Origin of the sequence: Streptomyces spinoverrucosus (genome assembly GCF_006539505.1) — a bacterium.
In the GTDB taxonomy this organism is placed as follows: Bacteria; Actinomycetota; Actinomycetes; order Streptomycetales; family Streptomycetaceae; genus Streptomyces; species Streptomyces spinoverrucosus.
The window spans coordinates 54885-96349 of the sequence record NZ_BJND01000043.1 but is presented as its reverse complement, the minus strand read 5'-3'; the positions used below and the strand labels follow the sequence as shown (position 1 = coordinate 96349).

Annotated in this window: 43 protein-coding genes, 1 tRNA gene and 1 pseudogene (1 of these 45 only partly in view); 24 read left to right on the top strand and 21 right to left on the bottom strand. The window is 70.9% G+C overall.

The window, feature by feature from the left end:
- The first annotated feature begins 119 nt into the window (after window positions 1-119).
- Window positions 120-611 (top strand): HAD domain-containing protein, encoded by a 492-nt coding sequence (locus tag SSP24_RS27525; RefSeq protein ID WP_141312399.1) that lies wholly within the window; start codon window positions 120-122, stop codon window positions 609-611.
- On the opposite strand, the gene SSP24_RS27520 is transcribed toward SSP24_RS27525, so the two are convergent.
- Window positions 580-1473: an NAD(P)-dependent oxidoreductase gene (locus SSP24_RS27520; protein WP_141312398.1), complete on the bottom strand. Its 894-nt coding sequence runs from the start codon at window positions 1471-1473 to the stop codon at window positions 580-582. The genes SSP24_RS27525 and SSP24_RS27520 overlap by 32 nt on opposite strands.
- 81 nt (window positions 1474-1554) lie before the next feature.
- Between SSP24_RS27520 and SSP24_RS27515 the strand changes: the two genes are divergently transcribed.
- Together SSP24_RS27515 and SSP24_RS27510 are read left to right on the top strand one after the other, a co-directional pair.
- Window positions 1555-1905, top strand: coding sequence for a winged helix-turn-helix transcriptional regulator (locus SSP24_RS27515; protein WP_174864725.1), 351 nt, complete (start codon window positions 1555-1557; stop codon window positions 1903-1905).
- Between the two features lie 271 nt (window positions 1906-2176).
- Window positions 2177-2746 (top strand): DinB family protein, encoded by a 570-nt coding sequence (locus SSP24_RS27510; protein WP_141312397.1) that lies wholly within the window; start codon window positions 2177-2179, stop codon window positions 2744-2746.
- Window positions 2747-2798: 52 nt separating this feature from the next.
- Here the strand turns inward: SSP24_RS27510 and SSP24_RS27505 are convergent, their stop codons facing one another.
- From SSP24_RS27505 to SSP24_RS27495, 3 genes are all read right to left on the bottom strand, one after another.
- A complete protein-coding gene (locus SSP24_RS27505) occupies window positions 2799-3392 on the bottom strand; it encodes a DinB family protein (RefSeq protein ID WP_141312396.1) in 594 nt (197 codons plus the stop codon).
- Window positions 3389-4267: a GNAT family N-acetyltransferase gene (locus SSP24_RS27500; protein WP_141312395.1), complete on the bottom strand. Its 879-nt coding sequence runs from the start codon at window positions 4265-4267 to the stop codon at window positions 3389-3391. Before SSP24_RS27500 ends, SSP24_RS27505 begins: the two co-directional genes overlap by 4 nt.
- Before the next feature lie 106 nt (window positions 4268-4373).
- On the bottom strand, window positions 4374-5189 hold the full coding sequence (locus SSP24_RS27495; RefSeq protein WP_141312394.1) for a DUF899 domain-containing protein: 816 nt from the start codon (window positions 5187-5189) through the stop codon (window positions 4374-4376).
- 378 nt (window positions 5190-5567) lie between these two features.
- On the opposite strand from SSP24_RS27495, the gene SSP24_RS27490 reads away from it, so the two are divergent.
- The 5 genes from SSP24_RS27490 to SSP24_RS27470 all read left to right on the top strand — a co-directional run bounded on the left by SSP24_RS27490 (window position 5568) and on the right by SSP24_RS27470 (window position 8382).
- The gene (locus SSP24_RS27490) at window positions 5568-6164 is read left to right on the top strand and encodes a DUF6817 domain-containing protein (protein WP_141312393.1); all 597 of its coding nucleotides are present in this window, start codon (window positions 5568-5570) and stop codon (window positions 6162-6164) included.
- Window positions 6165-6243: 79 nt separating this feature from the next.
- Window positions 6244-6495 (top strand): hypothetical protein, encoded by a 252-nt coding sequence (locus SSP24_RS27485; RefSeq protein ID WP_174864724.1) that lies wholly within the window; start codon window positions 6244-6246, stop codon window positions 6493-6495.
- Window positions 6496-6673: 178 nt separating this feature from the next.
- Window positions 6674-7213: a helix-turn-helix domain-containing protein gene (locus tag SSP24_RS27480; protein WP_141312392.1), complete on the top strand. Its 540-nt coding sequence runs from the start codon at window positions 6674-6676 to the stop codon at window positions 7211-7213.
- Between the two features lie 61 nt (window positions 7214-7274).
- Complete coding sequence (locus tag SSP24_RS27475; protein ID WP_141312391.1) at window positions 7275-7880, top strand: hypothetical protein; 606 nt, start codon at window positions 7275-7277, stop codon at window positions 7878-7880.
- A 169-nt stretch (window positions 7881-8049) separates the two neighbouring features.
- Entirely contained in the window at window positions 8050-8382 is a 333-nt protein-coding gene (locus tag SSP24_RS27470) for a DUF2516 family protein (protein WP_174864723.1), read from the top strand.
- Between the two features lie 73 nt (window positions 8383-8455).
- Here the strand turns inward: SSP24_RS27470 and SSP24_RS27465 are convergent, their stop codons facing one another.
- The 3 genes from SSP24_RS27465 to SSP24_RS27455 form a co-directional block, all read right to left on the bottom strand.
- Window positions 8456-9808 carry a PP2C family protein-serine/threonine phosphatase gene (locus SSP24_RS27465; RefSeq protein WP_141312390.1) on the bottom strand — a complete coding sequence of 451 codons (1353 nt, stop codon included), beginning with the start codon at window positions 9806-9808 and terminating at the stop codon, window positions 8456-8458.
- A 262-nt stretch (window positions 9809-10070) separates the two neighbouring features.
- Complete coding sequence (locus SSP24_RS27460; protein WP_141312389.1) at window positions 10071-11168, bottom strand: C40 family peptidase; 1098 nt, start codon at window positions 11166-11168, stop codon at window positions 10071-10073.
- Window positions 11169-11405: 237 nt separating this feature from the next.
- Entirely contained in the window at window positions 11406-12197 is a 792-nt protein-coding gene (locus SSP24_RS27455) for a class I SAM-dependent methyltransferase (RefSeq protein ID WP_141312410.1), read from the bottom strand.
- Window positions 12198-12460: 263 nt separating this feature from the next.
- Between SSP24_RS27455 and mshA the strand changes: the two genes are divergently transcribed.
- Together mshA and SSP24_RS27445 are read left to right on the top strand one after the other, a co-directional pair.
- On the top strand, window positions 12461-13801 hold the full coding sequence (gene mshA / locus SSP24_RS27450; protein WP_167529725.1) for a D-inositol-3-phosphate glycosyltransferase: 1341 nt from the start codon (window positions 12461-12463) through the stop codon (window positions 13799-13801).
- 14 nt (window positions 13802-13815) lie between these two features.
- Window positions 13816-14340, top strand: coding sequence for a type III secretion system chaperone family protein (locus tag SSP24_RS27445; protein WP_141312387.1), 525 nt, complete (start codon window positions 13816-13818; stop codon window positions 14338-14340).
- Here the strand turns inward: SSP24_RS27445 and SSP24_RS27440 are convergent.
- A complete protein-coding gene (locus SSP24_RS27440) occupies window positions 14301-15116 on the bottom strand; it encodes a helix-turn-helix transcriptional regulator (protein ID WP_141312386.1) in 816 nt (271 codons plus the stop codon). The two genes, SSP24_RS27445 and SSP24_RS27440, sit on opposite strands and share 40 nt — an antisense overlap.
- A gap of 49 nt (window positions 15117-15165) precedes the next feature.
- Here SSP24_RS27440 and SSP24_RS27435 point away from each other — a divergent pair, with 49 nt between their 5' ends.
- On the top strand, window positions 15166-15612 hold the full coding sequence (locus SSP24_RS27435; RefSeq protein WP_141312385.1) for a DUF2000 domain-containing protein: 447 nt from the start codon (window positions 15166-15168) through the stop codon (window positions 15610-15612).
- A gap of 8 nt (window positions 15613-15620) precedes the next feature.
- Here the strand turns inward: SSP24_RS27435 and SSP24_RS27430 are convergent, their stop codons facing one another.
- From SSP24_RS27430 to SSP24_RS27420, 3 genes are all read right to left on the bottom strand, one after another.
- Entirely contained in the window at window positions 15621-16877 is a 1257-nt protein-coding gene (locus SSP24_RS27430; protein WP_174864722.1) for an MDR family MFS transporter, read from the bottom strand.
- A gap of 73 nt (window positions 16878-16950) precedes the next feature.
- Window positions 16951-18720, bottom strand: coding sequence for a stealth family protein (locus SSP24_RS27425; protein ID WP_141312384.1), 1770 nt, complete (start codon window positions 18718-18720; stop codon window positions 16951-16953).
- A 13-nt stretch (window positions 18721-18733) separates the two neighbouring features.
- The gene (locus tag SSP24_RS27420) at window positions 18734-20485 is read right to left on the bottom strand and encodes a stealth family protein (RefSeq protein ID WP_141312383.1); all 1752 of its coding nucleotides are present in this window, start codon (window positions 20483-20485) and stop codon (window positions 18734-18736) included.
- A 175-nt stretch (window positions 20486-20660) separates the two neighbouring features.
- Between SSP24_RS27420 and SSP24_RS27415 the strand changes: the two genes are divergently transcribed.
- Window positions 20661-21422: a phosphoglyceromutase gene (locus SSP24_RS27415; RefSeq protein WP_141312382.1), complete on the top strand. Its 762-nt coding sequence runs from the start codon at window positions 20661-20663 to the stop codon at window positions 21420-21422.
- A 76-nt stretch (window positions 21423-21498) separates the two neighbouring features.
- On the opposite strand, the gene SSP24_RS27410 is transcribed toward SSP24_RS27415, so the two are convergent.
- The 3 genes from SSP24_RS27410 to phoU form a co-directional block, all read right to left on the bottom strand.
- Window positions 21499-21747 carry an SCO4226 family nickel-binding protein gene (locus SSP24_RS27410; protein WP_141312381.1) on the bottom strand — a complete coding sequence of 83 codons (249 nt, stop codon included), beginning with the start codon at window positions 21745-21747 and terminating at the stop codon, window positions 21499-21501.
- Between the two features lie 126 nt (window positions 21748-21873).
- Entirely contained in the window at window positions 21874-22041 is a 168-nt protein-coding gene (locus SSP24_RS43045; protein ID WP_167529724.1) for a hypothetical protein, read from the bottom strand.
- Window positions 22042-22153: 112 nt separating this feature from the next.
- On the bottom strand, window positions 22154-22837 hold the full coding sequence (phoU, locus tag SSP24_RS27405; RefSeq protein ID WP_141312380.1) for a phosphate signaling complex protein PhoU: 684 nt from the start codon (window positions 22835-22837) through the stop codon (window positions 22154-22156).
- Window positions 22838-23096: 259 nt separating this feature from the next.
- Between phoU and phoR the strand changes: the two genes are divergently transcribed.
- Together phoR and phoP are read left to right on the top strand one after the other, a co-directional pair.
- A complete protein-coding gene (phoR, locus tag SSP24_RS27400) occupies window positions 23097-24368 on the top strand; it encodes a two-component system sensor histidine kinase PhoR (RefSeq protein WP_141312379.1) in 1272 nt (423 codons plus the stop codon).
- A complete protein-coding gene (gene phoP / locus SSP24_RS27395; RefSeq protein WP_043502011.1) occupies window positions 24365-25045 on the top strand; it encodes a two-component system response regulator PhoP in 681 nt (226 codons plus the stop codon). The genes phoR and phoP overlap by 4 nt, the downstream gene beginning before the upstream one ends.
- 79 nt (window positions 25046-25124) lie before the next feature.
- On the opposite strand, the gene SSP24_RS27390 is transcribed toward phoP, so the two are convergent.
- Window positions 25125-25820: a copper chaperone PCu(A)C domain-containing protein gene (locus SSP24_RS27390; protein ID WP_141312378.1), complete on the bottom strand. Its 696-nt coding sequence runs from the start codon at window positions 25818-25820 to the stop codon at window positions 25125-25127.
- A gap of 583 nt (window positions 25821-26403) precedes the next feature.
- Here SSP24_RS27390 and SSP24_RS27380 point away from each other — a divergent pair.
- The 6 genes from SSP24_RS27380 to SSP24_RS27350 all read left to right on the top strand — a co-directional run bounded on the left by SSP24_RS27380 (window position 26404) and on the right by SSP24_RS27350 (window position 32818).
- Window positions 26404-26886, top strand: coding sequence for a CarD family transcriptional regulator (locus tag SSP24_RS27380; RefSeq protein ID WP_003953493.1), 483 nt, complete (start codon window positions 26404-26406; stop codon window positions 26884-26886).
- Window positions 26887-27220: 334 nt separating this feature from the next.
- Window positions 27221-27973, top strand: coding sequence for a 2-C-methyl-D-erythritol 4-phosphate cytidylyltransferase (ispD, locus tag SSP24_RS27370; protein WP_141312377.1), 753 nt, complete (start codon window positions 27221-27223; stop codon window positions 27971-27973).
- On the top strand, window positions 27963-28454 hold the full coding sequence (gene ispF, locus SSP24_RS27365) for a 2-C-methyl-D-erythritol 2,4-cyclodiphosphate synthase (protein WP_141312376.1): 492 nt from the start codon (window positions 27963-27965) through the stop codon (window positions 28452-28454). The genes ispD and ispF overlap by 11 nt, the downstream gene beginning before the upstream one ends.
- An 86-nt stretch (window positions 28455-28540) precedes the next feature.
- On the top strand, window positions 28541-29941 hold the full coding sequence (gene cysS, locus SSP24_RS27360) for a cysteine--tRNA ligase (protein WP_141312375.1): 1401 nt from the start codon (window positions 28541-28543) through the stop codon (window positions 29939-29941).
- Between the two features lie 95 nt (window positions 29942-30036).
- The gene (gene rlmB, locus SSP24_RS27355) at window positions 30037-30975 is read left to right on the top strand and encodes a 23S rRNA (guanosine(2251)-2'-O)-methyltransferase RlmB (RefSeq protein ID WP_141312374.1); all 939 of its coding nucleotides are present in this window, start codon (window positions 30037-30039) and stop codon (window positions 30973-30975) included.
- Between the two features lie 118 nt (window positions 30976-31093).
- Entirely contained in the window at window positions 31094-32818 is a 1725-nt protein-coding gene (locus SSP24_RS27350; RefSeq protein WP_167529723.1) for a DoxX family protein, read from the top strand.
- A 110-nt stretch (window positions 32819-32928) separates the two neighbouring features.
- Here SSP24_RS27350 and SSP24_RS27345 read toward each other — a convergent pair whose 3' ends face one another.
- From SSP24_RS27345 to SSP24_RS27335, 3 genes are all read right to left on the bottom strand, one after another.
- The gene (locus SSP24_RS27345) at window positions 32929-33660 is read right to left on the bottom strand and encodes a nucleotidyltransferase family protein (protein WP_141312373.1); all 732 of its coding nucleotides are present in this window, start codon (window positions 33658-33660) and stop codon (window positions 32929-32931) included.
- A 145-nt stretch (window positions 33661-33805) separates the two neighbouring features.
- Window positions 33806-34261, bottom strand: coding sequence for a hypothetical protein (locus SSP24_RS27340; RefSeq protein ID WP_141312372.1), 456 nt, complete (start codon window positions 34259-34261; stop codon window positions 33806-33808).
- A gap of 236 nt (window positions 34262-34497) precedes the next feature.
- Entirely contained in the window at window positions 34498-35586 is a 1089-nt protein-coding gene (locus tag SSP24_RS27335; protein ID WP_141312371.1) for an ABC transporter ATP-binding protein, read from the bottom strand.
- A 217-nt stretch (window positions 35587-35803) separates the two neighbouring features.
- Between SSP24_RS27335 and SSP24_RS27330 the strand changes: the two genes are divergently transcribed.
- A tRNA-Thr gene (locus tag SSP24_RS27330) sits at window positions 35804-35877 on the top strand.
- Between the two features lie 28 nt (window positions 35878-35905).
- Here SSP24_RS27330 and SSP24_RS27325 read toward each other — a convergent pair.
- The gene (locus tag SSP24_RS27325; protein ID WP_174864721.1) at window positions 35906-37312 is read right to left on the bottom strand and encodes an NAD(P)/FAD-dependent oxidoreductase; all 1407 of its coding nucleotides are present in this window, start codon (window positions 37310-37312) and stop codon (window positions 35906-35908) included.
- A 179-nt stretch (window positions 37313-37491) separates the two neighbouring features.
- Between SSP24_RS27325 and SSP24_RS27320 the strand changes: the two genes are divergently transcribed.
- The 3 genes and pseudogenes from SSP24_RS27320 to SSP24_RS27310 form a co-directional block, all read left to right on the top strand.
- A complete protein-coding gene (locus SSP24_RS27320; protein WP_373306676.1) occupies window positions 37492-38343 on the top strand; it encodes an aminoglycoside phosphotransferase family protein in 852 nt (283 codons plus the stop codon).
- Window positions 38340-38822: a GNAT family N-acetyltransferase gene (locus SSP24_RS27315; RefSeq protein WP_141312370.1), complete on the top strand. Its 483-nt coding sequence runs from the start codon at window positions 38340-38342 to the stop codon at window positions 38820-38822. Before SSP24_RS27320 ends, SSP24_RS27315 begins: the two co-directional genes overlap by 4 nt.
- 341 nt (window positions 38823-39163) lie before the next feature.
- Window positions 39164-39385: pseudogene (locus tag SSP24_RS27310) on the top strand (TauD/TfdA family dioxygenase); the annotation flags it as partial.
- 184 nt (window positions 39386-39569) lie between these two features.
- Here SSP24_RS27310 and SSP24_RS27305 read toward each other — a convergent pair.
- Both SSP24_RS27305 and SSP24_RS27300 read right to left on the bottom strand, forming a co-directional pair.
- On the bottom strand, window positions 39570-41072 hold the full coding sequence (locus SSP24_RS27305) for an MFS transporter (protein WP_141312368.1): 1503 nt from the start codon (window positions 41070-41072) through the stop codon (window positions 39570-39572).
- 84 nt (window positions 41073-41156) lie between these two features.
- Window positions 41157-41465 carry the 3' end of a zinc-binding dehydrogenase gene (locus tag SSP24_RS27300; protein ID WP_141312367.1) on the bottom strand. The gene runs 663 nt beyond the window's last position, so only the last 309 of its 972 coding nucleotides appear in the window; the start codon falls outside the window, past its right edge — the gene reads right to left on this strand; its stop codon occupies window positions 41157-41159.

Below are 41465 nucleotides of genomic sequence, written 5' to 3'. Positions count from 1 at the left end.
AAAGAGATCGGCGGGCCCCGGACCCGCCACAGCCTCATTCAGAGGCCGGGCACCCAACTTGCTCGCGGCACTTGGCCGCTAACCCGGCAGTCATGTGGGCCACAGTAACCTAGGCTGCGATGCTCCTGTTCCTGGATATTGACGGGACGCTGCTCCCGTTCGGGTCGGCGGGTCCGTATCCGGTGTACGAGACGCCCTTCGAGCGGGGCGCCGCGCACCCGTTGCTGACCAGGGTCGATCCGGCACTGGGCCCTCGACTGCTGGCGCTGGGCTGCGAGTTGGTGTGGGCCACCACCTGGCTGGACGAGGCGAACGAGGTCATGGCGCCCTGGCTCGGCCTGCCCCCGCTGCCGGTCGTGGACTGGCCGGAGGAGGTGGCGCGGCCCGGCCCGCTGCACTGGAAGACCCGGCCGCTCGTGGCCTGGGCCGCGGGCCGGCCCTTCGTATGGCTCGACGACGAGATCACCGGGGCCGACCGGGACTGGGTGGCCGCCCACCATCCCGGCCGGGCGCTCCTGCATCGTGTGGACCATCGGGTGGGCCTAACGGATGCGGACTTCGCATGGGTGGCGGGGTGGGTCAGTGGCCGTGGCGGCTCAGCAGGTCCGTGACCCGGATGAAGCCGTCCGTGCCGTGGCCGAGGGCGATCACGCGGCGGGCCTGACCCTCCACCGCGCGCATCACGCTCGCCTCGATGGCGTGGGCCTCGGAGGCCTCGATGATGTGGGACATGGAGGAGGCCGCCGAGGTGATGGGGTTGAGGTCGCCGGAGTAGTTGCCGGCGTCTGCGTCGCCCGCGAACTCCTCGAACAGCGGCGGAAGAATCGCGGCGATGCCCTGCGCGAAGGGCGCCAGCTCGCGCCCGGTGATGCCCTCCGCGCGGGCGGCGGCCAGGGCGTGCGCATAGCCCGCCATCGCCGTCCAGAAGATGTCGAGCAGCGCGATGTCGTACGCCGCCGCCCGGCCGACGTCCTCGCCGAGGTGGGTGTGCGTGCCGCCGAGGGTGTCCAGGACGGGCTGGTGCGCGCGGTACACGTCTTCGGGGCCGCTGTGCAGGAACACCGCCTCGGGCGTGCCGATGGTGGTTGTCGGGGTCATGATCGCGCCGTCCAGGTAGCGGATGCCGTGCGCGGCCGCCCAGTCGGCGGTGTCGCGGGCCCGGGCCGGGGTGTCGGCGGTGAGGTTCACGAGGGTGCGGTCCTTGAGGGCGTCGGCGACGGCGGGCTGCCGGAGGATCGCGTCGGAGGCGTCGTAGTTCACCACGCAGACCACGACGAAGTCGCTCGCCGCGACCGCCTCCTCCGCCGTCCCGGCCGCCGTCGCTCCCCGGGCGACCAGCTCGGCGTCCCGGCCGGGGGTGCGGTTCCAGACGGTGGTGCGCAGACCGGCGTCCAGGAAGGCACCCGCCAGGGCGCGGCCCATCGGCCCCAGACCGAGCACGGTGACGGCAGACTGGTCGTCGTACGTGGACATGCTTGTTCAGCTCCCTTGAGAACGACACGAACAATTCAGCACAGAAATGCATCACAACAATTCATTGCAAAAGGGGCGACGATGACGCGCAGGCAGGCCCAGAATCCGAACGTCTGCGGAGTGACCGCCGCGATCGCGGTGATCGACGGCAAATGGAAGACGTCCCTGCTCTGGCTCCTGGAGTCAGGCCCGCACCGCCCCGGCGAACTGCGCCGGAAGCTGCCGGGCCTCACCGAGAAGGTGCTGACCCAGGCGCTGCGCGAGATGGAGACGGACGGCCTCGTACACCGCGAGGTGCACGACGTACTGCCCCTGAAGACCGTCTACTCCCTGACCGACTTCGGCCGCGAACTCTCCGAGGCACTGGCCCCCCTCTCCGACTGGGGCCACCGCCGTCTGGAACGCCTCACCGCGACCTCGTCGGCCTCCTGACCACCTGCTTCAAGCCTCGCGCCGGGGGCGCGCGGTGCCAAGTACCCACAAAAAAGTGGCTATGCGGGGAGCGACGGCCGTGCAGCATGGGGGCATGCGACGCCATGAATACACCCGCACGCGCGCGTACGTACGGCGGATGTGATGCGACGGGGGGCATGTGCCCTCTGAACCCCCCGAACAGCGGTCAGAATCTGACCTCTTTCCTTGCGACGGTGGTCCCGTGCCGAAGACCGAGAACGACCGGAAAGGCCCGATCACCGTGACTGCCATGACCCCGATCGCCCCGCCGCTCGACGCCGAGCGCACCGATCTGCTCACCGCGCTCGCGACCGCGCGAGCCGCCCTCATCAGGACGACACGCGAGCTCAGCGACGAGCAGCTCGGCGAACGTCCGACGGTCAGCGCGCTGTGCCTGGGCGGCCTGATCAAGCACGTCGCCTCCATGGAGGAGATGTGGATGCGCTTCGCGGTCGAGGGCCCCTCGGCGATGCACTACGACCTGCCCGTGGGCGTCACCTGGGCCGACCTCGCGGCCGGTACCGCGCCCGAGGTGCCGCAGTGGGTGATCGACCACCAGAAGGAGTTCGGGATGCTGCCCGGCGACACGCTGGACGGCATCCTGCGGCGCTACGAGCAGGTCGCCGCCGACACCGAGAAGATCCTCGCCTCCGTCCCCGACCTGTCGGCGACGCATCCGCTGCCGGAGGCGCCGTGGCACGAGCCGGGAGCGGTGCGCAGCGTGCGCCGGGTGCTGCTGCACATCGTCGCCGAGACCACCCAGCACGCCGGGCACGCGGACATCCTGCGCGAGGCGCTCGACGGGCAGACGTCCACCTGACGCGGTGAGCCGGAAAGCCGGGCGGCGGCCGCACGCCGACCGCCGCCACGCTTTACGCGCCTTCGTCGGCCTCCCGAGCCGCCCGCTCCAGCCGGGCGCGGTAGTCCTCCCACCAGGCCGAGTCGCCCGGCGGGACGCCGGTGTTGTCCTGCCGCATCCCCACGGCACCGTCGATGAGCTCACGGAGGATGTCGGCGTGCCCTGCGTGCCGTTGCGTGTCGGCGATCACCCGCACCACGGCGTGATGCAACGTCACCTCATCCTTGCCGTCCGACCACCAAGGCACCCTGCCGACGGTGTCCAGCGGGAGGGCGTCGATCGTCGCGTCCGCGTGCGCCCACGCCCGGCGGTAGAGGTCCACGACGAACTCCCGGGACTCGTCGGCGGTGGCCCACATGTCCGCGTTGATCTCGGCGCCCTCGTCGAGCCAGGGCAGCGGCTCACCCAACGGCCGCCCGAAGACGTCGCCGAGATACCCCAACTCCACGCTGGCCACGTGTTTCACCAGCCCGAGGAGGTTGGTACCCGTCGGCGTCAGCGGACGCCGGATGTCGTACTCCGAGAGCCCGTCCAGCTTCCACAGCAGGGCATCGCGGGCGGACTGCAGGTAGAAGTGGAGATCGGCTTTGGTGTCCGTTGCTGTCATGGGGTCAGTCTGCCGCCCATAAAGTCGTATGCCGCCCAGTCGGTGAGCTGGCGATAGCCGAGGCGCTGGTAGAGGGCGTTGCTGGTGGGGTTGGACCGGTCCGCGAACAGCACGACCTCCCTCGCGCCCGCGGCCAGCGCGGCCCGGCTCACCTCCGCCGTCACGGCGCCCGCGTAGCCGCGACCGCGCAGGTGGGCCGGGGTGTAGACGATGTCCACCTGGATCTGGCCGCCGATCAGCGGGTTCAAGCCCGCGATGGAGACGGGGGTGCCGTCCGGGGTTTCCCAGAGTGTGTAGCGCTTGTCGGCGAAGCGCGTGCTCGCCCAGGAGTCGGCGTCAATGGATACGACTTCCCCGACGGCCTTGGCGAACTCGCCGCACCAGAACATGACTTGCTCAAGGTCGTCCTCGCCCAGGACGCGGCCCCGGCCCGCCGGCAGCGGCTCCGGTGGGGTGAGGGTGCCGAGGCGGTACAGACGGAGCCGGGTGTCGCGGAGTTTCGGCGTCGCGCCGGTGTGCCGCTGCCAGGCCTCGGCGAAAGCGGTGGCGGTGCTGTGGTCGGCGCTGACGGAGGGCAGGGAGTGCCCGAGGGCGGCCAGGTGGGCGGCGAGGGTATCGGCCTGCTCAGGAGTGAGCGGGGTGGGGGACAGGGCGCGGGGTGGGAGGCGGTGGAAGGTGGCGTGGACCTTGCCCGCTCGTCCCAGCACGCCGAAGACGGGGGCTTCGGTGCCGAACGCGTCCGCCCCACGCGTACGCACTCTCTCGGCCCACGTCAGCGCCATGACGTGCAGGCCGGGTCGCGAGCGCAGGAAGTCTCCGGCGCGGACGAGGAAATCGTCGACGTCTTCAGTCAGGTACCAGCCATCCGGTCGCATGCTTCATGATTCCCTGTGCTGTTGAAGTACCCAACGGTTTTCCGCCACCGTAGTTGGTGGAAGTGCCGCCGCGAGGAACGATCACGGCTCCGTCGGCGAACGCGCGTCAGTGGTGGTGGCCGTGTCGGCCGAGGGTCTCCACGGGGGTCGCGCCGGGGCGGGTCCACTGGGGCACCGGGCGGCTGGTCGGGCCCCACGTGGCGTTCCCGTTCGCGTCCGTGCGCCAGTACCAGCAGGCCTGGCGGCGCTCGGACGGGGACCCCTCGCGGACATCGCCGATCACGGGCCAACCCTCGGGGTTGTCCTCCCACGCCTCGCCGCGGCCGTAGGGCGTCATGTCGAGCAGGGCCAAGGACCCGTTGACCGGCTCGTTGCCACGGCCCGTCGTGGAGTAGGTGAGGAACACGCGGTCGCCGTCGCGCAGGAAGCAGGCGAGGTAACCCATGTCGCCGCCGACGGGCTCCTCCACGCCCCGCACCGAGTACCAGGGCTGGGTGTACCCCATGAACTCGACGTAGGGAGCCACCTCGTCCCATGGGCCCGTGGTCAGGACGGCGAACGACACGCCCCGGGCGTTGAGGTAGACGGCGTCCTTCATGTGCCAGGCCGTGGTGGTGCAGCCCTCGCACTGCCCTTGGTGCGGCGCACCGTCGTACCACATGTGCTTGTACACCACGAGCTCGTCGCGCCCCTGGAACAGGTCGAGGAACGGCACCGGGCCGTCGGGCCCGACGACCTCGACGGTCCCGTCGAACTCCACCATCGGCAGCCGACGGCGGGCCGCGGCGATGGCGTCGCCCTCGCGGGTGTGGGCCTTCTCGCGGACCAGCAACTCGTCACGGGCGGCCTGCCAGGTGGCCAGGTCGACGACGGGCGGGCGTCCGGTCAGCGTGCCGGTCGGTTCGTCCGGTGTGGTCGTCATGGTGTCCTCCGTGGTGTTCTCGTGCCGGGCAGCGTCGTACGACGTCCAACGACGCTCACCAGAACAGACTCGCGCGCCGACCGGAACTCATCGCGGCAGGAGGCGCCGTCGGCTACGGACACCACGGATGACCTGTCTCAGCGAAGGTGAAACATGCTGTGCTGCCGAGAACGCCCTATGCGCTTGCCGCTGTATCGGACCGCAGACCCAAGCCATAACTTGGGTATAGCTAGAAAACCGTGGGATTGACCGGTATTGGCGCCACCCGCGATGATCAGCGCAGGGCCCAGGCGGCAACCCGTCCGGCGCCTTCGCGGGTCCGGACCCCAAGCGAAGGCACGGACGGGTGCCGACCCGAGCGACGGAAGGATCCCGCCCGTGCCTGTTCCCCCTGCCGCTTGCGATCAGGCCATCGCGCTCCTGCGCGAGCTCGGAGCCGCAAAGATCGCCCACCCAGGCGGTACTCTCCTGGCGCACCTCCAGCGCGTCCAAGAGCAACTCGCGGTATGGGGCGCCCGCCCCGCCCTCCAGCTTGCGGGCCTGTGCCATGCGTTCTACGGCACTGACGGCTTCCCCACAGCGTTGATGTCCCTGGAGCGCCGCGCCGAACTCGCAGCGGCGATCGGCGCCGAGGCCGAAGCCATCGTGTACCTCTACGCCTCGTGCGACCGGAAGGCCACCTATCCAAGCCTCGCGGATGCCGACGCCTCGTTCCGCGACAGGTTCACTGGCCGTGCCCGTAATCCCGAGCCGCAGCATCGCCGGGACTTCGCTGAGCTGTCGGCGGCCAACGAACTCGACCTCGCCCGCATTGACCCATCCTTCAGCGAGAAGTGGGGAGCTGAACTCCTCGCCCTGTTCACCCGCTTCCGCCCCTTGCTGAGCCAACCAGCCTGGTCGGCCTGCCACGCCGTGCTTGCCTCGGATCCCCCTCCGCAGGACTGTGCAGGCCGTAGGAGAGCCGACCTGCCATGAGGATCGCGCCCCCGTCGGCTGCCCCTTGAGGCAGGTTTACCGAGACTCGGGGCGTCGACGGGGAGGCTGAGCATCTGCAGTGCCGATTCAGTGCTTCGCGCTCGGCCTCGAACTCGTCGAGGAGATCTATGACGCTGTACTCGCCGGTGTCAGCATGTTCATCCATGGCCACGGCGAAGCAGCGGCTCAGGCCGCACTCGCGATCGCGGACGCGCTGAACGCGCGAGCCTTCGACACGGGGTCGGGAAACTTCCTCACCAAGGACTCTGCTCGATCGTTCGAGTCGTGGCGTGCTTACCGCGACCAGGTCCTCGCCCCGGGACGTTCCTGAACGGCTGGTCGCTGTTGGAACGACCGTAGGTAGCCGGACGCAGCGTTGGGTCAGTTCGGGTCACCTTCAGTGAGACGCGTCCACCACGTAGGGCGCTTGGTGCGGCCGTCCGGGTGGTGTGGCGCACTATTGCAAGCGGGTGCTTGCAATAGTTAGCGGGGCGCGGCATGGTGGAGGTATGGCATCGCTCAACGTCGGCAATCTTGGTGAGTATCTGCGTGAACAGCGGCGCAACGCGCAGCTGTCGCTCAGGCAGCTCGCCGACGCCGCCGGGGTGTCCAATCCGTATCTGAGCCAGATCGAGCGCGGGCTGCGCAAGCCGAGCGCGGAGGTGTTGCAGCAGGTCGCCAAGGCGCTGCGGATCTCCGCCGAGACGCTGTACGTGCGGGCCGGGATCCTCGACGAGCGGGACCGGGACGAGGTGGAGACGCGTGCCGTCATCCTCGCCGATCCCACGCTGAACGAGCGGCAGAAGCAGGTGCTGCTCCAGGTCTACGAGTCGTTCCGCAAGGAGAACGGCTTCGAGGCCGCCAAGGAGAGCGCGGAGCAGGACGGTGACCCGAGTGACAGCAGCGATATCAGCGACAGCAGTGCCATCAGCGATCTCAGCGGCATGAGAGATGGCGACGGCAGCAGCGGTGGGGGCGACAGCGCCGTACGCGCCCCCCGTGCTGCCGACGACAGCGACGCCGACCCGCAGCAGCGATCCGCCGGTTGAGCCGGGCGGACCGCGGCGGGACCCAAAACCCTCACAGAAAGCCACCGGGAGGACCAGCACCATGGCCATCACCGACGACCTGCGCAAGACCCTCACCGACCCGCGGCCGCTCTACTTCGCCGCCGGCACCGCCGACCTGGCTTTCCAGCAGGCCAAGAAGGTGCCGGGCCTGGTGGAGCAGCTGCGCGCCGAGGCGCCGGCCCGTATCGAGGCCGTTCGCAACACCGACCCCAAGGCCGTCCAGGAGAAGGCCACCGCCCGCGTCAAGGAGACGCAGGAGACCGTCCAGACCAAGGTCAACGAGTTCCTCGGCTCCCTCGACTCCGACCTCAAGAAGCTGGGTGAGACCGCCCAGGACCTCGCCCTGCGCGGTGTCGGCGTGGCCGCCGAGTACGCCGTGAAGGCCCGGGAGACCTACGAGAAGGTCGCCGAGCACGGCGAGCAGGCCGTGCGCGGCTGGCGGGGCGAGACGGCCGAGGGGATCGAGGAACTGGCCATCGCCGTCGAGCCGGACACCAAGTCGGCCGAGGCCAAGGAGGACAAGCCCGCCACGGCTACGACCGAGGCCAAGGCGGAGGCCGCCCCGGCGAAGAAGCCCGCGGCCAAGAAGGCCCCGGCCGCTCGTAAGGCGACCACGGTGAAGAAGACGACGCCTTCGGGTAAGTGACGCGATGCGCGGACATCGTCCGCGGTCACACTTAGTAACACGAACGGGTGATCAGTAACGGGTCGGGCACTCCTTGGGTGCCCGGCCCGTTCTTCGGGTGACGGGCAGGCGGTTGCGGGTACGGTGACCGCGTAGGAACTAGCCGATACGGGTGGTGGACGTTGTGCTGATGCAGGGATTCGTCGGGTTCATGTGGCTGCTGAGCATGGCCCTGATCCTTTTCAGCGGCTTCGCTCTGATCGACGCCGCCACCCGCCGCGAGGACGCCTACCGCGCGGCCGACAAGCAGACCAAGCCCTTCTGGCTGATCATCCTCGGGCTCGCCTTCGTGGTGAACCTGATCTTCAACATCCTGTCGTTCCTGCCGATCATCGGCCTCATCGCGACGATCGTGTACATGGTCGACGTCCGCCCGGCCCTGCGCGGCCTCCCGGGCGGAGGCCGCGCCCGCCGGGGTTCGAGCAGCGACGGCCCGTACGGGCCGTACAACGGCGGGCGGTGAGCAGGCGCCGACTCTGATCGGACGCCGACACTGGTCCGGCGCGGACATTCATCGGACGCCGACGCGTACGCCGCTACGGCACCCGATCCAGCAACAGCACCGCCACATCGTCCGCCAGCTCGCCTCCATTGAGCTCCCGGACCTCGTTGACCGCCGCCCGCAGCAGCTGTTCGCCGCGCAGCCCCTGGGCCAGCTGGCGGCTGATCATCTCGACCATGCCGTCCTGGCCGAGGCGCTCGCGGCCCTCGCCGATGTGGCCCTCGATCAGGCCGTCGGTGTAGAGCATCAGGCTCCACTCCCGGCCCAGCTCCACCTGCATCCGCGGCCAGCGGGCGCCCGGCAGCAGGCCGAGGGCGGGGCCGTTGTTGTCGTACGGCAGCAGCCGCGGCGCGCGGCCTGGGCGGGCGACCAGCGGGGCCGGGTGACCGGCCAGGCACAGGCCCGCGCGGCGGCCGTCCGGCGCGATGTCGACCGTGCACAGCGTCGCGAAGATCTCGTCGTCCGAGCGTTCGTGCTCCAGCACCTGCTGCAGCGTGTTCAGCAGCTGGTCGCCGCACAGGCCCGCCAGCGTCAGCGCGCGCCACGCGATGCGCAGCTCCACGCCGAGCGCCGCCTCGTCGGGACCGTGCCCGCAGACGTCGCCGATCATGGCGTGCACGGTGCCGTCCGGGGTGCGGACCACGTCGTAGAAGTCGCCGCCGAGCAGCGCGCGCGAGCGGCCGGGGCGGTAACGGGCGGCGAAGCGCAGCGGGGAGCCGTGCAGGAGCGGTGTGGGCAGCAGCCCGCGCTCCAGCCGACGGTTCTCCTGGGCGCGCAGCCGGCCCTCGGCCAGCCGCCGCTCGGCTGTGTCGGAACGTTTCCGCTCCACTGCGTAGCGGATCGCGCGGCTCAGCAGCCGGCCGTCCAGCTCGTCGCGGAACAGGTAGTCCTGGGCGCCCACGCGGACCGCCTCGGCGCCGCGCTCGGCGTCGCCGGACGCGGTGAGGGCGAGGACGGCGTGCCGGGGCGCGAGCTCCAGTACGTGCCGCAGGACGGACAGCTCGTCGCCGCTGTCGTCGGCCCGGCCGGGCGCGGGCAGCGCGAGGTCCAGCAGGATGCAGTGGACGTCGTCGGTCAGCAGCCGCGCGGCCTCGGTGAGGTTGCGGGCGGTGCGGATCCGGATCGGCTTGCCGGCCTGGTCGAGCAGTTCGGGCACGATCGGGGAGCCGCCGGGGTCGTCCTCGATCAGCAGCAGCGTGAGGTTGGTGTCAGTGGTGGTGCTGGTGGTGGTCTTCGCGGCCTTCTCTTCCTTGTGCGCTTCGTTGCGCGGAGCCTCAGTACCGGGACCACCGGATGCACCGGAGAGGCCGCGGACTGCGGGCGCGGCCTGCGCCTGACCACTCTCCACGGCCGGGATCGCTCTCTGCCGCGGTACGGGTACGGGCATTGTCCTGGGTTCCTTCCCTCCCCCCGAGGGCATGGCGGGTGCGAGGGACCTCGCCCCACCGACGGGGACCATAGCGGGTGTCGGCGCCGCAACGGAATGGTGTGAGGCACGCCGCTCGGCGGTCGGCCACTGTCATATGCCGCGTTCCATACCGCAGTTGGACAGGATGCCGCCGGGACCGGGATGACGAAGGTCACGTCTGCGGGGGGTTTGGCGCCGGGGGAGCGTGGGGTGGGTCACGTGGCCCACGTCACCGGCGTCCTCAGGGCCGTACGACCCCCAGGATCGGCATCGAACCCGCACCCGCGATCGTGATCGTCCGCCCCGGCCGCGGGGCGTGCACCATCGCACCGTCGCCCACGTACATCCCTACGTGGGAGGCGTCGTCGAAGTAGATGATCAGGTCGCCGGGACGCATGTCCTTGATGTCGATGCGCTTCAGCTGCTTCCACTGCTCCTGCGAGGTCCGCGGGATGGCGCTGCCGGCCGCCGCCCAGGCCTGGGAGGTCAGGCCGGAGCAGTCGTACGTCGTCGGGCCCTCGGCGCCCCACTCGTACGGCTTGCCGATCTGCTCCGTGGCGAACTTCACGGCCGCCCTGCCCTGCTCGGTGGCCGTGCCGTCGATCTCGTCGAGGACGCCGGAGTCCAGCCAGGCGGTCTGCGCCTGGTAGGCGGCCTCCTCCTCCAGCTTGGCGAGGCGCTCCTTCTCCTCCTTCTCCAGCTGGGACTCCAGTTTCTCCGCCGCCGCGATCCGCTGCTCGATCTTCTTCTGGGCGGCGGCCTTCGCCTTGCGGTTTGCCTCCAGCTTCTCCCACTGGGCGGAGGCGTCCTTGGCGTACTGCTTCAAGTCCTGCTGGGTACGGGTCATTTCGGCCAGCAGATGCTTGGTGGCGCGCTGGCCCTGGAGGACGAGTCCGGTGCCGTCGAGGAACTCGCCCGGGTCGTCGCTGAGCATCAGATGGGCCTCGGGTGGGAGGCCGCCGGTGCGGTACTGCGCGGCGGCCGCGGCGCCGGCGCGCTTCTTCAACTCGTCGAGCCTCTCCTGGCCTTCGACGATCCGCTTGGCCAGCGCGACGATCTGGGTGGACTGCTGCTCGGCCCTCTCCTCCGCCGCGTTGTAGGCGTCGGTGGCCGAGGCGGCCTCACGGTAGAGGGTGTCGAGCTGCTTGCGGACGGCTTCGAGCTCCTCGTTCGTGGCTGGAGCCGAACCGGGAGCCGAACCGGCAGTCGTGCCAGGGGTCACGGACGGGGTGGGGGTCGGTGCGGGTGCCGCGAACGCCATGCCGGGTGCCGCCAGCACGGTGACCGCGCACACCACCGTCACGGCCGCCGCCATCACGCCCCGCTTGCCCCTGGCCATACCCCAGCCCCCAAACTGATTGCCCGTCAGTAACATCCAACGCCCGGGCGATCGTGCCATGCCGTGGCGCAAAACGACAGAGGCAGTGACTCCCTCCCCCATTACGGCCGTCGTACGGCGATCCCCCCGCCTTTGTGACGAACGACTCACAGAGATCGTTCCGCGCGCCCCGAAGCCCCGGGAAAACGAGGGGCGAAGCCCGAACGTCCGGCGCGCCAACGCCGTTGCGGGCGATGTTCACGCCCGCGGCGCCAACGCCCCCCACCTCACGGTCACTTCCCCCTGCCGCCACCGCGCCGGACCGTCCGTCACCGGCCAGTCCGCCGTGAGGTCCCGTACGGCCCGGATCCAGCGCTGGCGTGCGCCGTACGACGCGTAGGGCGCTGCGGCGGCCCAGGCGCGGTCGAAGTCGCGCAGGAAGGCGTGCACCGGCTCGCCGGGGACGTTGCGGTGGATCAGCGCCTTGGGCAGGCGTTCCGCCAGGTCCGAGGGGCGTTCCAGGGAGCCCAGCCGGGTCGCGAAGGTCACCGTGCGCGGGCCCTCCGGGCCGAGCGCGACCCACACGTGCCGCCGCCCGATCTCGTCGCAGGTCCCCTCGACCAGCAGCCCGCCCCGCGAACCGCGCGCCGGATCGGCCGGCGCGAGCCGCGCGCACAGCCGTTCCCACACACCGGCGACCTCCGCCTCCTCGTACTGCCGCAGGACGTTGGCGGCGCGGATGAGATGCGGCCGCTGGGGGAGCGGGACCTCGAAGCCGCCGTGCCGGAAGGCGAGCCCCTCGCGCGCGTACGGCTGAGCGGCGGCCACGCGCGCGGGTTCGATCTCGACGCCGACCACGCGCGCGTGCGGCGCGGTCGCGCGCAGGCGGGTGAGGAGCTCGACGGCGGTCCAGGGGGCGGCGCCGTAGCCGAGGTCGACGGCGACCGGCTCGGCGGCGCGGCGCAGTTCGCGGCCGTGGGTGGCGGCGATCCAGCGGTCCATGCGCCGCAGCCGGTTCGGATTGGTCGTCCCGCGCGTCACCGTTCCCACGGGGCGGGTCGCTGCGCGGGTTGTCACACATACGAGGGTATGGGCGCCCGGGGCGTGCTCCGGACCGAACGCCCGCGCCACCTCCGCCATACACCCCACCCAACCCCGCCATACACCCCACCCCTCGAACGGTTGAGCGATCAACGGTAATGATTCAGCAAAAAACCATCCGCCGGAAATGGAGCACCCCCCTCCGGTGTTGCACCCCGTTGAGGGCCCGGACGTCCTCGAACAGGCATGCCCGCGGCAGGGAGGAACGGCACGTGAGCCAATACGTCAGCAGGCTCGGTCGCCGCTCCCCGGCGGCCCCCTCGCGGCTCCGCCTGGGCCACCGCCGCCCGCGCCGCGTCGCCATGCTCTCCGTGCACACCTCCCCGCTCCACCAGCCCGGCACCGGCGACGCCGGCGGCATGAACGTCTACATCGTGGAGCTCGCTCAGCGCCTCGCCGCGATCAACATCGAGGTCGAGATCTTCACGCGCGCCACCACGGCCGCTCTCCCGCCCGCCGTGGAACTCGCCCCCGGTGTCCTCGTCCGGCACGTCGACGCGGGCCCCTACGAGGGCCTCGCCAAGGAGGACCTCCCGGCGCAGCTGTGCGCCTTCACGCACGGCGTGATGCAGGCCTGGGCCGGCCACCGTCCCGGCTACTACGACCTCGTGCACTCGCACTACTGGCTCTCCGGCCACGTCGGCTGGCTCGCCGCCCAGCGCTGGGGCGTCCCCCTGGTGCACGCCATGCACACCATGGCCAAGGTCAAGAACGCCAACCTCGCCGACGGCGACACCCCCGAGCCCGCCGCCCGGGTCATCGGCGAGACCCAGATCGTGGCCGCGGCGGACCGGCTGATCGCCAACACGGCGGAGGAGGCCGACGAGCTGGTACGGCACTACGCCGCCCACCGCGCCAAGGTCGCCGTGGTCCACCCGGGCGTCAACCTCGACCGCTTCCACCCGGCCGACGGCCGCGCCGCCGCCCGCGCCCGTCTCGGCCTGCCGCAGGACGCCCTGATCCCCCTCTTCGCGGGCCGCATCCAGCCCCTGAAGGCCCCCGACGTGCTCCTTCGCGCGGTCGCCGTCCTGCTCGACGAGCGGCCCGACCTGCGCTCCCGGCTGGTCGTCCCGGTCGTCGGCGGGCCCAGCGGCAGCGGCCTCGCCAAGCCGGAGGGCCTGCAGAAGCTGGCCGCGCGGCTGGGCATCGCCGATGTCGTACGGTTCCGCCCGCCCGTCGGCCAGGACCAGCTCGCGGACTGGTTCCGGGCCGCGTCCGTGTTGGTCATGCCGTCGTACAGCGAGTCGTTCGGCCTGGTTGCCATAGAGGCGCAGGCGTCGGGGACGCCGGTGCTGGCCGCCGCGGTCGGCGGTCTTCCGGTCGCCGTACGGGACCGGCGTACCGGTTTCCTCGTCCAGGGGCACGATCCGGCGGCGTACGCGCGCGTACTGGGCGATTTCGCCGACGATCCGCAGCTGTCCGCCCGGCTGGGTACGGCCGCCGCCCACCACGCCCGCTCCTTCGGCTGGGACGCCTCGGCCGCCGCCACGGCGGAGGTCTACACGGCGGCCCTGCAGTCCCACCGCCGCCGCTCCCGGGCCCACCACGGCTGACGTACGCTGCCGCCATGGGCGATGCAGAGCAGCGGGCGGCGCAGACCATCGAGGGCGTGTTCAAGGACGCGGAGCTGGAGTGGGAGAGCCCCACGCCCGGCCACTACGTCGTCAAGCTCCCCGGCACCCGCAAGTTGTCGACGACGGTCTCCCTGATCGTCGGCCGCCACTCCCTGTCCCTGAACGCCTTCGTGATCCGCCACCCCGACGAGAACGAACCCGCCGTCCACCGCTGGCTGCTGGAGCGCAACCTCAAGCTGTACGGCGTGAGTTACGCCGTCGACCCGCTCGGCGACATCTACGTCACCGGCAAGCTTCCGCTCGCCGCCGTCACCTCGGACGAACTGGACCGGCTGCTCGGGCAGATCCTTCAGGCCGCCGACGGCGCCTTCAACACCCTTCTGGAGATGGGTTTCGCCTCCGCGATCCGCAAGGAGTACGCGTGGCGCGTCTCGCGCGGCGAATCGACCCGCAACCTGGAGGCGTTCGCGCATGTGATTCAGCGCGAAGACCCTGAGGGCGGCGCGCCGTCCCGGTAGCGCCCCGGAGTCACCCCCACCAACCGCCGGAAGTGCCGGGTGAGATGGGCCTGGTCGTAGAACCCGGTCGCGGCCGCAGCCTCGGCCGGGCGGACACCGGCGAGCAGCAGCCGCCGGGCGCGTTCGACGCGCCGGGAGTTCAGGTACTGGTGCGGCGCGATGCCGTACGCCCCGCTGAACGCCCGTACCAGATGGGCCGGATGAGCCTGCAGGAGTGAGCCCGCCTCCTCCAGCGACAGGCCGTGGACCACCCGCTCGTCGAGAAGTTCCCGCAGTCGGCGCGCCAGGGCGGGGTCGGTGCGCGGGCCGGTGGTGGCGAGCCGTGGCCGCAGATGGGCCCGCAGCCGGTCCCCGACGAGCGTCAGGCGGCTCTCCGCCTCCAGCTCGTCACCGGGCGCGGCGAGCGCGCCGTGCAACTGCCCCACGCGCCGCCGCAGCACCGGATCGCGCAGGTCGGGCGCGTCGACGGCGGGCCCGATCAGGTCGTCGGTGAGCAGCGAACCGTCCAGGTACAGCACCCGCTTGCGGAAGCCGTGCGGGGTGGCGGCGGAGCCGTTGTGGGGGACGTGCGGCGGCAGCAGGGTCACCGTGTCGTGCGGGGTGCCGTGCTCGTGCCGGTCGAGGTCGTACCGTACGGCGCCGTCGTCCACGATGAGCAGCGTCCACGCCTCGTGGACGTGCATCGGATAGGCGTACGCGGTGAAATGGGCGTGAAAGACCTCGACGACGCCCGGGACGGGCGGCCGCCAGGCGGAGACCTCCCGCTGCTGGGCCATGCAAAAAACGTACAAGACCAGGCGGTACGACGGTCAGCACGCTGGTCCCATGAACGATTCCGCACCTGACCGCGCCGTCCGCACCGACCGCTTCGACACCAAGATCGCCGTCCTGCTCCGTGAGGACCTGGAGACCTGGCAGCGTCTGAACGTCACCGCCTTCCTGGTCAGCGGCCTCGGCAGCCAGGTCCCCGAGGTGATCGGCGAGCCGTACGAGGACGCCGACGGCGTGCCCTATCTGCCGATGTTCCGCCAGCCGGTGCTGGTCTTCGAGGGCACGAAGGAGACGCTGACCGCGGCCCACGCGCGCGTGCTCTCCCGTGCCCTCCCGCGCGCGGTGTTCACCTCGGACCTGTTCACGACGGGCAACGACCGCGACAACCGGGCGGCCGTGCGGGCGGTGCGGACGGCGGAGCTGGACCTGGTGGGGCTCGCCGTCCACGGCCCGCGCAATGCCGTGGACAAGGTGCTGAAGGGTGCCCGGATGCACCCCTAACAGCTCCGTCAGGCGGCGCTGACCTCGGGCTTCGCGGGGGTTGGTGCCGCGGTGGCGGTCGGTTGCTGCTTCGGCAGGCGGCGCATCAGGACGCCGTATCCGATCGCCGCCGCCGTGCCGACCACCGCGCACAGGCCCCACAGCCACTCCGCGCCGAACCGGTCGATGACGAAGCCGGACATCAGGGGCGCGACCAGGCCCGCGACGGACCAGGACATGGTGTGCATGCCCTGGTAGCGGCCGCGGCCGTGCTCCGGAGAGAGGGCGACGACGAGGCCGGTCTGGGTGGGTGCCTGGACGATCTCGGCGAGGGTCCAGACGCAGACGGTGAGGGCGAAGAGGCCGACCGAACCGGCGAACGCGGTGAGGCCGAATCCGTACCCGGCGAGCAGCGACGAGATGATCAGCAGCCGTCGGGGATCGCGGTGTTCGATGAAACGGGTGACCGGGATCTGGAGCGCGACGATCAGTACGCCGTTGACGGCGATGGCCATGCCGTAGTCGGCGGGCGTGAACCCGGCCTCGCCCATGGCGATCGGCAGCCCGACGGAGCCCTGCTGGAAGATCAGCGCGCACAGGAAGGACAGCCCGACGATGCCCATGAAGCGCCCGTCCCGCAGGACGGTGCCGAGGGAGACCGCGTCCGCCTCCTTCGCCGTGGCCGCCCGCTCGGGCCTGGACTCCGGCAGCTTCACGAACACGACGATCGCGCAGGCCATCGTCATACCGGCCTCGATCAGGAAGCCGGCGCGGTAGCTGACCTCGGCGATGAAACCGGCGGCCGTGGAGGAGATCGCGAAACCGAGGTTGATCGCCCAGTAGTTCAAGGAGAAGGCGCGCACCCGGTCCTCGGGCCGGATGATGTCGGCCATCATCGCCTGCACGGCGGGCCGGGAGGCGCTGGAGGCGGCGCCCACCAGGAAGGCGACGGCGGCGATGGCCACCGGGTGCTGCACAAACCCGAGCAGCGCGACGGACACCGCGGTGGACGCCTGGGCGATGAGCAGCGTCGGCCGCCGCCCGAGCCGGTCGGCCATCACGCCGCCGCCGATGGAGAGGACGACGCCGCCGAGGCCGTACAGCGCCGCGACCAGACCGGCGTACGTGGCGGAGTGGCCGCGGTCCATGGTCAGGTACATGGCCATGAAGGTGGCCACGAACCCGCCGAGCCGGTTGATGAGCGTGCTGGTCCACAGCCACCAGAACTCGCGGGGGAGCCCGGAGACGCTCTCCCGGACGGCACGTCTCAGGGTGGCTGGTGACATCGCGGATCCCCCACAGCTGTAAGTGGCTCAAGCGGCACCCACAACTTACGAACGGGATCCTCGGACCCGCCACTCAATTAACAGGGAGCGTCAATCGTGACGGCTGTGAGGGGATGACCCGCGGCATCCGTTCGAAGCGGCTCGGGAACGGATACTTCCGCTCCAGGAAGGCGTGGATGGCCGCCTGGGCCGACGCCCGTTCCGCCGGTGCGGTGTCCACGTCGTTGAGGCAGAAGAAGTCGATGTCCTCGCCGGCCTCCAGGCGGGCCAGCCGCCGCCGCATGTCCGGGGTGCCCAACTGCACATAGCGGAAGCGGTAGTCGGCCGGGACGGCCCGGCCGGTCGCGATCGCCCAGTGGTGGTGCAGCGTGGACGCCGGGGCGAGGTCGGTGGTGGAGCGGAAGCGCGAGTACGAGGTCCGCTCCAGCTCCTCGATGCCCCGGCTCTCCATCTCCCGCATCACCGACAGCAGTTGCGGATGCGGGGTGTGCAGCGACTTGTGCGCGATCTGCCGACCGTGGAAGCGCCGGATCACCTCTCGGGTGTTCTTCCCGGCGGAGTTCGGGGCCGGCTCCATCGGGTGCGGGTCGCCGACTCCCAGCTTCAGCGGGGAGAGCGGGATGCGGGCGATGCCGTTGCCGTGGAAGAAGTGCTCGGGCCGCACCGGGCGGTTGATGAAGACGTCATCGTTGAAGTAGAGGTAGCGCTCCGACAGGCCCGGGATGTGGTGCAGTCGGCTCTCGATGGCGTGCGAGTTGAAGACGGGGAGCGCGTCGGCCGGGAGGATGTCCCGGTGGTCGACCACGGTCAGGTCCTCCGCGTCCGGATCCAGCCAGTCGGGGATCTGCGCGTCGGTGACAAGGTAGACATGCCGGATGAATCCGGCGTACATCTCCAGTGAGCGCAGCGCGTACTTCAGTTCGTCGTGGCTGGTGTAGCGGGAGGCGCCGGTCTCGCGCGGGGCGATGTCGTTGCCGGAGTCGGCCTGGTGGGCGCGGCGCTTCGCGGCCAGCGCCGGGTCGTCCCCGTCGACCCAGGTGTACACGGCGTCGACGGGGAAGCGCACCTCGCTGATGTCCGGCTCGGCGAAGGGGGCGAACGTCGGCACGGAGCGGCGCGGGCCGTTCACCACGGCCGGTCGCTGCGCCGACTCCGGAAGCACCTCGGACACCGGGTTGCGGCGCGGCGCGACGAGCGCTGTCTCGAAGACGTCCGGCAGTTGGACGCCGGGCACGGTGAGATGGCCGGGCTCGGTGCCCAGGTCCCGGCCGTGCCGCCAGAACTCGATGTCGCACCCCGTCTCCAGACCGCCGAGCACCTGCCCCGCCGGGCCGAGGCGCACCACGCCGGTCCGCAGCACCCCGGCCTGCCGCAGAGCCAGCGGCAGCCGCCCGTCGGCCCACAGCACCGCCCTGCTCACGCCGCCGTCCGGATCGACGGCGCCGACATAGGCGGGGGTGCGGGCGAAGTGCTTCGCGGCCTGCGCCAGGACCGTGTCGTGGTACGTCTCCGTGACGCCGATCACCTGACGCGCACCGCCGTGCCGGGGGTCGGCCGGGACCAGGAAGTACGGGACCTCGGCCTCGTCCAGCAGGGCGCACACCTGATCGAGGTCGGTGGCGGCGGCGTCCGTGGCGGTGTAGCCGGTGACGGTACGCCCGTACAGCCGGGTCGGTCCGCAGGTGACCCGGCGCAGCCCGGGGACGACGGCGCGCATACGGCGCCGGGCCGGGGCGGCGCGCAGCGCCCAGAGCCGGGCCGACAGCCCGAGCCCGAGGCGTACTACGAGGTCCCGGGCGGGGCGCAGGCCCGGGACCGCCGTGAGGCGGTGACGGATGTTCATGGCCGGGGCCCCGTCAGCTCTGCTGCTCGGAGGGGACGGGCTGCTGCTCCGTGGGCCTCTTTGTGTGCTCCGGCTGCTTCTCGTACGGGCTGGGGAACGGGAAGTAGTTCTCCAGGAACGCGTGCATCCGGACGCTGACCTGCTCGCGCTCCTCCGGCGGCACGTCGACGTCGTTGAGGCAGAAGAAGTCGAAGCGGCGGTTGTCGCGAAGGTCGGCCAGGCGGTCCTCGGCGTCCGGGCGGCTGATGTTCACGTACCGGAAGCCGAACTTGCCCGGCACGCCCCGGCCGGTCATCAGCGCGTACTGGTAGAGCAGTGGGGCCGTCAGGGCGATGTCCGTCGGCGAGCGGAAGCGGGACGCCGTGGTGCGGGCGATGTCCTCCGCGAACAGCTCCTCCAAGGCCAGCAGCGTCTCGCGCTGCTGCGGCAGCGGGGTGTGCATGAAGTTGTTCGTCGTCATCCGCCCGAACTTCTCCAGCAGCAGCCGGCGGACGTTCTTGCTGGCGGAGTTGGTGGCCGTCTCCTCGGCGTGCGGCTTGCCGACGCCGATCTTCAGCGGAGAGACCGGAACCCTCATCAGGCCGCTGCCGTGGAAGAAGTGCTCGGGGGTGATCCGGCGGCCGACGAACACGTCGTCATTGAAGTACAGGTAGTGCTCGGACAGGCCGGGGATGTGGTGCAGCCGGGTCTCGATCGCGTGCGAGTTGAAGACGGGCAGGACGCCCTCGGGGAAGATGTCGCGGTGGTCGACGACCGTGATGCCCTCGGCCTCGTCATCGAGCCAGTGCGGCTTCTGGCCGTCGGTGACGAGGTAGATGTGCCGGACGAAGTCGGCGTACATCGCCAGCGAGCGCAGCGAGTACTTCAGCTCGTCATGGCTGGTGTAGCGGGAGGCGTTGATCTCCTTGTCCAGGATCTCGGCCGTGCCGCGCTCCTGGTAGCGGGCCCGCTTGGCCCGCATCTCGGGCTCCTCACCGTCGACCCAGGTGTAGACGATGTCCACGGGGAACGTGACGCGGTTGACGGTCGGCAGGGTGAGCGGGGCGAAGCTCGGCAGCTCCCGGTCGCCGACCCGCACGGTGGCGGGCTTCTGCTCGGCGACGGGCAGGACATCGGTGACGCCGTTGTTGCGGGGCGCGATGAGTGACTCGCGGAAGACGTCCTCGGACGCCTGCGGCTGCACCTTCGCCAGCCGCTGCTCCCCCTCCGCGGAGGCGAGCACCGCGGCACCGTCCTCCCAGAACTCCACGTCGCAGGCCAGCTCCGGCCCGGCGAGCAGCTGGCCGGCGGGGCCGAGGTGGTTCTCGCCGATGCGCAGCACGGGGGCCGTGCGCAGCGCGTTCGGCAGCACACTGTCCATGAACATCGCGGGGTTCTCCAGCTGCCCACCGGGCAGCGGCCGCCCGATGAACACGGCCTTCCCGGCGTTCCGGGCCTCCAGAGCGGCGAGGAACCGCTGCCGGTCGACGGCGTTCACACCCACGGTGTGACGGATGCGGGAGGTCGGCACGAGGAAGTAGGAGATGCCTTCCTGCTCCAGCGCGGCGACCACCAGATCGAGGTTGGTGGCGGCGGCCTCGGCGGCGGTGAAACGGGTCACGATGCGGCCGTAGAGCTGCTGGCCGCGCACCGTCACCGGACGCAGGACCGGGTCGCCGACCGCTGCTCTGCGGCGGCGCCGCATCGTCCGCAGCTGCCAGACCCGCTCAGCGGCCTTCCGCTCGACTCGCGGTCGTATCCGCCGTGCAAAGGAACGCACCGTCACGTTCTGAGCTCCTCTTCCTCCTGGGCACCTACACAGGTCTGGGGCAGCCAGACACACCAACGTGGTCGAAGGTTGGGGGGGAATCTACTTGAAATTAAAGAAGCGGGGGAACCCGTGGCATGGGCATGCTCCGGCGGCCCGCTCGCGCCGCTCGGGCTTAGGTAGGCTCGAAGCCATGGCCGACGCACCGTACAAGCTGATCCTCCTCCGCCACGGCGAGAGCGAGTGGAACGAGAAGAACCTGTTCACCGGCTGGGTGGACGTCAACCTCACCCCGAAGGGCGAGAAGGAGGCGACGCGCGGCGGCGAGCTGCTGAAGGACGCCGGCCTGCTGCCTGATGTGGTCCACACCTCACTTCAGAAGCGCGCGATCCGCACCGCGCAGCTCGCCCTGGAGGCCGCCGACCGCCTCTGGATCCCGGTCCACCGTTCCTGGCGCCTGAACGAGCGCCACTACGGCGCCCTGCAGGGCAAGGACAAGGCGCAGACCCTCGCCGAGTTCGGCGAGGAGCAGTTCATGCTGTGGCGCCGGTCCTACGACACCCCGCCGCCGGCGCTGGACCGCGACGCCGAGTACTCCCAGTTCTCCGACCCGCGTTACGCGACTCTGCCGCCGGAGCTGCGCCCGCAGACGGAGTGCCTGAAGGACGTCGTTGTCCGGATGCTCCCGTACTGGTTCGACGCCATCGTCCCCGACCTCCTGACCGGCCGCACGGTCCTGATCGCCGCCCACGGCAACAGCCTGCGCGCCCTGGTCAAGCACCTCGACGGCATCTCCGACGCCGAGATCGCGGGCCTGAACATCCCGACGGGCATCCCGCTGTCCTACGAACTCGACACCGACTTCAAGCCGGTCGTCCCGGGCGGCACGTACCTCGACCCGGACGCGGCTGCGGCGGCCATTGAGGCGGTCAAGAATCAGGGCAAGAAGAAGTAGGCCCACCCGATCAAGCCAAGAGCGACCCCCTGCCGGCACCGTCTTCGCGGCAGGGGGTCGCGGCGCGGATGACGCGTCAGACCGTCAACGGCACCGGATGGATCTCGTCCGCCTTGTGCCCCGCGCGCTCGTGGATGCGTTGGACCGCATCCGCCGAAGGTGCCTCGGAGAGGCAGTAGACGATTCCGGAGTCCGGGTCCGCCCAGGCCTGCTTGAAGTGCACGCCCTCTTCCTTCTCTATGGCGAGGTCGGCCTGGTGGGCCTCCTGGAGCTGGTCCGCGGTGATGCCCAGCATGCCGCGGTGGACGTCCATGAACTGGGTCATGGCCTCGCACCTCCTTCCGTGCTGCCCATCTCCATGCTGCGCCCCGACGCCCCCCACGGCGACGCGAAGGGCCCCCGGCAATCGCGCCGGGGGCCCTTCACCGTCGTAAGGACGCGAGAAAACCGGTCAGCCGCACTGGCAGGGATTCCCCTGCTGGCACCCGCACGTGCACCCCGAGCCGCAGCCGCACGCGCCGATCAGCGTCAGGCTCCTGATGTCGGCGGGCTGCTCGGTGGGGCGTTCCTGCGTGGGGTCGGGCGTCGTCGTACCGGGCGTGCTGGGGGATTCGGCCATGGGTCCCTCCTCAAGGCACTGTGCCTGTGCCCATTTCATGCCCGGTTCGCCGGGCGCATCAACGGCGCACGGAGGCGGAAACGCGCCCCTGACAGGTACCCGGGGTGTCCGCTCAGGCCCCGTCCACCCCCGGCACCTTGTCCGCCTGCAGCTCATCCGCGTGCTCGCCGGTCACCAGGAACACCACACGCTTGGCCACCGCCACCGCGTGGTCCGCGAACCGCTCGTAGTAGCGGCCGAGCAGCGTGACGTCCACGGCTGTCTCGATGCCGTGCTTCCAGCGGTCGTCGATCAGGTGCTGGAAGAGGGTGCGGTGCAGCAGGTCCATCTCGTCGTCGTCCTGCTCCAGCTGCATCGCCAGGTCGATGTCCTTGGTCACGATGACCTCGGCCGTCTTCGCCATCAGGCGCTGCGCGAGCTGGCCCATCTCAAGGATCGTCGCGTGCAGGTCGTGCGGGACCGCGCGCGCGGGGAAGCGCAGACGGGCGAGCTTGGCGACATGCTGGGCGAGGTCGCCGGACCGTTCCAGGTCGGCGCTCATCCGCAGCGACGTGACCACGATCCGCAGGTCCGTCGCCACCGGCTGCTGGCGGGCCAGCAGGGCTATCGCCCGGGCCTCCAGGTCGTGCTGCAGGTCGTCGACCTTCTTGTCGGCCTCGATCACGCTCTCGGCCAGCTTCAGGTCGGCGTCGAGAATGGCCGTCGTGGCGCGTCCGATCGCCGACCCGACCAGCCGGGCCATCTCGACCAGGCCGTCGCCGATCGAGTCAAGTTCCTCGTGGTACGCGTCCCGCATCAGGGTTCCCTCTCGTGCGATTTCTTGGGGGATTCAGGAGGATTCATGGGGGCCTGGCGGAGCACCGCGCGTATCCGCCGGGACCCCGTCGTGAACCGGTGTTACGAACCCCACGCTCCCACGATCCGGGCCCCACGCGTCCGTTTCGGCCACCCCAAATGAATCAATACTGGCTCCAAGGTGAACTCTGAGCGACGAGTGTTCGAGCTCGCACTCGGACGGCTGTGGGCAAGGGGTAGTGCATGCCTAACCTGGATGCATGGACGTGAACGCGGCGGTCGCCGCAGCGGCAGCGATCGCCGGTGTGCTCACCGGTGTCATCGCCATGCTGGCGTTCCGCTGGAGCGAACGCGACCTGAAGCGGCCCACCCGCACCTCCCTGCACACCGACCCGGTGCTGCCACCGGGCGTGGACACCGTGCTGTCCGTACTGCGCTCCTCGGCCGTCGTCCTCGACGAGGCCGACGCCGTCGTCAAGGCCAGCTCCGCCGCCTACGCCCTCGGACTGGTCCGCGGCGGCAAGCTCGCCGTCGACCCCATGCTCCAGATGGCCCGCGACACCCGGCGCGACGGCGAGATACGCCAGGTCGAGCTGGATCTGCCCCGGCGCGGCTCCGGCCGCGGCGAGGCCCTCGCGGTCTCGGCCCGGGTCGCCCCGCTGGGCTCCCGGCTGGTGCTGCTGCTGGTCGAGGACCTCACCGAGGCCCGCCGGATAGAAGCGGTACGACGCGACTTCGTCGCCAACGTCAGCCACGAGCTGAAGACCCCCGTCGGCGCGCTCTCCCTCCTCTCCGAGGCCGTCATGGACGCCTCCGACGACCCGGAGGCCGTGGAGCGCTTCGCCGGGCGGATGCAGATCGAGGCGACCCGGCTGACCAACCTGGTGCAGGAGCTCATCGACCTCTCCCGGGTCCAGAACGACGACCCGCTGGAGGACGCCGAGCCGGTCCGGGTGGACGAACTGGTCGCCGAGGCCATCGACCGCTGCCGCCACCAGGCGGGCACCAAGCAGATCACGATGGCCGCGGGCGGCACCGCCGACCTGCATGTCTGGGGCAACCGCAGCCAGCTGGCCGCGGCGCTGGGCAACCTGGTGGAGAACGCCGTCAACTACTCCCCCGCCCGCACCCGCGTCGGCATCGCCGCCCGGCGCGTCAGCGGCTCCGGCGGGGACATCATCGAGGTCGCCGTGACCGACCAGGGCATCGGCATCTCCGACAAGGACAAGGAGCGCATCTTCGAGCGCTTCTACCGTGTCGACCCCGCCCGCTCCCGTGCCACCGGTGGTACGGGGCTCGGGCTCGCCATCGTCAAGCACGTGGCCGCCTCGCACGGCGGGGAGGTCACGGTGTGGAGCTCCGAGGGACAGGGCTCCACCTTTACGCTGCGACTGCCGGAGGCGGGTCTGGCCCGCGACCGGGCGCACCAGCACCCCGCCCTCGACGACGAGGCCGAGGCCGGGCAGTCCGCCGACTCATCCCGCGCAACACCCCCGTACGAATCGCTTCCCGCCCCGGAGGTCCTTCCGTGACCCGTGTGCTCGTCGTCGAGGACGAGGAGTCCTTCTCCGACGCCCTGTCGTACATGCTCCGCAAGGAGGGCTTCGAGGTCGCCGTCGCGACCACCGGGCCCGACGGACTCGACGAGTTCGAGCGCAACGGCGCCGACCTCGTCCTCCTCGACCTGATGCTGCCCGGCCTGCCGGGCACCGAGGTCTGCCGCCAGCTGCGCGGCCGCTCCAACGTCCCCGTGATCATGGTGACCGCCAAGGACAGCGAGATCGACAAGGTTGTCGGGCTCGAAATAGGAGCCGACGACTACGTCACCAAGCCGTTCTCCTCGCGCGAGCTGGTCGCCCGTATCCGGGCCGTCCTGCGCCGCCGCGGCGAGCCGGAGGAGGTGGCCCCGGCGGCCCTGGAGGCCGGCCCGGTCCGCATGGACGTCGACCGGCACGTGGTCACCGTCGGCGGCTCCAAGGTCGACCTGCCGCTGAAGGAGTTCGACCTGCTGGAGATGCTGCTGCGCAACGCCGGCCGCGTCCTGACCCGTATGCAGCTCATCGACCGCGTCTGGGGCGCCGACTACGTCGGTGACACCAAGACCCTCGACGTCCACGTCAAGCGCCTGCGCGCCAAGATCGAGCCGGACCCGGGCGCGCCGCGCTACCTGGTGACGGTCCGCGGTCTCGGCTACAAGTTCGAGCCGTAAACCCCGATCACCAGCAAGCACTGAAGGGCGGGACCTCCCGGTGAGGTCCCGCCCTTCATGTATGGCCTTTGTACGACGCTCAGTGCCCGGCGGTGTCGCCCGCCGCCGCCCCCGTGGCCGACGCGGACGCCGGGTCGGTCGGCGTGCCGGAGGCGGCCCCGGTCTCGGTGCCCGTCGCGCCGCCCTCACCGCCGCCCTCACCGGTCTCCCCGGCCTCGCCCGCCGCACCGGTCGGCGAAGCGGTGGGGGAGGGGCTCGCCGCCGGGCTGCCGCTCGGGCCCCACGATGCGTAGTAGCCCTCGGCCGGGACGATGAACGCCCGCAGGCTCACGTCCCCGGTCTGGCTGAACGAGAAGGTGACCTTGTGGGCGTCGCCGTCGGTGAGGGACTCGGCGTTCTCCAGGACCGCCGACGCGTTCCCCTTGCCGCCGATGACGACCGAGCCGCCCGCCGGGATGGTCAGCGCGCCCTTGCCCGACGCGGGGGAGAGCTTGACCTGCTGGGCGCCGTCGAGGCTGATCGACTCCAGCGTCTGGGCGCGGTCACTGGAGTTGAAGACGGTGGCGGAGACGACGGCCGGGCCGGTCGCCTCGGGGTCGGCCTGGGTGATGACCAGGGCGTTCTGGATCTTGATGTCGCCGACGCTGGTGGCCGCGTTGTCCGGCTTGATCTCCAGGGTCTGCGAGTTGTTGCCGGCGCCGCAGGCGGCGAGCGAGGCGATCGAGAAAGCGATGGCGGTGGCGGCGAGGGCGCCGCGTCGAAGGCTGCTGCTCACGGCGGCGGCAACTCCTTGAACGCAGGGGCAGCTGTCGTAGTAAAGCCGCCCTAAGTGGCTGTCAGCGGCCTTAGGTTACCGAGCCGTCCGCGGACGGCCGCACCCGACCCTCCCCGGCGGCCGCCCGGCTTCGCTCAGCAGGGGGTACGGAGAGCCTCCCTGTTCGGGCGTGTCCGGTGCTCGTACGGCATTCACATAAGCCTTCGCGAAATTTAGGTGAAGGAATGCGCGGCCGACCCGGAATTTGATCACGGGAGGGTCGGCCACGGGTCTCGTGATCAATTCCGGAAACGTCTCGTACCGACCGCCAGGCGCCGAACGGAGTAGCGGAAGTCGAGCGTTTGGAACCGGACATTTAGGGATGTTCGGCCGTCCGGCGGGGTCCCCGGATGTGCGTAACGCGCACGTTTCACTCGGCCCGAAGAGCCGCTCCGACCTGCGAATACCTTGTTCCGAGGGTTGGCCGAAGCACGTTCCTGTTGCTGTTGTCAAGCCCCGAGATATGCCCTGACCTGCGAAAACGCCATTCAGAACCCGCCGTTTCCGTGTTACCCTGGATAGCCACGGAAGGGGTACCTGTCACATGACGTTCAAGGTTGGCGACACCGTGGTCTATCCCCATCACGGGGCCGCGCTGATCGAGGCCATCGAAACTCGCCAGATCAAAGGCGTGGACAAGACCTACTTGGTGCTGAAGGTCGCCCAGGGTGATCTGACGGTACGTGTGCCAGCGGACAATGCGGAGTTCGTCGGCGTGCGTGATGTGGTCGGTCAGGACGGGCTGGACCGGGTCTTCGAGGTGCTGCGCGCGCCGTACGCCGAGGAGCCCACGAACTGGTCGCGTCGTTACAAGGCAAACCTGGAGAAGCTCGCCTCCGGCGATGTCATCAAGGTCGCGGAAGTCGTGCGTGACCTGTGGCGTCGTGAGCGCGAGCGCGGACTCTCCGCCGGTGAGAAGCGCATGCTCGCCAAGGCCCGCCAGATCCTGGTGAGCGAGCTCGCCCTCGCGGAGAACACCAACGAGGACAAGGCCGAGGCTCTGCTCGACGAGGTGCTCGCCTCCTGACGTGAGGCAGGACCGCTCCGCTCACAACGAAGCTCACGAAGCGCACACCGAAATGCCGCGGTGCCCGATGACACTTCCCAGTCGCCGGGCGCTGCGGCATGTTCGTACCCGAGCGTGCATGGTCGTCTTTCAGCCATCCGCGCGTCCCAGCGGATGGCCGTCCGTACGTCCGCCGTGCGCCGAGGAAAACTCCCCCCGGTACTGTGCGTGCCGTGCCCGGGCGGCCGGCTCGACCAGGGTCACGGAAGGGTCCGGTCTGAGCGGTGCGCGCCCGCACGCATGCACGCTGAGGCCATACCCACGTAGGCCGAGCACACAAACCTGACAGGAACCGATGTCTGACGTTTCGCGCCCTTCGCCCGCAGGAGTCCGTACCGCCGCGGTCATCCCGGCCGCCGGCCGGGGCGTGCGCCTCGGTCCGGGTGCGCCCAAGGCGCTTCGCGCGCTGAACGGCACGCCCATGCTCATCCATGCCGTCCGCGCGCTGGCCGCATCCCGTGCCGTCTCCCTCGTCGTCGTCGTGGCCCCGCCCGACGAAACCGCCGAAGTCAAGTCGCTGCTCGACGCGCACGCCCTGCCCGAGCGCACCGACTTCCTGGTCGTCCCCGGCGGCGAGTCGAGGCAGGAGTCGGTCAAGCGCGGCCTCGACGTGTTGCCCCCCGGCTACGACATCGTGCTGGTGCACGACGCCGCCCGGCCGCTCGTCCCCGTCGACACCGTGGACGCGGTGATCGACGCCGTCCGCGCGGGCGCGCCCGCCGTGGTGCCGGCGCTGCCGCTGGCGGACACCGTCAAGGAGGTCGAGCCCGCGCGGACGCCGGGCGAGCCGGAGCCCGTGCTGGCCACGCCGGAGCGGGCGCGGCTGCGCGCCGTGCAGACCCCGCAGGGTTTCGACCGCGAGACCCTCGTACGCGCGCATGAGACCGTCACCGACAACGTCACGGACGACGCCAGCATGGTCGAGCAGCTCGGTCTCACGGTGGTCGTCGTCCCCGGGCACGAGGAGGCCTTCAAGGTCACCCGGCCGCTGGACCTGGTGCTCGCCGAGGCCGTGCTCGCCCGCAGGAGGCTGAACGATGGCTTCTGAGACGCCGCTTCCGCAGGTCGGCATCGGCACCGACATCCACGCCTTCGAGGCGGGCCGCGAGCTGTGGTGCGCCGGCCTGAAGTGGGAGGGCGAGGGGCCGGGCCTGGCCGGGCACTCCGACGCGGACGTCGTGGCGCACGCCGCGTGCAACGCGCTGTTCTCCGCCGCCGGGCTCGGTGACCTGGGCCAGCACTTCGGCACCGGGCGGCCGGAGTGGTCCGGCGCGTCGGGCGTGGCGCTGCTGACCGAGGCCGCGCGGATCGTGCGTGAGGCGGGCTTCCGGATCGGCAACATCGCGGTGCAGGTCGTCGGGCCCCGCCCGAAGATCGGCAAGCGCCGGGACGAGGCCCAGAAGGTCCTGTCGGAGGCGGCCGGGGCACCGGTGTCCGTGTCCGGGGCCACCACGGACGGGCTCGGCTTCCCGGGGCGCGAGGAAGGGCTGATGGCGGTGGCGACGGCCCTGGTGGTGCGGGTCGGCTGACCGCATCTTGAAGGGAACGTCACGAATAGACGCGGCTTGTCCACAGGGGGCACGAGGCACAGCCCCCGGCCCACTACCCTGGAGTGGTGACTATTCGCCTGTACGACACCAGCGCCCGGCAGATCCGTGACTTCACCCCGCTCAAGCCGGGTTGTGTCTCGATCTACCTGTGTGGTGCCACCGTGCAGGCGGCCCCGCACATCGGGCACATCCGCTCGGGGCTCAACTTCGACATCCTGCGCCGCTGGTTCGCGTACCGCGGCTACGAGGTGACGTTCATCCGCAACGTCACCGACATCGACGACAAGATCATCCAGAAGGCGAGCGAGCAGGACCGCCCCTGGTGGTCCATCGGGTACGACAACGAGCGCGCGTTCGACGACGGTTACCGCGCGCTCGGCTGCCTGCCGCCGACGTACGAGCCGCGCGCCACCGGCCACATCACCGAGATGGTCGAGATGATGCGCGGCCTCATCGAGCGCGGGCACGCCTACGAGGCCGACGGCAGCGTCTACTTCGACGTACGGTCCTGGCCCGCCTACCTGGAGCTGTCCCGGCAGGACCTGGAAGAGATGCGCCAGCCCACCGAGGAGGGCATCACCGGCAAGCGCGACCCGCGCGACTTCGCCATGTGGAAGGCCTCCAAGCCCGGCGAGCCCGACTGGGAGACCCCGTGGGGCCGCGGGCGCCCCGGCTGGCACCTGGAGTGCTCGGCCATGGCGCACAAGTACCTGGGCAGCGCCTTCGACATCCACGGCGGCGGCCTGGACCTGGTCTTCCCGCACCACGAGAACGAGATCGCCCAGGCCAAGGCTTACGGCGACGACTTCGCCCAGTACTGGCTGCACAACGCCTGGGTCACCATGAGCGGCGAGAAGATGTCCAAGTCGCTCGGCAACTCCGTGCTCGTGTCCGAGATGGTCAAGCACTGGCGCCCGATCGTGCTCCGCTACTACCTGGGCACCCCGCACTACCGCTCGATGATCGAGTACAGCGAGGAGGCCCTGCGCGAGGCCGAGTCGGCGTTCGCGCGGATCGAGGGGTTCGTGCAGCGCGTGGTGGAGCTGGCCGGCGGTCCGGTCGAGCCCGCCGCCGAGGTGCCGCCCGCCTTCGCCGAGGCGATGGACGACGACCTGGGCGTGCCGCAGGCCCTGGCGGTCGTGCACAACACGGTCCGGCAGGGCAACAGCGCCCTGGCCGCCGACGACAAGGAGGGCGCGGTCGCCCGCCTCGCCGAGGTGCGAGCCATGCTCGGCGTCCTCGGCCTGGACCCGCTGGACGCGCACTGGGCCGGTGAGGGCGACCGCAGCGACGATCTGCACGGGGTGGTCGACAGCCTCGTACGCCTCGTCCTGGACCAGCGTGAGGCGGCCCGCTCCCGCAAGGACTGGGCCACCGCCGACGCCATCCGCGACCAGCTCAAGCAGTCCGGGCTCGTCATCGAGGACAGCCCGCACGGACCGCGCTGGAGCCTCGGCCCGCGCTGAGCGGAAGCCGAGGCAACGGCACATTCGATGTGCCGCCCACAGGAACCGGGCGGCACACTTCATAGACGTACGTACTCACCACAGACAGGTAGGTCATGGCCGCGAACAACCGCCGCATGTCCGGCAAGAAGGGCGCGCAGGTCGGCAGCGGCGGCAAGCGGCGCCGGTCCCTCGAGGGCAAGGGGCCGACGCCCCCCGCCGAGATGCGCAAGGGCCACGCCAAGCAGCGTGCCGCCGCCGCGAAGACGCGGCGCGCGCAGGGCCGTGCGCCCCAGCGCCGTGGCGGCAAGGGGACGTCCGAGCTGGTCGTCGGGCGCAACCCGGTCGTCGAGGCGCTGCGCGAGGGCGTGCCCGCGTCCACGCTGTACGTCCAGCAGTTCATCGACAACGACGAGCGGGTCCGCGAGGCGCTGCAGCTCGCGGCCGAGCGCGGCGGCATCAACCTCATGGAGGCACCGCGCCCCGAGCTGGACCGGATGACCAACGGGCTCAACCACCAGGGGCTGGTCCTGCAGGTGCCGCCGTACGAGTATGCGCACCCCGAGGACCTCGCCGAAGCCGCCGCGGACGAGGGCGAGGACCCGCTGATCGTCGCCCTGGACGGGGTGACCGACCCGCGCAACCTCGGTGCGGTCGTGCGGTCCGTGTCCGCGTTCGGCGGTCACGGCGTCGTCGTCCCCGAGCGGCGCGCGGCCGGGATGACCGCCGGTGCGTGGAAGACGTCCGCCGGTACGGCCGCCCGTACGCCGGTCGCGCGCGCCACCAACCTCACGCGCGCGCTGGAGGCGTACAAGAAGGCCGGGATCGTCGTGGTCGGGCTCGCCGCCGACGGCGAGGTCGAGCTCGGGGAGCTGGAGGCCCTTCAGGGGCCGGTCGTCGTCGTGGTCGGCAGCGAGGGCAAGGGTCTTTCGCGGCTGGTCGGGGAGACCTGTGACTTCCGGGTGCGGATTCCGATGCCGGGTGGGGCGGAGTCGCTCAACGCCGGTGTGGCCGCGGGGATCGTGCTGTACGAGGCAGCACGACGGCGAGCCTGAACAGTCGTTCGGCAGGGTCACCCGCTCGGGGTATTCCGGGCGGTTCGGGCAAGCTTGACGCGGTCCGGACAGATCCGGCGGGTCAAAGCAGTGTCCTAAACACACGTCACTCGGTTAGATGCGCGTGGACACCAGAACACCCCGCACACCCACGGGGGACCGCTCGTCGGGATTCGACGACGCTCCCGCGCTGAGCATGGTGAAGGTGCCGAGCGACCCGGCGCAGATCATCGTCAATCACGCGAGTTTCCGCGTGCAGTTGGGCGCCTCCTCGCGCCGCGCCCAGTCGCCGCGGGTCGCACGGCACTTGAGCGCCACCGAGGACACCCCCCGCGTGCCGGTCGTCGGTACGGCGGGCAGAGCGGCCCAGGCCGGCGAAGCCCGCCGCCGCCCGGTCGTGTGGAGCGGCAGGTCCGCCCCCGACGACACCGGCGCCCACCGCCTGCTCCAGGCCGTGCGCGGTGCGGGCATCCGCCATCCGGAGGAACCGTCCGTCGACGCCGGAGCCACCCAGGTCATCCCGCGCGTCGACGTCGACGCCGGTTACGGCCGCCATGACGGCTACGACGGCTACGAGGCCTACGACGGCTACGACGACCTCGACCAGACCGTCGAGACCCCCGTCGTCGGCGCCCAGCGAACCCACGAGCGCGCCGGCACCCGGCTGCTGCCGGCGATGCGGACCGTCGAGGGCGCGTACGACGAAACCCCCTACGCCGGGGAGCGGTTCGACGACCGCTACGCCGACGACGGTTACGCCGACGACATGGAGGCCTACCCGGAGGACGAGGACACCGAGCCGCGCTCCCGGCGGCAGAGCGACGACCCCGCGCGGCACGCCTACTACCCCGGCCGCCGCATGAACCTCGGCGTCGTCCTGCTCCCGCTGCGCGTCTTCCTCGGCGCCATCTCCATCTACGCCGGCATGGGCAAGCTCTGCGACCCCGTCTACTTCGACGGCGGCGACCGCGGCTCCATGGTCAAGTGGCTCAACACCCTGCACCCCTGGGAAGTCGCCGAGCCGCTGCGTCAGTTCGCGCTCCAGCACCCCGTCGGCTCCGGGCTCGTGATCGCCTTCGCGCAGGTCATCGTGGGCGTGCTCACGGTCCTGGGCTGCTGGCAGCGGGTCGCCGCGGTGGGCGGGGCGCTGCTCTCCGCGGCGCTGCTCGTCACCGTCAGCTGGAAGAGCGTCCCGGTGTACGACGCCCCGGACATCATCTACCTCGCCGCCTGGTCGCCGCTGATCATCGCCGGGGCGCCCGTCTACTCCATCGACGGGCGGCTGGCCGGGCTCGCCTGGCGGCGACTCGGCCCGCGCTCCGACATCTGGGAGCTGCGGCGGTACGTGCTGCGCCGGGGCGCCCTCGTCACGGCGATCGTCACCGGGCTCACGCTGCTGGTCGGCTCGCTGCTCGGCGGTGCGGTACGGGACTCCGACCGCGTGGTCGTCCCCGGGCCCGGCGAGGCGCCGCGCAACGAACTGCCCGGCTCGCCGCTGCCGTCGAAGCCCGGTGACGACCGCGGGCGCAGCACCACGCCGTCGGCCGCGGCCAGCTCGCCGACGCAGGGCGCGACCTCGGCCGCACCCACCGCGGGTACCGCGACCACGCCGGGTGCGACCAGCGACACCGGCGCGGTCACCGGCGGCTCGCCGAGTCAGACACAGGGCACGACGGCGGGTCAGGCGCCACCGTCGTCGCCGGTGGAAGAGGCCCCGAGCACCAGCTCCGGCCCCACGTCGGGCGGCGGAAGCGGCTCGACGGGCGGCACGGGCTCCACGGGCGGCACGGGGTCCGGCGACGGAGAGTCGGAGCCCGGGCTGGTGGGGGGTCTGCTGGGCTAGGCCGTCCCTTCCGGCACGACGGTACGACGGTACGACGACGGGGTCCCGCACGGTGAGGCGCGGGACCCCGTCGGCGTACCCTCGTCCGGGCCGGTTGCTGGAGCGGGGTGTCAACGGCCCAGCGCGGCCAGTTCCTTCGCGGCCTCCGTGAGGTCCTTCGCGGTGTCGATGGCGCGCCAGTACGCGCCCTGGGGAATCGGGAAGCCTGCCAGGCGGCGTTCGCGGGCCAGGTGCGGGAACGTGGTGCGTTCGTGGTCGCCGCGCTCGGGGAGCATCGCGGCGAACTCGGGGGAGAAGACGTAGACGCCCGCGTTGATCTCGAAGGTGGACGGCGGGGCCTCGATGAAGTCCGTGATGTGGCCGAAGCCGTCGGTCTGGACGGCGCCCCACGGGATGCGGGGGCGGGCGAGGGCGAGGGTCGCTATGGCGTCGCGCTCGGTGTGGAAGTCCGCCATGTCGCGCAGCGAGAAGCGGGTCCAGATGTCGCCGTTGGTGGCGTACCAGGCGCGGTCGGGGTGCGGGAGGTGGGCGGCGGCGTACTTCAGGCCGCCGCCCCGGCCGAGGGGTTCCTTCTCGACGACGGTGGTGACGCGGACCGGCAGGTCGACGGAGTCCAGCCACTCCTGCAGGACCTCGGCGAGGTGGCCGCAGCTGACCACGACGTCGGTGACGCCCTCCTCGGCGAGCCAGGCGAGCTGATGGCCGATGATCGGCGTGCCCGTGCCGGGGATCTCGACCATCGGCTTGGGACGGTCGTCGGTGTAGGGGCGCAGCCGGGAGCCCTGGCCGCCGGCCAGGATGACGGCCTGGACAGGGCGCGAGGCGGCGTTCGGATCGGTCATGGCGGCACTGTACGCGGCGCCGGTCCGGGCGGTGCCGGGGGCCTGCTGTGGTGGGGGCCTGCTGTCGTGCGGGTGGATACGCGGGGCCCCGCCTCGGCCTTCGGCCTGGCGGGGCCCCGCGCGTGGTTCGGTTCTGTCGCCCGGGTCAGCCGTGGGCTGCCAGGACGCCCGAGGCGAACGAGGTGTCGCAGACGGGGCGGGCGTAGGACTGGGCGCGGGTGGGGCCGTAGATGCGGACCGCGGCGCGGCCCAGGGCGCGGGCGATGGAGGAGCAGTGGCGAGCCAGGGAGGGGCGCTCGTTCACCGCCTCCTGGAGGTGGGTGAGGGCGACGCCCGGGTTGGTTGCCTGGAGCTCGGCCATCAGCTGGTCGAGCAGCACCACGTGCGGGGCGCGCGGTGCCGCGTGGGCGTTGGTGCCGGAGGTCGAGACGTCCGCGGCGGTGAGCACCGAGTTCTCGGGGTCTCCCGACCAGTTGACCCGCGTGACCGCGAGAGTCCCGGAGAGCACCAGGACGACGGGCAGAACGAGGGCGAGGGAGCGGCCGATCCGGCGGGCGGGGCCCTGGCCGCGTCGCGTCTGTGAGGTGATGGAGTGCTTCACGCGAGTGAGGGTAGCGCCCGGTAATGATTTGGCGACATTTGGTCACCGGTTCGGGTGATGAAGTGGCGGCCTTTTCTGGGTACGGGGTTGACGTACGTTGCTCGAAATGGCCCAGTGTGCCGGGGTATTTGTCGACAAGAAAAGGGCCCCGCGGCAAGGCTGCGGGGCCCTTTTCGTCAACCTGGGTGAATTACCCCGGTTGTGTGTTTCGTGAGCCGGATCGGCCGCCGGGCGGCTCAGTCCGAGAGGCGCTCGCCCGTGGACGTGGAGAAGACGTGGGTCTCGCCGGAGCGCGGGACGACGTTCAGCGTGCTGCCCTTCTCCGGGACGTCACGGCCGTTGACGCGCACGACGAGGTCCTTGGCGTCGTCGCCGCCGACCTTGGCGGTGCCGTAGACGTACGCGTCGGCGCCGAGCTCCTCGACGACGTTCACGGTGATCGCGAGGCCCTGGTCGGAGTCCGTGGCCACGTCGAAGTGCTCGGGGCGGACGCCGACGGTGACCGTCTTGTCGGTGGTGGCGGAGAGCGCGTCCCGGTCGACCGGCACGACGCTGTTGCCGAACTTCACACCGCCGTCGGCGATCGGCACCTCGACCAGGTTCATGGCCGGGGAGCCGATGAAGCCGGCGACGAAGAGGTTCGCCGGGCGGTCGTACATGTTGCGCGGGGTGTCGATCTGCTGGAGCAGACCGTCCTTCAGCACGGCCACCCGGTCGCCCATCGTCATGGCCTCGACCTGGTCGTGGGTGACGTAGACCGTGGTGATGCCGAGGCGGCGCTGCAGCGAGGCGATCTGCGTACGGGTGGAGACGCGGAGCTTGGCGTCCAGGTTGGACAGCGGCTCGTCCATGAGGAAGACCTGCGGCTCACGCACGATCGCGCGGCCCATGGCGACACGCTGGCGCTGACCACCGGAGAGGGCCTTCGGCTTGCGGTCCAGGTACTCGGTGAGGTCGAGGATCTTCGCGGCCTCCTCGACCTTCTGCCGGATCTCCGCCTTCGGCACGCCGGCGATCTTGAGCGCGAAGCCCATGTTGTCGGCGACGGTCATGTGCGGGTAGAGGGCGTAGTTCTGGAACACCATGGCGATGTCCCGGTCCTTGGGCGGCAGGTGCGTGACGTCGCGCTCACCGATGCGGATGGCGCCGGCGTTGACGTCCTCCAGGCCCGCGAGCATCCGCAGGGAGGTGGACTTGCCGCAACCGGACGGACCGACCAGGACGAGGAACTCCCCGTCCTCGATCTCGATGTCGAGTGCGTCGACGGCGGGCTTTTCCTGACCCGGGTAGATCCGGGTCGCCTTGTCGAACGAGACAGTGGCCATGGTGAATGGGCCCCCTTCTACCGGCAGGAACGTGCCGGACGATCCGTTGTAGGAAGGTGGTTGGTTTAGTCCACACGTGCGAACTGGGTCAGGACGGTACCCCGCGTTCACGTGTTCTGTCAGTACCCCGGCCACTGTGAACTTCGCGGAAATTTTCGACAGGGCAGGGGCGCGACCTGGGTACACTGCACGAGCACGCAGTCACACGCGCGTGCAGGCCTCCTTAGCTCAGCTGGTCAGAGCGCCGCTCTTGTAAAGCGAAGGTCGTCGGTTCGAATCCGACAGGGGGCTCTCATTTCTCCGGGACCCCCGGCCCGGTTCAGTGCCGTCCGGCCACCCGGTCCGCCAGTCGGGCCAGCCGGGAGGACTCGGCGCTGTGCGTGGTGAGTTCGCGGCGGTCGGCGGTGCGGTAGGTGGCGTACATGCCGTGGACGCCCAGCCAGCGCAGTGGCTCCGGCTCCCACTTGCGGACCTTGTGGTCGACCCAGGGCAGATCCGTCAGGTCCGTGCGGGTGCCCTGGCCGGAGTCCAGCCGGACCAGATCGCGCAGGGTGCGGGCGGCGAGGTTGGCGGTGGCGACGCCGGAGCCGACGTAACCACCCGCCCAGCCGAGGCCCGTGGCGCGGTCCAGGGTGACCGTGGCGCACCAGTCGCGGGGCACGCCGAGGACGCCGGACCAGGCGTGTGCGATGCGGACGCCGGTCAGGGACGGGAAGAAGCGCTCCAGGATCTCCCGCAGCGCCTCGATCGTCGTCTCCTGGGTGCGGCCGTCGTTGTCGGTGCGGGAGCCGAAGCGGTACGGCACTCCGCGCCCGCCGAGCGCGATGCGGCCGTCGGCGGTGCGCTGGGCGTACATGTAGGCGTGGGCCATGTCGCCGAGCGTCTCGCGGCCCGCCCAGCCCACCGACTCCCACTGCTCCTCGGTGAGCGGCTCGGTCGCGATCATGGAGGAGTTCATGGGCAGCCAGGTGCGCTTGAAGCCCTTCAGGGACGCAGTGAAGCCCTCGGTGCAGCGCAGCACGTAGGGCGCGCGGACCGTGCCGTACGGGGTGACCGCGTGCTTCGGGCGGATCTCCGTCACCGGCGTCGACTCGTGGATGGTCACGCCCAGCGCCTCCACGGCCCGCGCGAGGCCCGTCACCAGCTTCACCGGGTGGATCCGGGCCCCGTGCGGCGTCCAGGAGGAGCCGACCGCGTGGGCCACCCTGATCCGCTCGGCGGTCTCGCGGGCGCCGTACAGCTCGCGGTCCTTCTCGCCGTACGACAGCTCGTGCTCGTGGAAGGCCTTCAGTCGGGCCAGCTGAGCCGGGGTGCAGGCGACTTCGAGGACGCCACCCTTGTGGATGTCGGCGTCGATGCCCTCCTCCTGGGCGGCCCTGATCACCTCGTCGACGGTGTCGTTCATGGCCCGCTGGAGCCGTACGGCGGCCTCGTGGCCGTGCACGCGCGCGTACCGGTCGCGGCCCGCGATGCCGTTGTACAGCCAGCCGCCGTTGCGGCCGGAGGCGCCGTAGCCGCAGAACTTCTGCTCCAGGACCGTGATGCGGAGGAAGGGCGCGGCCTTCTTCAGGTAGTACGCCGTCCACAGTCCCGTGTAGCCGCCGCCCACGATCACGACGTCTGCGGACGCGTCACCCGAGAGGGGCTCCCCGGGGGCGGGGAAGCCTTCCTGGGCGTACCAGAAGGAGACGCCGCCGTTCACGACGCTGCTTGCCGAGCTGCTCATGGCCGGGACGTTACCCGTGGCCGCGGGGGCTGTCTCCTTCGGATTTCGTCGTTCTGGGGCCGGGTGTCGCTGGAATGCGTGCCGGATGCTGCCGGGAAATTGGGTCGAGTCGGCGCGCGTCTGTCCATAGGGTCTCTTTTGTGATCGAGATTCCGAGGGAGCTGGCGGAGTCCCAGGCGATGTACAACGGCGAGGAGGGCCGCGCCTTCATCGCCGGACTGCCGCAGCTGGTGGACGGTTTCCTGGACCGCTGGGAGCTGCGGATCGACGGGCCGTCCATGTACGGCATGTGCGCGCTGGTCCTGCCGGTCGTCCGGGCGGACGGCACGCGCGCGGCGCTGAAGCTGCAGCTGCTCGACGACGAGAGCGAGGGCGAGCCGGTGGCCCTGCGCGTGTGGGACGGCGACGGGGCGGTACGGCTGCTGGACCACGACCCGGACACCGGCACGATGCTCCTCGAACGCCTCGACCCTGCCCGGATGCTGTCCCACGTGCCCGACTCCCGCGAGGGCGTGCTGGTCATCGCCCGACTGCTGGCCCATCTGACCTCCGTACCGGCCCCTGCGGGCATGCGCCGGCTCGGTGACATCGCGCGGGCGATGCTTCAGCGGACGCCGGGGGCGCTGGAGCGGGTCCCGGATCCCGAGGCCCGCCGTCTGCTCGCCGACTGCGCCGCCGCCGTACGGGAGGTCGTGGACGAGCCGGGGGACCGGCTGCTGCACTGGGACCTGCACTTCGAGAACGTCCTCGCCTCCGACCGCGCCCCCTGGCTCGCCATCGACCCCAAGCCGCTCGCCGGTGACCCCGGATTCGAGCTGTGGCCCGCCCTCGACAACCGCTTCGACGCCGAGGAGGTCCGCTGGCGGTTCGACGCGATGACCGACGTCATGGGTCTGGACCGGGAACGGGCACGGGCGTGGACGCTCGGGCGGCTGCTGCAGAACGCCCTGTGGGACATCGAGGACGGGCGACCGCTGGACGACGGGCAGCTGGAGATGGCCCGTCGGCTGCGGGCTAGCCTGCCCTCATGATCCGTACCGCCACACCCGACGACATCCCCCTCATCCACACCCTGGTGCGCGAACTCGCCGAGTACGAGAAGGCACCCCAGGAGGCGAAGGCCACGCAGGAGCAGCTGCGGGAGGCCCTCTTCGGTGAGCGGCCCGCCGCGTACGCGCACATCGCGGCCGACGACGTCACCGGGGAGGCCGTCGGCTTCGCGCTGTGGTTCCTCAACTTCTCCACCTGGCGCGGTGTGCACGGCATCTACCTGGAGGACCTGTACGTACGCCCACGCGCGCGGGGCGGCGGTCACGGCAAGGCGCTGCTGCGGGAGCTGGCGCGGATCTGTGTGGAGCGCGGCTATGAGCGCCTGGAGTGGTCGGTGCTGAACTGGAACCGGCCCGCGATCGACTTCTACGAGTCCCTGGGGGCCCGTCCGCAGGACGAGTGGACGGTGTACCGGCTGACGGACGGGGCGCTGGCCGAGCTGGGGGGCGGGGAGTCGTGAGTCCGGACCCGGCGACTTGGGCGTCGCAGCGGGACCGGGAAGTCATCGGGAACGCGAGGCGGCAGTGTCCTTGACTCCAGGGCAGGGAGGAGAGGGCAGTGGGGGGAACGCACAGCGGGTGCTGCTGGTCGAGCCGGAGGGCCAGGTGGTCGACGCGGCGGCAGCGGTGGGGCTCGAGGCCTGGTCGGTGCGGAAGCCGGAGCGGAGCGTTGCCTCGGGTGCGTACGGGGTCGGGCGTTCCTCCGAGCGGCAGCTGGTCGTGGACACCGACGATGTGGATGCGCTGCACTCCCTGCTGGTGAACTGCGGGTTCACGCACGGGATCTGCGGCGCGGACCGCCCTCGACCGGCTCCAGGAGGTGTGCCGCGCCGTCGCCCACGGCGTCCGCCTCCGGCCCGGCCAGGCGCTGCTGATCAACAACCGCAAGGGCGTGCACGCGCGCACCTCCTTCACCGCCCGGTACGACGGCCGGGACCGCTGGCTCCAGCGCACGTACGTACGGCGCAGCCTGTGGAACATCCGCTACCGGGTGACGCCGGAGAACCGCCGCGTCCACTACTGATCCGGGGTCAGCGCAAGCCGGGTCGCACGGTGACCGTGCCTTCGAAGTCACCGTCGAGCCGGCGGGACTTCTCCGGAGGGTACGAGGGCATGCCGGGCCCGGAGGCCGGCGGCCCTCTTGCAGGACCGCCGAAGAACATAACGGGGGACAAGAGGTGGCCGAACGCGGCTGCCTCCAGGCGCGTCTAGGCGACCGACTCCGATACCGGCGCCTTCGCCGGCGTCGCGTGTTTCGGGGCCCGCGCCGTGACCAGCAGGGCCGTGGCCAGGGCGGCCAGGAGCATGAGGCCGGCGGCGCACCAGAGGGCGACCGTGTAGCCGTGGACGACGGCCTCGCGGGCCACCTCGTCGGGCTGGGCGGAGGCGGTGAGGTGGGCGGTGAGGTAGCCGGCGGTGCTGGTGGTGGCGAGGGTGTTCAGCAGGGCCGTACCGATGGAGCCGCCCACCTGCTGCGAGGTGTTGAGGGTCGCCGAGGTGACGCCCGAGTCGCGCGGGGCGACGCCCGCCGTCACCGTGGCGAACACCGGCATGTAGGTCAGGCCCATACCGACGCCCACCAGGAGCAGGCCGGGCAGGATGTCGGCGGCGTACGAGGAGTCGACGGTGAGCCGGGTGAGGACCGCCATTCCGCACGCGCCCAGGACCATGCCGGGGGCCATCAGGGCGCGCGGCGGTACGTGGTGCAGCAGACGGGCCGCGAACTGGGTGGAAACGGCGACGGTCGCGAGCGTGATCGGGACGAAGGCCAGGCCGGTGCGCGCGGGCGAGTAGCCCAGGACGACCTGGAAGTAGTAGGTCATGAAGAGGAACAGGCCGAACATGCCCATGATGGCCAGCATCATCGTCAGGAAGCAGCCCGCCCGGTCGCGGTCCTTGACGATGTGCAGTGGGAGCAGCGGCATGGGCGCCCTGCCCTGCCACCACACGAAGGCCGCCAGCAGTACGACACCTGCCGCGAGCAGTCCGAGGACGAACACGTCGGTCCAGCCGTGGGTCTCGGCCTCGTTGAAGCCGTAGACGATTCCGACCAGACCGCCGCAGCCGAGCAGCACGCCGGGCACGTCGAGGCGGGCGCCCGTCCGGCCGGGGCGGTCGCGCAGGACGGCGAAGGCGCCGAGCAGCGCGAGAACGGCGATGGGCGTGTTGACGTACAGGCACCAGCGCCAGTTGAAGTACTCGGTGAGCAGCCCGCCGAGGATGAAGCCGGTGGCGGAGCCGCTGCCGGCCAGGGCGCCGAAGATGCCGAAGGCCTTGCCGCGTTCCCTGGGGTCGGTGAACGTGGTGGCGAGCAGGCTCAGCGCGGTCGGGGCGAGCACGGCCGCGAAGGCGCCCTGGAGCGCGCGGGCGCCGAACAGCATCCCCGGGCTGACGGCGGCGCCGCCCAGCGCGGAGGCGGCGGCGAAGCCGATCAGCCCGATGACGAAGGTGCGTTTACGGCCGACCAGATCGGCGATCCGGCCGCCGAGCAGCAGCAGACCGCCGAAGGCGACGGTGTAGGCGGTGATCACCCATGGGCGGTCGCCGTCGGTCATCCCCAGCTCGTCCTGGGCGGACGGCAGCGCGACGTTCACGATCGTCGAGTCGAGGACGACCATCAGCTGGGCGAGAGCGATCACCACCAGCCCCCACCAGCGGTGGGGGTCGGCGTCCACGGAAGCTGTGGGTTCACCAGTCCTGGGCGCGTTCATCGGGACAGAAGAACATGAATCAGGGCGTACTACCTGTGATGCCACGCCCCATGTGGTCAGGTCTTTGCGGTCGGGCTACTCCGCTCAGGGCTCCAGGACCACCTTGCCGGTCGTGCCGCGGTTCTCCAGTGCCCGGTGCGCGGCCGCGGCCTCGGTGAGCGGGAAGCGGTGGACGGCGGGGGTCAGCCGGCCCGCGGCGGCCTCGGCGAGGGCGCGGAGTTCCAGGGTGCGGATGGGGTTCGGGCCGCCCGCCTTCTCCATCATCACCGGGCCCAGGACCTGCACGGTGACGCCCTCGACGACCAGCGGTTCGCCGCCCTGGATGCCCTCGGCGGACCAGCCGAAGACGACATGCCTGCCGCCGGGGGCGAGCAGACCGACGGCCGTACGGGC

Coding starts and splice junctions, on each gene's coding strand:
- SSP24_RS27525 (WP_141312399.1), top strand. CDS start 120: ATGCTCCTGTTCCTGGATATTGACGGGACGCTGCTCCCGTTCGGGTCG.
- SSP24_RS27520 (WP_141312398.1), bottom strand. CDS start 1,473: ATGTCCACGTACGACGACCAGTCTGCCGTCACCGTGCTCGGTCTGGGG.
- SSP24_RS27515 (WP_174864725.1), top strand. CDS start 1,555: ATGACGCGCAGGCAGGCCCAGAATCCGAACGTCTGCGGAGTGACCGCC.
- SSP24_RS27510 (WP_141312397.1), top strand. CDS start 2,177: ATGACCCCGATCGCCCCGCCGCTCGACGCCGAGCGCACCGATCTGCTC.
- SSP24_RS27505 (WP_141312396.1), bottom strand. CDS start 3,392: ATGACAGCAACGGACACCAAAGCCGATCTCCACTTCTACCTGCAGTCC.
- SSP24_RS27500 (WP_141312395.1), bottom strand. CDS start 4,267: ATGCGACCGGATGGCTGGTACCTGACTGAAGACGTCGACGATTTCCTC.
- SSP24_RS27495 (WP_141312394.1), bottom strand. CDS start 5,189: ATGACGACCACACCGGACGAACCGACCGGCACGCTGACCGGACGCCCG.
- SSP24_RS27480 (WP_141312392.1), top strand. CDS start 6,674: ATGGCATCGCTCAACGTCGGCAATCTTGGTGAGTATCTGCGTGAACAG.
- SSP24_RS27475 (WP_141312391.1), top strand. CDS start 7,275: ATGGCCATCACCGACGACCTGCGCAAGACCCTCACCGACCCGCGGCCG.
- SSP24_RS27470 (WP_174864723.1), top strand. CDS start 8,050: ATGCAGGGATTCGTCGGGTTCATGTGGCTGCTGAGCATGGCCCTGATC.
- SSP24_RS27465 (WP_141312390.1), bottom strand. CDS start 9,808: ATGCCCGTACCCGTACCGCGGCAGAGAGCGATCCCGGCCGTGGAGAGT.
- SSP24_RS27460 (WP_141312389.1), bottom strand. CDS start 11,168: ATGGCCAGGGGCAAGCGGGGCGTGATGGCGGCGGCCGTGACGGTGGTG.
- SSP24_RS27445 (WP_141312387.1), top strand. CDS start 13,816: ATGGGCGATGCAGAGCAGCGGGCGGCGCAGACCATCGAGGGCGTGTTC.
- SSP24_RS27440 (WP_141312386.1), bottom strand. CDS start 15,116: ATGGCCCAGCAGCGGGAGGTCTCCGCCTGGCGGCCGCCCGTCCCGGGC.
- SSP24_RS27435 (WP_141312385.1), top strand. CDS start 15,166: ATGAACGATTCCGCACCTGACCGCGCCGTCCGCACCGACCGCTTCGAC.
- SSP24_RS27430 (WP_174864722.1), bottom strand. CDS start 16,877: ATGTCACCAGCCACCCTGAGACGTGCCGTCCGGGAGAGCGTCTCCGGG.
- SSP24_RS27425 (WP_141312384.1), bottom strand. CDS start 18,720: ATGAACATCCGTCACCGCCTCACGGCGGTCCCGGGCCTGCGCCCCGCC.
- SSP24_RS27415 (WP_141312382.1), top strand. CDS start 20,661: ATGGCCGACGCACCGTACAAGCTGATCCTCCTCCGCCACGGCGAGAGC.
- SSP24_RS27410 (WP_141312381.1), bottom strand. CDS start 21,747: ATGACCCAGTTCATGGACGTCCACCGCGGCATGCTGGGCATCACCGCG.
- SSP24_RS43045 (WP_167529724.1), bottom strand. CDS start 22,041: ATGGCCGAATCCCCCAGCACGCCCGGTACGACGACGCCCGACCCCACG.
- phoU (WP_141312380.1), bottom strand. CDS start 22,837: ATGCGGGACGCGTACCACGAGGAACTTGACTCGATCGGCGACGGCCTG.
- phoR (WP_141312379.1), top strand. CDS start 23,097: ATGGACGTGAACGCGGCGGTCGCCGCAGCGGCAGCGATCGCCGGTGTG.
- SSP24_RS27380 (WP_003953493.1), top strand. CDS start 26,404: ATGACGTTCAAGGTTGGCGACACCGTGGTCTATCCCCATCACGGGGCC.
- ispD (WP_141312377.1), top strand. CDS start 27,221: ATGTCTGACGTTTCGCGCCCTTCGCCCGCAGGAGTCCGTACCGCCGCG.
- ispF (WP_141312376.1), top strand. CDS start 27,963: ATGGCTTCTGAGACGCCGCTTCCGCAGGTCGGCATCGGCACCGACATC.
- rlmB (WP_141312374.1), top strand. CDS start 30,037: ATGGCCGCGAACAACCGCCGCATGTCCGGCAAGAAGGGCGCGCAGGTC.
- SSP24_RS27350 (WP_167529723.1), top strand. CDS start 31,094: ATGCGCGTGGACACCAGAACACCCCGCACACCCACGGGGGACCGCTCG.
- SSP24_RS27345 (WP_141312373.1), bottom strand. CDS start 33,660: ATGACCGATCCGAACGCCGCCTCGCGCCCTGTCCAGGCCGTCATCCTG.
- SSP24_RS27335 (WP_141312371.1), bottom strand. CDS start 35,586: ATGGCCACTGTCTCGTTCGACAAGGCGACCCGGATCTACCCGGGTCAG.
- SSP24_RS27325 (WP_174864721.1), bottom strand. CDS start 37,312: ATGAGCAGCTCGGCAAGCAGCGTCGTGAACGGCGGCGTCTCCTTCTGG.
- SSP24_RS27320 (WP_373306676.1), top strand. CDS start 37,492: ATGTACAACGGCGAGGAGGGCCGCGCCTTCATCGCCGGACTGCCGCAG.
- SSP24_RS27315 (WP_141312370.1), top strand. CDS start 38,340: ATGATCCGTACCGCCACACCCGACGACATCCCCCTCATCCACACCCTG.
- SSP24_RS27305 (WP_141312368.1), bottom strand. CDS start 41,072: ATGAACGCGCCCAGGACTGGTGAACCCACAGCTTCCGTGGACGCCGAC.